The 57671-nt window shown below is 64.4% G+C and carries 50 protein-coding genes, 1 other RNA gene and 1 pseudogene (2 of these 52 cut by a window edge); 29 read left to right on the top strand and 23 right to left on the bottom strand.

Translation table 11 applies throughout. The annotated features are described in order from the left end of the window. A protein-coding gene (locus ABQU90_RS04290) for a homocysteine S-methyltransferase family protein (RefSeq protein WP_055844791.1) crosses the window boundary here: on the top strand, nt 1-103 show its final stretch. 1037 nt of this gene lie to the left of the window's left edge; 103 of the gene's 1140 nt are visible here — the last part of the coding sequence; the start codon falls outside the window, past its left edge; the stop codon is at nt 101-103. 16 nt (nt 104-119) lie between these two features. Here ABQU90_RS04290 and ABQU90_RS04285 read toward each other — a convergent pair whose 3' ends face one another. Then, nucleotides 120-473, bottom strand: coding sequence for a hypothetical protein (locus ABQU90_RS04285; RefSeq protein ID WP_323522189.1), 354 nt, complete (start codon nt 471-473; stop codon nt 120-122). Nucleotides 474-554: 81 nt separating this feature from the next. On the opposite strand from ABQU90_RS04285, the gene metH reads away from it, so the two are divergent. Beyond that, on the top strand, nt 555-3308 hold the full coding sequence (gene metH, locus ABQU90_RS04280; protein WP_407078739.1) for a methionine synthase: 2754 nt from the start codon (nt 555-557) through the stop codon (nt 3306-3308). A gap of 373 nt (nt 3309-3681) precedes the next feature. On the opposite strand, the gene ABQU90_RS04275 is transcribed toward metH, so the two are convergent. From ABQU90_RS04275 to ABQU90_RS04225, 11 genes and pseudogenes are all read right to left on the bottom strand, one after another. Next, entirely contained in the window at nt 3682-4887 is a 1206-nt protein-coding gene (locus ABQU90_RS04275; protein WP_115561764.1) for an AGE family epimerase/isomerase, read from the bottom strand. Next, entirely contained in the window at nt 4884-5870 is a 987-nt protein-coding gene (locus ABQU90_RS04270) for a carbohydrate kinase family protein (protein ID WP_323522081.1), read from the bottom strand. Before ABQU90_RS04270 ends, ABQU90_RS04275 begins: the two co-directional genes overlap by 4 nt. Beyond that, nucleotides 5867-7177 carry an L-fucose:H+ symporter permease gene (fucP, locus tag ABQU90_RS04265; RefSeq protein ID WP_323522080.1) on the bottom strand — a complete coding sequence of 437 codons (1311 nt, stop codon included), beginning with the start codon at nt 7175-7177 and terminating at the stop codon, nt 5867-5869. Before fucP ends, ABQU90_RS04270 begins: the two co-directional genes overlap by 4 nt. Before the next feature lie 13 nt (nt 7178-7190). Then, nucleotides 7191-8282: pseudogene (locus ABQU90_RS04260) on the bottom strand (LacI family DNA-binding transcriptional regulator); the annotation flags it as partial. A gap of 546 nt (nt 8283-8828) precedes the next feature. After that, nucleotides 8829-9617 (bottom strand): transporter, encoded by a 789-nt coding sequence (locus ABQU90_RS04255; protein ID WP_407078755.1) that lies wholly within the window; start codon nt 9615-9617, stop codon nt 8829-8831. A gap of 180 nt (nt 9618-9797) precedes the next feature. Beyond that, the gene (locus ABQU90_RS04250) at nt 9798-11888 is read right to left on the bottom strand and encodes an acyltransferase family protein (RefSeq protein ID WP_323522079.1); all 2091 of its coding nucleotides are present in this window, start codon (nt 11886-11888) and stop codon (nt 9798-9800) included. Nucleotides 11889-12128: 240 nt separating this feature from the next. Further along, complete coding sequence (locus ABQU90_RS04245) at nt 12129-12866, bottom strand: DUF2058 domain-containing protein (protein ID WP_323522078.1); 738 nt, start codon at nt 12864-12866, stop codon at nt 12129-12131. A gap of 18 nt (nt 12867-12884) precedes the next feature. Then, nucleotides 12885-13121, bottom strand: coding sequence for a SlyX family protein (locus ABQU90_RS04240; protein WP_323522077.1), 237 nt, complete (start codon nt 13119-13121; stop codon nt 12885-12887). Beyond that, entirely contained in the window at nt 13114-14460 is a 1347-nt protein-coding gene (locus ABQU90_RS04235; RefSeq protein WP_055844814.1) for a UDP-glucose dehydrogenase family protein, read from the bottom strand. The genes ABQU90_RS04240 and ABQU90_RS04235 overlap by 8 nt, the downstream gene beginning before the upstream one ends. A 24-nt stretch (nt 14461-14484) precedes the next feature. Next, on the bottom strand, nt 14485-15456 hold the full coding sequence (locus ABQU90_RS04230) for an FKBP-type peptidyl-prolyl cis-trans isomerase (protein WP_323514078.1): 972 nt from the start codon (nt 15454-15456) through the stop codon (nt 14485-14487). A gap of 90 nt (nt 15457-15546) precedes the next feature. Then, on the bottom strand, nt 15547-16104 hold the full coding sequence (locus ABQU90_RS04225; protein WP_323522076.1) for a glutathione peroxidase: 558 nt from the start codon (nt 16102-16104) through the stop codon (nt 15547-15549). A gap of 135 nt (nt 16105-16239) precedes the next feature. On the opposite strand from ABQU90_RS04225, the gene ABQU90_RS04220 reads away from it, so the two are divergent. The 7 genes from ABQU90_RS04220 (at nt 16240) to ABQU90_RS04190 (ending at nt 20737) form a co-directional block, all read left to right on the top strand. After that, nucleotides 16240-16488, top strand: coding sequence for a hypothetical protein (locus tag ABQU90_RS04220; RefSeq protein ID WP_055844822.1), 249 nt, complete (start codon nt 16240-16242; stop codon nt 16486-16488). 2 nt (nt 16489-16490) lie between these two features. Further along, nucleotides 16491-16853, top strand: a complete 363-nt coding sequence (locus ABQU90_RS04215; protein WP_005988451.1) for a GntR family transcriptional regulator — start codon at nt 16491-16493, stop codon at nt 16851-16853. Beyond that, nucleotides 16850-17725, top strand: a complete 876-nt coding sequence (locus ABQU90_RS04210; protein ID WP_115527501.1) for an ABC transporter ATP-binding protein — start codon at nt 16850-16852, stop codon at nt 17723-17725. The genes ABQU90_RS04215 and ABQU90_RS04210 overlap by 4 nt, the downstream gene beginning before the upstream one ends. Then, nucleotides 17722-18708: an ABC transporter permease gene (locus ABQU90_RS04205; protein WP_323522075.1), complete on the top strand. Its 987-nt coding sequence runs from the start codon at nt 17722-17724 to the stop codon at nt 18706-18708. The genes ABQU90_RS04210 and ABQU90_RS04205 overlap by 4 nt, the downstream gene beginning before the upstream one ends. Before the next feature lie 9 nt (nt 18709-18717). Next, on the top strand, nt 18718-19542 hold the full coding sequence (locus ABQU90_RS04200) for a DUF4097 family beta strand repeat-containing protein (protein ID WP_323522074.1): 825 nt from the start codon (nt 18718-18720) through the stop codon (nt 19540-19542). A gap of 32 nt (nt 19543-19574) precedes the next feature. Continuing rightward, the gene (locus tag ABQU90_RS04195) at nt 19575-20108 is read left to right on the top strand and encodes a DUF2884 family protein (protein ID WP_323522073.1); all 534 of its coding nucleotides are present in this window, start codon (nt 19575-19577) and stop codon (nt 20106-20108) included. A 206-nt stretch (nt 20109-20314) separates the two neighbouring features. Next, a complete protein-coding gene (locus tag ABQU90_RS04190; RefSeq protein WP_323522072.1) occupies nt 20315-20737 on the top strand; it encodes a hypothetical protein in 423 nt (140 codons plus the stop codon). Nucleotides 20738-20885: 148 nt separating this feature from the next. On the opposite strand, the gene ABQU90_RS04185 is transcribed toward ABQU90_RS04190, so the two are convergent. Beyond that, nucleotides 20886-22292, bottom strand: a complete 1407-nt coding sequence (locus tag ABQU90_RS04185) for a class II fumarate hydratase (RefSeq protein ID WP_055844840.1) — start codon at nt 22290-22292, stop codon at nt 20886-20888. 287 nt (nt 22293-22579) lie between these two features. On the opposite strand from ABQU90_RS04185, the gene ABQU90_RS04180 reads away from it, so the two are divergent. From ABQU90_RS04180 to ABQU90_RS04105, 16 genes are all read left to right on the top strand, one after another. Further along, the gene (locus tag ABQU90_RS04180) at nt 22580-23902 is read left to right on the top strand and encodes a hemolysin family protein (RefSeq protein WP_323522071.1); all 1323 of its coding nucleotides are present in this window, start codon (nt 22580-22582) and stop codon (nt 23900-23902) included. 35 nt (nt 23903-23937) lie between these two features. Beyond that, a complete protein-coding gene (gene purB, locus ABQU90_RS04175) occupies nt 23938-25305 on the top strand; it encodes an adenylosuccinate lyase (RefSeq protein ID WP_115553442.1) in 1368 nt (455 codons plus the stop codon). Between the two features lie 373 nt (nt 25306-25678). Beyond that, complete coding sequence (locus tag ABQU90_RS04170) at nt 25679-26179, top strand: DUF3060 domain-containing protein (RefSeq protein ID WP_323522070.1); 501 nt, start codon at nt 25679-25681, stop codon at nt 26177-26179. Nucleotides 26180-26885: 706 nt separating this feature from the next. Further along, nucleotides 26886-28346, top strand: a complete 1461-nt coding sequence (locus ABQU90_RS04165) for a ribosomal protein uL16 3-hydroxylase (protein WP_407078738.1) — start codon at nt 26886-26888, stop codon at nt 28344-28346. Further along, on the top strand, nt 28343-29275 hold the full coding sequence (locus ABQU90_RS04160) for a GNAT family N-acetyltransferase (protein ID WP_323522069.1): 933 nt from the start codon (nt 28343-28345) through the stop codon (nt 29273-29275). The genes ABQU90_RS04165 and ABQU90_RS04160 overlap by 4 nt, the downstream gene beginning before the upstream one ends. 180 nt (nt 29276-29455) lie before the next feature. Next, a complete protein-coding gene (locus ABQU90_RS04155) occupies nt 29456-32284 on the top strand; it encodes a 2-oxoglutarate dehydrogenase E1 component (RefSeq protein ID WP_430544355.1) in 2829 nt (942 codons plus the stop codon). 42 nt (nt 32285-32326) lie between these two features. Then, nucleotides 32327-33538, top strand: a complete 1212-nt coding sequence (gene sucB, locus ABQU90_RS04150; protein ID WP_323522067.1) for a dihydrolipoyllysine-residue succinyltransferase — start codon at nt 32327-32329, stop codon at nt 33536-33538. Between the two features lie 146 nt (nt 33539-33684). Then, nucleotides 33685-35121: a dihydrolipoyl dehydrogenase gene (gene lpdA, locus ABQU90_RS04145; RefSeq protein ID WP_323522066.1), complete on the top strand. Its 1437-nt coding sequence runs from the start codon at nt 33685-33687 to the stop codon at nt 35119-35121. 150 nt (nt 35122-35271) lie between these two features. Further along, a complete protein-coding gene (locus ABQU90_RS04140) occupies nt 35272-35865 on the top strand; it encodes an LOG family protein (protein WP_115559460.1) in 594 nt (197 codons plus the stop codon). 276 nt (nt 35866-36141) lie between these two features. Then, nucleotides 36142-36744 carry an IMPACT family protein gene (locus ABQU90_RS04135; RefSeq protein ID WP_055844872.1) on the top strand — a complete coding sequence of 201 codons (603 nt, stop codon included), beginning with the start codon at nt 36142-36144 and terminating at the stop codon, nt 36742-36744. Then, entirely contained in the window at nt 36741-38510 is a 1770-nt protein-coding gene (locus tag ABQU90_RS04130) for an ABC transporter transmembrane domain-containing protein (protein ID WP_323522065.1), read from the top strand. Before ABQU90_RS04135 ends, ABQU90_RS04130 begins: the two co-directional genes overlap by 4 nt. Before the next feature lie 90 nt (nt 38511-38600). Beyond that, nucleotides 38601-39500 (top strand): hydrogen peroxide-inducible genes activator, encoded by a 900-nt coding sequence (locus ABQU90_RS04125; protein WP_115584409.1) that lies wholly within the window; start codon nt 38601-38603, stop codon nt 39498-39500. An 88-nt stretch (nt 39501-39588) separates the two neighbouring features. Continuing rightward, nucleotides 39589-41277: an ABC transporter transmembrane domain-containing protein gene (locus tag ABQU90_RS04120; RefSeq protein ID WP_115512079.1), complete on the top strand. Its 1689-nt coding sequence runs from the start codon at nt 39589-39591 to the stop codon at nt 41275-41277. After that, the gene (locus ABQU90_RS04115) at nt 41261-42346 is read left to right on the top strand and encodes an HlyD family secretion protein (RefSeq protein WP_323522064.1); all 1086 of its coding nucleotides are present in this window, start codon (nt 41261-41263) and stop codon (nt 42344-42346) included. The genes ABQU90_RS04120 and ABQU90_RS04115 overlap by 17 nt, the downstream gene beginning before the upstream one ends. Beyond that, complete coding sequence (locus ABQU90_RS04110; RefSeq protein ID WP_323522063.1) at nt 42343-43746, top strand: TolC family protein; 1404 nt, start codon at nt 42343-42345, stop codon at nt 43744-43746. Before ABQU90_RS04115 ends, ABQU90_RS04110 begins: the two co-directional genes overlap by 4 nt. Before the next feature lie 459 nt (nt 43747-44205). After that, the gene (locus tag ABQU90_RS04105) at nt 44206-44400 is read left to right on the top strand and encodes a hypothetical protein (protein WP_055844888.1); all 195 of its coding nucleotides are present in this window, start codon (nt 44206-44208) and stop codon (nt 44398-44400) included. A 257-nt stretch (nt 44401-44657) separates the two neighbouring features. Here the strand turns inward: ABQU90_RS04105 and ABQU90_RS04100 are convergent, their stop codons facing one another. The 6 genes from ABQU90_RS04100 to hrcA form a co-directional block, all read right to left on the bottom strand. Continuing rightward, nucleotides 44658-45788 carry a prephenate dehydrogenase gene (locus tag ABQU90_RS04100; protein ID WP_323522062.1) on the bottom strand — a complete coding sequence of 377 codons (1131 nt, stop codon included), beginning with the start codon at nt 45786-45788 and terminating at the stop codon, nt 44658-44660. After that, nucleotides 45785-46693 carry a pyridoxal kinase gene (pdxY, locus tag ABQU90_RS04095; RefSeq protein WP_323522061.1) on the bottom strand — a complete coding sequence of 303 codons (909 nt, stop codon included), beginning with the start codon at nt 46691-46693 and terminating at the stop codon, nt 45785-45787. The genes ABQU90_RS04100 and pdxY overlap by 4 nt, the downstream gene beginning before the upstream one ends. A gap of 797 nt (nt 46694-47490) precedes the next feature. Then, entirely contained in the window at nt 47491-48624 is a 1134-nt protein-coding gene (dnaJ, locus tag ABQU90_RS04090; protein WP_055844906.1) for a molecular chaperone DnaJ, read from the bottom strand. 162 nt (nt 48625-48786) lie between these two features. Continuing rightward, on the bottom strand, nt 48787-50712 hold the full coding sequence (gene dnaK, locus ABQU90_RS04085; protein WP_055844909.1) for a molecular chaperone DnaK: 1926 nt from the start codon (nt 50710-50712) through the stop codon (nt 48787-48789). A gap of 142 nt (nt 50713-50854) precedes the next feature. After that, on the bottom strand, nt 50855-51373 hold the full coding sequence (gene grpE, locus ABQU90_RS04080) for a nucleotide exchange factor GrpE (RefSeq protein WP_055844911.1): 519 nt from the start codon (nt 51371-51373) through the stop codon (nt 50855-50857). 99 nt (nt 51374-51472) lie between these two features. After that, the gene (gene hrcA / locus ABQU90_RS04075; protein WP_161961808.1) at nt 51473-52504 is read right to left on the bottom strand and encodes a heat-inducible transcriptional repressor HrcA; all 1032 of its coding nucleotides are present in this window, start codon (nt 52502-52504) and stop codon (nt 51473-51475) included. 139 nt (nt 52505-52643) lie between these two features. On the opposite strand from hrcA, the gene recN reads away from it, so the two are divergent. Both recN and ABQU90_RS04065 read left to right on the top strand, forming a co-directional pair. After that, on the top strand, nt 52644-54308 hold the full coding sequence (recN, locus tag ABQU90_RS04070; RefSeq protein ID WP_323522060.1) for a DNA repair protein RecN: 1665 nt from the start codon (nt 52644-52646) through the stop codon (nt 54306-54308). A gap of 200 nt (nt 54309-54508) precedes the next feature. Further along, nucleotides 54509-54576: non-coding RNA, sX9 sRNA (locus ABQU90_RS04065), on the top strand. 197 nt (nt 54577-54773) lie between these two features. Here the strand turns inward: ABQU90_RS04065 and fur are convergent. Next, nucleotides 54774-55184, bottom strand: a complete 411-nt coding sequence (gene fur, locus ABQU90_RS04060) for a ferric iron uptake transcriptional regulator (RefSeq protein ID WP_055844918.1) — start codon at nt 55182-55184, stop codon at nt 54774-54776. Nucleotides 55185-55288: 104 nt separating this feature from the next. Here fur and ABQU90_RS04055 point away from each other — a divergent pair, with 104 nt between their 5' ends. Continuing rightward, complete coding sequence (locus ABQU90_RS04055) at nt 55289-55684, top strand: outer membrane protein assembly factor BamE (RefSeq protein ID WP_055844921.1); 396 nt, start codon at nt 55289-55291, stop codon at nt 55682-55684. Nucleotides 55685-56097: 413 nt separating this feature from the next. Here the strand turns inward: ABQU90_RS04055 and ABQU90_RS04050 are convergent, their stop codons facing one another. Together ABQU90_RS04050 and ABQU90_RS04045 are read right to left on the bottom strand one after the other, a co-directional pair. Next, the gene (locus tag ABQU90_RS04050; RefSeq protein ID WP_323522179.1) at nt 56098-56373 is read right to left on the bottom strand and encodes an RnfH family protein; all 276 of its coding nucleotides are present in this window, start codon (nt 56371-56373) and stop codon (nt 56098-56100) included. A gap of 2 nt (nt 56374-56375) precedes the next feature. Further along, nucleotides 56376-56807, bottom strand: coding sequence for a type II toxin-antitoxin system RatA family toxin (locus tag ABQU90_RS04045; protein WP_055844927.1), 432 nt, complete (start codon nt 56805-56807; stop codon nt 56376-56378). Nucleotides 56808-56867: 60 nt separating this feature from the next. Here ABQU90_RS04045 and smpB point away from each other — a divergent pair, with 60 nt between their 5' ends. Next, nucleotides 56868-57371 (top strand): SsrA-binding protein SmpB, encoded by a 504-nt coding sequence (gene smpB / locus ABQU90_RS04040; RefSeq protein ID WP_055844930.1) that lies wholly within the window; start codon nt 56868-56870, stop codon nt 57369-57371. Between the two features lie 139 nt (nt 57372-57510). On the opposite strand, the gene ABQU90_RS04035 is transcribed toward smpB, so the two are convergent. Continuing rightward, a protein-coding gene (locus ABQU90_RS04035; protein WP_323522059.1) for a S8 family peptidase crosses the window boundary here: on the bottom strand, nt 57511-57671 show its 3' end. Its footprint extends 2287 nt past the window's final position; 161 of the gene's 2448 nt are visible here — the last part of the coding sequence; its start codon lies beyond the right edge, outside the window — the gene reads right to left on this strand; its stop codon occupies nt 57511-57513.

The raw sequence follows: 57671 nt of genomic DNA, 5'->3' as shown, positions 1-57671 counted from the left end.
CGGTTGCTGCGGTACATCGCCGGACCACATCCGCGCAATTGCCGAAGCGGTAGCGGATCTGCCGCCGCGGCAGTTGCCGGGTGCGCAGGAGCTGGCAGCGTGATGCAGCACGTGGGCCCTCATCCGGCGCTGCGCGCCACCTTCTCACGCACGCGGGAGAAGGACAGCACATCGCTCCGCACGTGGACGAAAGCTCCCTTCTCCCGCACGCGGGAGAAGCACGGCACATTGCTCTGCACATGGACGAAAGCTCCCTTCTCCCGCACGCCGGAGAAGGACAGCACATCGCTCGGTACGTGGACGAAAGCTCCCTTCTCTCGCACGCCGGAGAAGCACGACACATTGCTCCGCACGTGGATGAAAGCTCCCTTCTCCCGCGCGCGGGAGAAGGACAGCACATTACTCCGCACATGGATGAAAGCTCCCTTCTCCCGCGCGCGGGAGAAGGTGCCCGAAGGGCGGATGAGGGCCATCTCGGTCCGCGCCCTGCCAACCGCCAACCATCATCGCCTCGCCTGGACATTCGCCCCGTCCGACGCCCGCCAGAGCATCGCATGAGCACTCCCCGCTACACCCGCCTGTCGGGCCTGGAACCGCTGGTCATCACGCCGGACCTGTTGTTCGTCAACGTCGGCGAGCGCACCAACGTCACCGGCAGCGCGCAATTCCGCAAGCTGATCAAGGAAGAGCGTTACGAAGAAGCCGTGGACGTGGCGCGCCAGCAGGTTGCCAATGGCGCGCAGATCCTCGACGTCAACATGGACGAGGGCCTGATCGATTCCGAAAAAGCGATGACGCGCTTTCTCAATCTGATCATGTCCGAGCCGGATATCGCGCGTATTCCGGTGATGGTGGATTCGTCCAAATGGACGGTGATCGAAGCCGGCTTGAAATGCCTGCAAGGCAAGAGCGTGGTCAACTCGATTTCGTTGAAAGAAGGCGAAGCGCTCTTTATCGAACAGGCGCGCAAGGTGCTGCGTTATGGCGCTGCCGCCGTGGTCATGGCCTTCGATGAAGTGGGCCAGGCCGACACCTGCGCACGCAAGGTGGAAATCTGCACGCGCGCCTACAAGGTGCTGACCGAGCAAGTGGGTTTTCCGCCGGAAGACATCATCTTCGACCCGAACATCTTTGCCGTGGCCACCGGCATCGAGGAGCACGATAACTACGCAGTGGACTTCATCGAGGCGACCCGCGAGATCAAACGCACGCTGCCGCATTGCCACATCTCCGGCGGCGTATCGAATGTGTCGTTCTCCTTCCGCGGCAACGAGATGGTGCGTCAGGCGATTCACTCGGTGTTTCTGTTCCATGCGATCAAGGCCGGCATGGACATGGGCATCGTCAATGCCGGTGGCATGCCGATCTACGATGAGCTGGACCCGGACCTGCGCGAGCGCGTGGAAGACGTCATCCTCAATCGCCGCAAGGACGGTACCGAGCGGCTGCTGGAAATCGCCGAACGCTACAAAGGCAGCAAGGGTGCGGCCAAGGTCGAAGACCTGGCGTGGCGCGAAAAACCGGTGCGTGCACGCCTGGCGCATGCGCTGGTGCACGGCATTGATGCCTATGTGGAAACCGACACCGAAGAAGCGCGCCAGCAATCGACACGCCCGCTGGATGTGATCGAAGGCCCGCTGATGGACGGCATGAATGTGGTCGGCGACCTGTTCGGTGCCGGCAAGATGTTCCTGCCGCAGGTGGTCAAATCCGCGCGCGTGATGAAAAAGGCCGTGGCCTATCTGCTGCCGTACATCGAAGCTGAAAAACTGCGCACCGGCGACGTTGGTAAATCCAACGGCAAGATCATCATGGCCACCGTGAAAGGCGATGTGCACGACATCGGCAAGAACATCGTTGGCGTGGTGTTGGCGTGCAACAACTTCGATGTGGTGGACCTGGGCGTGATGGTGTCTGCGCAGGTGATCCTGGACCGTGCGCGCGAAGAAAATGCAGATCTGATCGGGTTGTCCGGCTTGATTACGCCCTCGCTGGAAGAGATGTCGCATGTGGCGCGCGAAATGCAGCGACAGGGTTTTGAGATTCCGTTGTTGATCGGTGGCGCCACCACCTCGCGCGCGCACACCGCGCTGAAAATCGACCCGCATTACGCCGCACCCACGGTCTGGGTGAAGGATGCCTCGCGTGCGGTAGGCGTTGCGCAATCGTTGATTTCGCGCGACCTGCGTCAGGCCTTCGTAGCTGCCAACGAGGCGGACTACGCCGAGATCCGCGCACGCCACCGCAACCGTGGCGATGCAAAACGGCTGGTGTCGTTGGAAAAGGCACGCGCACAGCGTTTCGATGGCGATTGGGCTAACTACACACCGCCCACTCCGCGTCAGCCTGGCCTGCACGTATTCGACGATTACCCGCTGCAAGAGTTGATCGAGCTGATCGACTGGACGCCGTTCTTCCAGGCCTGGGAGCTGGCCGGCAAATTTCCGGCCATCCTCAGCGACGAGATCGTCGGCACCCAGGCCAGCGAGCTGTATCGCGACGCGCGACGTATGCTTAAGCAGATCGTCGACGAAAAATGGCTCACGGCCAAGGCGGTGTTTGGGCTGTGGCCGGCCAATGCAGTAGGCGATGATGTTGTTATGCTGACTGAGCCTGCGGAATCGGGAATCGGGAATCGGGAATCGCAAGGCGATGCATCGGCGCCCGACCATTCCCGATTCTCCATTCCCCATTCCCTGCATTTTTTGCGTCAGCAAGTCGACAAACCCGTCGACCGTCCCGACTTCTGCCTGGCTGATTTCATCGCGCCCAAGCACAGCGGCAAGCAGGACTGGATCGGTGGGTTTGCGGTCACTGCCGGCATCGGCATCGACCCGCATGTTGCACGTTTTGAAGCGGCGCACGACGACTACAACTCAATCCTGCTCAAGGCATTGGCCGATCGCCTGGCCGAGGCACTGGCCGAGCGCCTGCATCAGCGTGTGCGCACCGAGTTCTGGGGATACATCGACAACGAAGAGCTCGACAACGAGGCCTTGATTGCCGAACGCTATCGCGGCATTCGCCCGGCACCCGGTTACCCCGCATGCCCGGAACACAGCGAAAAACGCACGCTGTTCGATCTACTCAATGCCGAACGCAACACGGACATGTCGCTCACCGAGAGCTTTGCGATGCTGCCCACTGCAGCGGTGTCCGGGTATTACTTCAGCCATCCCAAGAGCCAGTATTTCGTGGTCGGGCGGCTGGGCAAGGAACAGGTCGCCGACTACGCCAAGCGCAAGGGCATCACCCTGGCATTGGCCGAGCGCTGGCTGGCATCGAATCTAGATTACGACCCGGAATGACACCGGGCCGGCATCACCGCAAGCAGCGACCAATCAACTTAGGAGCGCACCCGGGCGCGATGCGGCCTTACCGATAAAGCCCCATCGCGCCCAGGTGCGCTGCTACATCACGGCGCGGCCGCACATAGACGGCCGCGCCCTGTTACACCCGCATCAAGCTGCTGGACGCAACACATACAACACGTTGTAGGACGCACGCATGGTGCGGCACCCGAATGACGCCGGGCCAGCATCACCGCAAGCTGCGACCAACCCAACGTAGGAGCGCACCCGGGCGCGACAGGGCGTTACCGATAAAGCCCCATCGCGTCCGGATGCGCTCCTACATCACGGCGCGACCGCACATAGACGGCCGCGCCCTGTTACACCCGCATCAAACTGCTGGACGCAACACGTTCAACACTTCGTAGCACGCGCCCATGGTGTGGTAATCGGTCTTGCCGGCCGGGCTCTTCTCGTCGCTGTACTTGCGGTTATCCGCATCCAGAATGCGATACCACGCGCCGTAGCGGTGGTCGACCATGTGGGTCCAGGAGTACTCCCACAGCTTGTCGTACCACTGCCAGTAGCGCGCATCGCCACTGCGCTGCGCCAACAAGGCCGCTGCAGCCAACGACTCGGCCTGCACCCAGAAATACTTGTCGTCATCGCACACCTGCCCGTCAGGTGCGAAGCCGTAATACAGCCCGCCGCGCTGTGCATCCCAGGAGCGATCCACCGCAACATCGAACAGATGTTGCGCAGTCGGCAACAACCAGTCTGTCGGCGCGTAGCGATCCAGCAGCATCAGCAGCTTGGCCCACTCGGTCTGGTGACCCGGCTGGAACCCCCAGGGGCGGAACAAATGCTTGGGGTTATCGCGGTTGTAGTCCCAGTCGATGTTCCACTGCGGGTCGTAGTGCTCCCACACCAACCCATCGGCCTTGGCCGCCTGGCGCCGGGTCATGGTGTCGGCCAGCTGCAACGCACGATCGAGATAGCGCTGCTCGCCGCTGGCCTCGTAGGCGGCGATCATCGCCTCGCACATGTGCATGTTGGCGTTCTGGCCGCGATAGCGGGTGAAGTTGAACTGCGCATCGGCCTCATCGCGATACAGGCCGAATTCTGCTTCCCAGAAGTACTTTTCCAGCAGCTGCCAGGTTTCGTCCATCCATTCGCGCGCTTCGGCAATACCGGCTTTCAGGCCGCACGAATACGCCAGCAGCACGAACGCCACACCGTAGCAGTGGTTCATGTCGTCTTCGACCACGCCATCGCGCAGCGTCCACGCATACCCGCCAGTGGCAGCATTGCGGTGCACGTTGCGCAGATACTCCAGGCCATGACGCACCGCTTGCAGATACTCGGCATTGCCGAATTCGCGATAGGCCATCGCATAGTTGAAGACGAAGCGCGTGCTGCTCACCAGATGCCGGTGGCCGGCATCGTAGATGCTGCCGTCATCCTTGAAATACTGGAAGAAGCCACCGGCCGGGTCGATCGCGCGCGGGTGATAGAACGCCATGGTGTCGGCAATATGCTGGCGCAACACATCGGCCGAGCGGAAATCGGGAGCGGGAGATGCGGGCAACGGGCTCATGCTTGTTCCTGGATCAGAGAATGGACTTCATCGATGCTGGGCATCGCGGCGAACGCGCCCTTGCGCGTCACTGCCAGCGCACCGACAGCGGCCGCGAAACGAATCACCTGCGTCATCGCCGCAGCATCGCCGCACAGGTGTTCAAGCGTGCTCGCACGTGCGGCCAGCTGATACAGCAGACCACCGACGAACGCATCGCCAGCCGCGGTGCTGTCGCGCACCTGCACAGTGAACGCCGGCACCTGGCCGGAATCCACCCGTGTCTGCCAATGCACCGGGCCACCGCCGTCGGTGACCAGCAGCCAGCGCGCGTTGCCCTGCCACAACTTCTGCGTCACCGCGCTGGCGTCGCTATGCAAGGTGCCGGCCAGATACTCCAGTTCTTCGCGCGAGAGCTTGACCACATCGGCCAGCGCCAACGCTTCCCACAGCAACGCAGCCGGGTCCACATCCTGCGGCCACAGCATCGGGCGCAGATTGAGGTCCAGGCTGACGATGGCGCCGTCGGCACGCGCGCGGCGCATGCCGTCCAGCGTGCATTGCGCGACCGCATCCTCGGTCATGCTGTTGGAGCACACGTGCAGCACCGCTGCCTGCGCAAACCCATCGGCGGCAAAGTGCTCCGGACGGAACAGCAGGTCCGCTGCCGGTGGCCGGTAGAAGCTGAAACTGCGCTCGCCGGCGTCGTCCAGCGCCACAAACGCCAGCGCGGTCTTGGCTTCATCGGTGCGCACGATGCCATCGGTGGCAACGCCGGCCTGCTGCAGACTCTGCAACAGGAAATCGCCAAACATGTCACGCCCGAGCATGCCCACAAAATGCGCAGCGCCGCCGAGCTTTGCCACCGCAACCGCCACATTGGCCGGCGCACCGCCGGCATATTGCGCGAAGGTGCGCGCGTCATCGGCGCTGGCCTGCGGCAAGGCCAGCATGTCGATCAAGGCTTCACCGAAACAGACCACCTGGTTCTTGGCAGCACTCATGCGCGCGCCTCCGCCAGTGCGCCGCGCAAACGCGAGCCCCAGATGCCGTAAAACACGATGTACAGGTAGCACACCAGCGGCAGCACGAACGACTCATGCAGGCCGATGCGATCCGCCAGCAAGCCCTGCAGATACGGCACGATCGCGCCACCCACAATGGCCATGATCAACAGGCTGGATGCGCGCCCGGTCAGTGGACCGAGCCGCTCGATGCCCAGGGTAAAGATGGTCGGGAACATGATCGAGTTGAACAGTCCGATCGCCACCAGCGCATACACCGCCAGCATGCCGCCACTGGCCATGGTCAGGCCCAGCAGCAAGGCGTTGATCCCCGCAAATACCGACAGCAGCACGCGTGGCGACAGCTTGGCCAACAACGCCGAACCGATGAAGCGGCCGATCATCGCCAAGGTCCAGTACGCCGACACATAGGTGGTCGCCTCGCGCTCGGTGAACCCGCCGATCTCAGGCAACGAGAAGTAATTGACCATCAGGCTGCCGATCGCCACTTCTGCGCCGACATAGAAGAAGATCGCCAGCACACCGAAACGCACATGCGGGTGACGCAGCGCATCCAGTAGCGAATGCTTGCTCTCTTCCTTTTGCGCGCCGGCATCGGTCAACGCGGGCAGACGGAACAGAAACACGAAGATCGCCAGCAAAAACAGCACCACGCCCAGCCCGATGTAGGGGCCTTGCACGGCCTGCGCTTCCTGCACGCGATAGGCCAGCTGCTCGGCGTCCGGCAACGCCTTGAGCTGGTCGCCGCTCATCACCGTGTTGGAGAGGATCAACCAGCCGCCCAGCAGCGGCGCAATCGCGGTCCCCAGCGAATTGAGCGCCTGCGCCAAGGTCAGCCGGCTGGAGGCACTGCGCTCCGGACCCAGCAACGCGACATACGGATTTGCCGCCACCTGCAGGATGGTGATGCCGGTGGCAAGTACGAACAACGCTCCCAGAAATGCGCCATATACGCGCAGTTCCGCCGCAGGCCAGAAACCCAGCGCACCGACCGCTGCCACCGCCAGCCCAGCGACAATGCCCTGCTTGTAGCCCAGGCGATTCACCAGCCAACCGGCCGGCAACGACATCAGGAAGTACGCACCGAAGAAGGTGAACTGCACCAGCATCGCCTGCGCAAAGTTCAGCTCGAACACCGCCTTCAGATGCGGAATCAGGATGTCGTTGAGGCAGGTGAGAAAGCCCCACATGAAAAAGATCGTGGTGACCACCGACAACGCGACGCCGTTGTTGACGGGCGCCTTGTTGCCGCTTGGCACAGTGGATTGCGTGGAAAGGGAAACCATAGGAGTTGCCTGGTCAGCGGCCTGAGGCCTTGGTGGGGGAATGGGCGGGAGAATCGCTTAAGGGATGTTGCGAAGACACAGAGAGGTGTGAGGGCGCGCAGGCGCTACTCGCGCGGACCTTCAGCGCCACTGCAGCGGTCAGCCGCTGCGACGCCAGGTCCGGGCTGCCGATGCGCTGCAGCACCAGCTGCGCCGCTTGCCGGCCGCGCGCACGTGGATCGGCCGCCAGCGTGGTCAACGCCGGGGTAAACAACGCAGCTTCGGCAATATCGTCGAAGCCAGTCACCGCGAAGTCGCGGCCCGGAACGATCCCATGCATCGCCAGCGCGGCCATCAGGCCAAGCGCAACGCTGTCGTTGTAGCAAACCGCCGCGGTCGCGGCCTGGTCGGCGTTGTCGAGCATGCGCGTGCCACACAGTGCGGCGTCCTGACGATTGGGTGCCGACTCGACATACTGCAGAGCCAGACCCTCGCCGGACATCGCCCGCGTATAACCGGCGCGGCGCTGCCGGCACGAGCTGGATTCGGCATGCCCGCCGAAAAACACGATGTGCCGATGACCTTGTTCAATCAGATGCGTGCAGGCCAGAAACGCGCCCTGTTCGTTGTCCAGCGCCAACAGGTCCCAGCCAGCGCCTTCCACCTCGCGATTGAACAGCACCACATTGCGCTGGCGGCCCAGCACCTGCGCCAGCGCCTGCGCCTGGCTGCCCTCGGCCGGCGACAGGATGATCCCGGCCGGCGTGTGCTCCATCAACGAAGTCAACACCGCCTGCTGCCGCTGTGTGGACTCCCCGGTACTGCCCAGCAGCGTGACGTAGCCGGCCGCACCCAACGCTTCGTCGACGCCAGCTGCAAACTCCGCGAAAAACGGGTTGGACAGATCATTGATGACCAGCGCGATGCTGGACGAGGTGCGCTGGCGCAGATTGGCCGCGGCCCGGTTGTAGACGTAGTTTTGCCGATCCAGCTCGGCTTCCACCCGCGCGCGCGTGCTGGCATGCACCAGCGGGCTGCCGCGCAGCACCAGCGACACGGTTGCGCGCGAGACGCCGATTGCGCCTGCGATGTCGCGCAGCGTCACCGCGCCACGCCGCGCCAGACGTACTTCGCCAGCCGCCGGCGCAGCCGAGGCCTGCTTGGGACGCGTCAAGCGCTGAGACCCGCTGAGTGAAAAACGCGCATGTAATGGACTGGAATTGGATCGATCCAATTAAGCCTTTTCCCGCCATTCAATGCATGCGGCAGTGCAGCATGAGCGGAACAAAATCCAGCGGCGCAACTGTGGCGGTCATTGGCACAGAGCCGCATCGGTCGAGATAAACAGCTTACTGCAGCTTCTGGACGCCGCGGCGTGCCGTTACGATCTGTGGGCCGCGGCGTGCCGTTACGATCTGTGGGCCGCGGCGTGCCGTTACGATCTGTGGATGGCACGCGCGTTGCCGTGCGCCCGCCCCGCTCCACGCACGTCGATTGATCACCCACACGTCTGACAGACCGCCGTAACGTGCAGCCAAGCGATCTGCTGCGGTCACGCAAGCGTCTGAAATCCAAGCGACCGGCCATTGCCCCAGCAAGGCCCATGGAGGGCGCCACAACGCCAGAGCTCGCGCCTCGCTGTCGCACGCGTGTCCGGGCTGCTATTGACCTGTTACTGAAACGCGATCGACAAGCCGATTCCGCCCTGCCAATCCGGGCTTTCCGAGGTCAGCCCGCGCAGCACCGAAACATCCAGCTGCATTGCGTGCGGCAGTTGCCAGGCACCGCCGGCGCCCGCCACACGCGAATGCTCGCTGCCGGTATCCAGGCCAGCTTCCACATAACTGCTGAAATGCTCGCCCGAAAAAAACGTGTAGTTGGGCGAAAACGTCCAGGTGTGCCCGTCGTTATCGCGTGCGTAATTGACGTACAACGCCAGCGCGCGCTGCTGCGAAAGATCCCACGATGCAGTCACCCCGAGCTCGCGCGAATAGCCATCGCTGAAGGCAGGGCTGCCGGTCGGCACGTGATAGGTGCCCAGTGCCGCCCAATGGAAACTCTCCGATCGCGACGGCAAGGCGACCTTCAACCCGACATGGCTGTCGCCACCGCCGTGCGTGCGCGCATCACCACCGTGCTGCCAGTTGTAACTGTCGCTGCCCAGTTGCAGCTCCACATGCTCGGATACCCCAAGACGCAGCACCGTGTCGGCGGTGTACAGCGTCGTGCGCTGACCATCGGCACGATCGGTACTGGCATCCGGCAAGCCCTGCTCCCAGGCGAACGCGCCAGGCTGCAGCACTTCGGCAGCGAACGGGATACCAGGACGGTCGAACGCCGGGGCGTCTTCCGACTGCGCAAATGCCTGCGCACTGGTCAGGCATAGCGCCAACACCGCTCCGGCCAATGCCAGGTGTCGCCCTGCCTGCAGGCGCAAAACGTTGAACGCAGCAGCGGGCATCAACGACGCCTGCAAAATGGCGCGAGCTTGCGAGGAGTTTGGAGACATGGACATATGCGGCACCATCGGCAGGAAGTGAGCGACAACGCAGCTGACCTTATGCCCGACTGCGTCGACCGGCAACGGCGTACATGGTGCCGTGCCTTCCGTGACCGGCCTGTCTATCGCTGCCTGATCCGGTTAGTGCGTTGGCGCCTGCTCCGGTAAGCCACGCAGATGCGCAGCGAAGCTGGGCAGCAGCACACGATTGCCGTAGCCGCTCAGGTGGTCTGCATCGAAGAACAGCGGTCGGCCATGCCGGGTCGGCGCGCACGTCTGCGCATCGCACAGCAGTGGCAGCGGGTCCCAGACACTGGCGCCGCCCAGCGCTGCGGCAATGCGATGCACACCGTCCAGTGCCGGCGCGCGGTACCGCTCCATGACGGCTCGCTCAATCTGCATGCCGTTGGCGCATACCGCGTTGTGGCGATTGAACCAATCCGAGCATCGGTACGGCGGTGCCCTGAGCACAGGCTTGGGCGCCTCGAACACGATCCGCACGCCCCGCGCCTGCACCGGCGCCAGCAGAGCGATGGTTGCGGCAACACTCGCATCACGCTCGCGTTGCGCCTGTTCGCTCTGCAACGTAGCGACATTGGCATCCAGATCGAACAGGGCGTCCTGCTCGGCCAGACGCGGCACACGCAACCCTGGCAGAAACAGCACATCGCCAGGATGTACGTTGGCGATCACATCTTCCAGCGCGGCGTGCACGAACTCCTCGCACCCGGGCACTTTCACGCCAGGTTGCATCGAAGCGACCGAACAACCGGCGACCCCGTATATGCGGACGCTGCCACCTTCGACCACTGGAAAGCGTCGCAGCATTTCGTTGTAGGCCAGCGCATGCGAATCGCCTATCACAAAGACCTGCCGTCCCGTCTTAGCCGGTCGCGTGCACTGCCCGCGCGCGAAAATCCGCACCGGCTGCCCGTTGACCAATGCATTGCTCGCCAGCAGGCGGCAGTCCGGAAATTCCTTGCGCAGGCCACGGGCATAGGCATACCAATCCTGCGGATGCCTGCTGACCACACTCCACGAGGCGTACGGCGCGGACTTGATCAGCAGCGATTGCACGCCAGCGGCCAGCACCAGCGCGCCGATGCCGATCGCCACAACGCGCATGTTCGAGCGACCGCTCAGACGACGTGTGCGCCACGGCAACTCCACCCAACGATACGACGCCACCGCACATGCGAACGTCAAGGCTAGCGCCGCAAGTTTGGCGCTGGCCGATTCCAACCCGACGGTCCACCGCAACAGCACCAGAACCGGCCAGTGCCACAGATACAGCGAATACGAGATGCGGCCGATCGCCACCATTGGCCTGGCGGACAGGACGCGCCCCGCCCAGCCGTCGGCGTGTCGATGCAACAACGCCAGCAAGGCCAGCGTGCCCAGCACCGGCCAAAGCCCGTCGCTCCACGGCGAATGGCCGGGGCGCGCATTCCACAAGCCATTTCCGATGCTGGCCAACGCCAGCACCAACAGCAGCGTGCGCAGTGCAGCCGGCATCGCGATGCCGGTGGCAAACAGATGGCGTCCTTCGCGGCGCCCGAGAAGTGTCATGCCTTGATACAACAGCACGCCCGCACCCAGTTGCCAGAAACGCGCAGTCGTCAGATAAAACGATGTGACTTCATGCCCCGGCACATGCGTGCGCTGCCACGCGTACCCGAGCGAGGCCGCACTGGCGAGCGCGAACACGCCCAGCGACCAGAAGCGCCCTGCACCGCCGCGCATCCACGCCAGAAACATCCACGGAAACAGCAGATAGAACTGCTCTTCGACGCCGAGCGACCATGTTTGCGTGTACGGATTGAACTCTGCGCGCGGCGAAAAATAATCCTGCCCCACGCTGGCAAGCACCCAGTTGCTCAAACCGAACAGGGCCATGATCCCGGTCTTGGTGCTGGATTCGCTTAGCCACGACTCGGGGATGAACACCATCGAGAACAGCGCAGTGGTCACCAGACATGCCAGCAGCGCGGGCGCGATACGCCGCAAGCGACGCGCATAGAAGCGGACAAGTTCTGCCGCAACCGACACGCGAGGCAGCCGATCGACCGAGGCGCTGACCACAAACCCGGAGATAACGAAGAAGATGTCGACACCGGTGAAGCCACCGGGCAACCAGGTCGCGTCCAGGTGGTAGGCGATGACCGACAGCACGGCCAGCGCACGTAAGCCGTCGATATGTGCGAAATAACCGTTCCCTATCTGCGCGCGCATCATCCTGATTCCTGAAAAGCGGTGCCAGGCCATATTGCCGGGCAAATTTATGAGCGACCGCTCAGTGGGAACGCAGCCGCAGGCAGATCGGTGACCGCGCCATGCGTCGCGACGACGATGTCGTGTATGCGATCAGATATCAGCTGTGCTCATTTCGTCACACTGCAGCAACTTGGTCGCACTCAACACAGGGGCACCCGAAAGGTGTCCGATTTTTCAAACCACAAGTGGATTGCGGTGTTACCAGACCAGATCGTCGGGCACTTGATATTGGGGATCGGCGTACGGGTCGTCGCCTGCCGGCGCATTCGGGTCCACCTTCAGGGCGAGCGACGGTGCGAACACGGATTCGGCCTCGGCGAGCACCTCGGCCGTCACCAGCAGATAGCGCCCATTGAGTTGCAGCACGCCCAGCTCGCCGGCATTGAGTGCCTTGAGCTGATCGGCGGTGACGTAGATGCGTTTGATCTTGCCGCCATACGGGAAATGCCGCGCGATGTCGGCATCGGCATGGTTCAAGCCCTTGTCCTTGAGCAGCTCCTCGAGCTTGGCCTTGGCTTCGCGACGCAGGCGTGCTTCTTCCTGCTTTAGGCGCTCGGCTTCGATGCGCTCGTCTTTTTCGCGCTGCGCACGGATCGCATAGGCCTTGGCCAGGTCGATGTCCTCGCGCGTACGCGCCGGCCTGGGGCCACGTCGTTCGGCATTGGAATGTTGGGGGCGTGGCGACGCTGCCGGCTTGCCATCGTGGCGCCGGTCGGGCCTGCCATCGCTTTTGCGTTCGCTGGTTGCATCGGTCGCCGCAGCGGCGTGTGGCCGCTGCGGTCCCCTGCCCTGGCCACCCGGCCTGTTGCCGCCGGGTGCGGGCTTGCCACCGTTGCCATGGTGACGCGCGGCAGGCCGTGCGTCGGGTTTGCGTTCGGGCTTGGGGGCGGACTTGAAGCCCAGGCCAAGCAACTGGTCACGTAAGGTATCGCTCATGGCGGTGGCAATCTGCAATCAATAGTGCGGAGGCGGCGGTTCGTCCGCTGCATCGGCAAACAACGTGGAGCGCACCTTGCCCAGATCCTCGAGCAGGTGGCGGATCAGCTCAGCATTGCGGGCACCCGTCAAACGGGCGTCCGCAAGTGCTTCACTCAGTTCATTGAGCGCCAGCTCCTGGAAGGAGAGGCGCGTTTCCAGTTCCACCAACCGCGCGTCCAGTTCCTGGTCGCGCGGCGAGAGTTGCTCATGCATGCAACGAACGGCCTCGTCCGATGGCGTAGTAAGCAAGACCGGCGGCTTCGATTTCCTGCGGGTCATACAGGTTGCGTCCGTCGAACACGACGTCGTCCTTCAATGCCTGCTTGATCTTGCCGAAATCCGGGCTACGGAACTGCTTCCACTCGGTGACAACAACCAGTGCGTCGGCGCCTTCCAGTGCAGCAAAGGCTTCGTCGCAGAAGGTCAGGTCGTCGCGCTCGCCGAAGATGCGCTTGGCCTCGTGCGTGGCTTCCGGGTCGTAGGCACGCACGGTGGCACCGGCTTCCCACAACTGCGCCATCAGACGACGGCTGGAAGCCGCACGCATGTCGTCGGTATTGGGCTTGAACGCCAGGCCCCACACCGCGAAGGTCTTGCCGGCGATGCTGCCGCCTTCGCCACCGTAATGACGCTGCACCAGTTCGAACAGATGACCCTTCTGCGCGTTGTTGACGCTTTCCACCGCGTTGAGCAGGGTCGGCTGCATGCCGTACTGCTCTGCCGTCTTGGCAAGTGCCTGCACGTCCTTGGGGAAGCACGAGCCGCCGTAACCGGCACCGGGATAGATGAAGTGCCAGCCAATGCGCGGATCGGAGCCGATCCCGTTACGCACGTGCTCGACGTCCGCACCGACACGCTCGGCAATATTGGCGATCTCGTTCATGAAACTGATCTTGGTCGCCAGCATCGCGTTGGCCGCGTACTTGGTGAGCTCGGCCGAGCGCACGTCCATTTCCACGATGCGATCGCGGTTGCGATTGAACGGGGCATACAGACGACGCATGCGTGCGATCGCAGCCGGCTTCTTGGCGCCGATCACGATCCGGTCCGGACGCATGCAGTCGGCCACCGCATCGCCTTCCTTCAGGAACTCGGGGTTGGAAACCACATCGAATTCGTGGTCCACGCCACGTGCGTCCAGCTCTTCCTGGATCGCCGCGCGCACCTTGTCGGCGGTCCCGACCGGCACCGTGGATTTATTGACCACGACCGACGGGCCGTCGATATGGCGACCGACAGTGCGCGCAACCGCCAGCACGTACTGCAGGTCGGCACTGCCATCTTCGTCCGGCGGCGTGCCCACGGCGATAAAGGTGATTTCGCCGTGCGCAATCGCCTCGGCGGCGTCGCTGGTGAAGCGCAACCGGCCAGAGGCGTGGTTGGCTTTCACCATCGGCTCCAAGCCGGGTTCGTAGATGGGAATCACCCCACGATTGAGACCATCAACTTTCGCCTGGTCGATATCCACGCAGATAACGTGATGACCTACTTCCGCCAGACAGGTACCGGTGACAAGACCAACATAGCCGGTACCAAAGATCGCAACTCGCATGGGTGGGGGTACTCCTGTGGGGGATCAGGGAAGGATACCCATCAGTTCGACATCGAACGTCAACGTTGCGTCCGGTCCGATCGGCCCCCCTTGCGTGCCGTTCGGGCCATAGGCCAAGTTGGATGGAATCCAGAAACGATATTTCGAACCGACCGGCATCAATGCGACGCCCTCGGTCCAACCGGGAATGACTTGATCCAGACCAAACTCGGCCGGCTGGCCGCGCTGGTACGAACTGTCGAAGACCTGCCCGTCGAGCAGCTTGCCTTCGTAGTTCACACGCACCTTGTTGGTCCGCATCGGGCGCTCGCCGCTGCCCTGGCGCAGCACCATGTACTGCAGGCCGGACGCGGTGGTGATCACGCCTTTCTCGGTTTTATTCTTGGCGAGGAAGGCATTGCCGTCTTCGCGATTCTTGGCGCCGGCAGCGCCCTGCTTGGCAGAGGCGAAGGCCTGCATGGTGGCGGCCGCTTCCTGCTGGGTCAGACGCGTGGTGCCCTTGGAGAACACGGTACGCACCGCTTCCATCAGCGTCGACAGATCGATCTCGTCCTTGATGCCGGCGAGCGACGGACCAACCGCACGGTCGCCCAGCATCAAACCGACATTTTCCTTGGACGGGGTGGCCGGCGCGGAGCCTGGCGCCATGCCCGGCACCTGCTGACCATTGCGGGCAGCCAGCGCGGTGCGCAATGCGGTATCGGTCGCCTGAGTCTGCTCATCGGACAACAGCGGCTTGCCACCCTTGAATGCATTTTCGATAGCGCGTTGCATCGCGCTCAGATCGATGTCCTGGGCAATCGGCTCGAACGAGCGCGCTACATCCATACCGATGGCGTAGCTGACGTTGTCGCGCGTGCTTTTCTCAGACGATGCATTCAAAACTGGCTTCTCCTTGGTGGCCGCTGCGGCCGGTTGCTGCGACATCGCCGGCATCGAAGCCGTCATTGCCACCATCAGTAGCGACGCCGCCGCGCCGCGCTTTCCCATCTTCATTCGATGCACTTCCCGAAAGTGAAAAGACACGCCACCGACGGCGCTGAACACGCATTGTCGCATGCGCACGCGGCGTTGCGAGAGCCGCGCTCAGCGCGACGGCGCAGTGAGCTCGCGCTCGATCGCTGCGAGCACGCTCGGATCGTCCGGTTTGATCTTGCTGGGGAACTGCGCTACCACGCGCCCGTCGCGTGCAATCAAATACTTGTGGAAGTTCCAACCCGGCGCCACGCCCGTTGCCTGCGTCAAGCGCTGATACAGCGGCGTCGCTTCTTTGCCCAGCACGTGCACCTTCTCAAACATCGGGAACTTGACGCCATAGGTCAGCGTGCAGAATTCCTGGATCTGCCTCTCAGATCCGGGTTCCTGTCCCTGGAAATCGTTGGATGGAAAGCCCAGCACCGCAAACCCGCGGCTGGCGAAGCGCTGGTTGAGTGCTTCCAGACCTTCGTACTGCGGTGTGTAGCCGCATTTGCTGGCGGTATTGACCACCATCACTACCTTGCCGCCGTAACTCCGGTTCAGGTTGATTGGCGCTTTGCCGGCCAACGGGCGGTACTCCAGATCCAGCAGCGGCGCCCCAGCGGCCATTGCCGAGCTTGCAAAAAAGCCAGCGAATACAACGACCAATAGACGTTTCAGCAGCATTGGAAGTTCCTCGAAGGTGATTTGGCACCCCGGTCTGCGTGGGGTGCCATCAGTTGGGTATGACAGACAGTTGACTGCCTGCGTGTCGGTGTTATAGTTGAATACAACACCAGTCATCCAACGCAGGGGGAAAGCATGAACAGCACACGTGTCACGCGACCAGTTCCGCTGTTGCTGTTCGGCAGCACCCTGTTTGCCATTGGTTGGCTGGGAGCCGCTTCCAGTCAGGTCACGGAGTCCGGCGCCGATTATGGCGTGTCGGAGGCGGTTACGGAAAACGCGACAACTCCCCCCGAGGAGCGCACCCGGCCTGGCCGGCACCTGCGCGCTTCGCTGTCGATGCCCTATTTCTCCTTCGCGCAGGTTCTGCGCCCACGGAGCTGATCATGAACGACATCCAATGGAGCGACGGCGCTCCCATCTACCGCCAACTCAAGGAACGGGTCATTGCCATGATGCTCGATGGAATCCTCAAACCTGGCGACGCACTGCCTTCGGTGCGCCAGGTCGCGGCGGACTATCAACTCAATCCCATCACCGTCTCGCGCGCCTACCAGGAGTTGGCCGACGAGAACCTGGTGGAAAAACGCCGCGGCCTGGGCATGTTCATGACCCCGGAAGCTGCACAGAAGCTGCGCGGAAGCGAACGCGACCGCTTCTTGAATGAAGAATGGCCGGCGGTGCTGGAACGCATCCAGCGCCTGGGCCTGTCCATCGACGATCTGTTGCCACAGGGGAAAACACCATGACCGCCGTCTCCACCGACCATGTCGTCGACGCACGTGGGCTACGCAAGACCTACAAACATCGGCTGGCGCTGGACAACACCAGCTTCACCATCGCCGCCGGCCGCATCGTCGGATTGATCGGCCCCAACGGCGCCGGCAAGACCACCGCGCTCAAGGCCGTGCTAGGGCTGACCGACTTCGACGGCGACTTGAAGGTGCTGGGCATGGACCCGCGCACCGAGCGCAACGCGCTGATGAACGAAGTCTGCTTTATCGCCGACGTGGCGGTGTTGCCACGCTGGCTACGGGTGGGCGAAGCGATCGACTTCGTGGCGGGGGTGCATCCGCGCTTCGATCGCGCCAAGTGCGAGCGTTTTTTGGCCAACACCCAGCTCAATCGCAAATCGCGGGTCCGCGAATTGTCCAAGGGCATGATCGTGCAGCTGCATCTGGCGCTGGTGATGGCCATCGACGCGCGCATTCTGGTGCTGGACGAGCCCACGCTGGGCCTGGACATCCTGTATCGCAAGCAGTTCTACCAGCGTTTGCTGGAGGATTACTTCGACGAGCAGAAGACCATCATCGTCACTACCCACCAGGTCGAAGAGATCGAACACATCCTCACCGATGTGATGTTCATCCGCGACGGCCGCATCGTGCTCACCGCCGACATGGAAGACGTGGCGCAGCGCTACACCGAAGTGCTGGTCGGTGCCGAACACCTGGAGACTGCGCGCGCCCTGACCCCGATCGACGAACGCGCCCTGCCCTTCGGCAAGACCGTGATGCTGTTCGATGGCGTGCCCAAGGATCAGCTCGCCCGCTTCGGCGAAACCCGCAATCCCGGCCTGGCCGACCTGTTTGTTGCCGTCATGAAGGGGACCTACGCATGAATGCCATGACCAACCACGCATCGCCTGCCCGTACCTTCGGCTGGCTACTCAAACGCGAATACTGGGAACACCGTGGCGGCTTCGTCTGGGCGCAGGTGATCACCGGCGGCATCGCGGTGTTCTTTGCGCTGCTGGGCGCGGTGATCGGTGCGATCAGTGCGCGCCGCAACATGACCGGCGACAGCATCCGGATGGACGATCTGGCCGAATACACGCGCACCCTGGGTCAGGTCGGCGATGGACTGCTGCTCGGCGGCGTCGGCATCGCCTCGGTGGTCCTGGCGTTCGTGGTGTTCTTCTATGCGCTTGGCAGCCTCTACGACGATCGCCGCGACCGCAGCGTGCTGTTCTGGAAGTCGTTGCCGGTCTCCGACGTACAGACCGTATTGTCCAAGGCCGCCTGGGCCTTGCTGCTGGCGCCGCTGATTTCCATCGTGATCGGTACGGTGGTCGGCCTGGCGTTATGGTTGATCGCCATCGTTGGCGCCTCGATCGCAGGCGTGCCCAGCCCCTGGGCGTTGGCTACTCACTCGCACCCGTTCGCATTGTTGTGGCTGCTGTTGAAGACCGTGCCGATGAGCCTGTTGTGGTCGCTGCCGACCGTCGGCTGGCTGATGTTCTGCTCGGCGTGGGCCGGCAGCAAGCCGTTCCTGTGGGCGGCGCTGTTCCCACTGCTGGCCTGCGTGATGTTGAGCATCCTGTCGGCGATGCCGGGCGTGTCGCTGCCGATCGGCGGGATCTGGTACGTGGTCGGCTATCGCGGCCTGCTCAGCGCCTTGCCTGGTACGTGGTCGCCGCTTGCCGTCAGCGGCAACCTGGACAGCAGTGCGCTGCAAAACCCCAGCGACCTGGTGCAATGGGCCTTGCAGCACACCGACAGTTCGCGTGTTTATGGCGACCCGGACATCTGGATCGGTGCCGCCATCGGCATCGCGCTGATCGCCGCTTCCATCTATCTGCGCCGTCGGCGCTCCGAAGCCTGAGGACACCCCATGCGCCTGCCTTTGACCCTGGCCATCCTGTTCGCATTGCCCGGCACCGCAGTGGCCGAGGAGCAGTGCAAATTCTCCGAGCCACGCAGCCTGGAACTGCAGCTGGCGGGAGTGAAATCGGTGTTGTTCGAGGTCGGTTCCAGCGACCTGCATCTGGAAGCATTGCCCGGCAATGGCGGTCGTCTGCACGGCCGCGCCTGTGCAGCCAAGGCCGACGTACTCAAGGGCCTGACGGTCACCCAGAAGCGGGTGGGCGACCGGCTGGTGGTGACGCTGACGGACGACCGCCTGCTGCGTATGTCCGTCGGCGAAAACTATTCGTATCTGGACCTGCACGGCAGCGTGCCGAGTAACTTACTGGTGCAGTTGGATGTGGGCTCCGGCGATGCCGACATCACCGGCGCCGCTGCGGTGAGTGCCGATGTCGGTTCCGGCGATGTGGCGATTCGCAAGAGCAAGGGGCGTGTCACCGTCAAGGTGGGCTCGGGCGATGTCGAACTGGAAGACATCGGCACGCTCCGCGTGCTGGCTGTGGGCTCAGGCGATCTGAAGGCCAAGCAGATCCATGGCGCGGCGGAGATCGGCAAGGTGGGCTCGGGCGACGTCACGCTGCGCGACGTGGCCGGCAGCATCAAGGTCGGCACGATCGGGTCCGGCGATATGGAGCTCAACGACGTGCGGGGAAACATCACCGTCGAGGCGATCAATTCCGGCGCGCTCAACGTGCGCAAGGTGAGCGGCGATGTGAGCGTTGCGCGCAAGGGCAGCGGCGATATCAATGTCAAGGACGTCGCGGGCACCACGCGCGTGCCGGCCGAGCGCTGATCACTTCATCCACGATTCGAAGGGGACTGCTGATGAAATCATTTCTCTCTGCGGTGCTGGTCGGTGCGCTGCTGGTTGGCTGCGGCAAGCCAGAGGTCGCCGTCGACGGCTCCGCGCACATCCAGGGCAGCGGCGTGACGTTCGATGGCAAGAGCCTGACCCTCAAACGCGACACCTTGCCTGCTGCCACCATCGGCATGGATGGCACGCTCAGCATCGGGGGCAAGCCGGTGGCCCTAAACGATGCACAGCGCCAGGCAATGCGCGGTTATTACGCGCAGGTGCAGGCGGTGGCCAACAAGGGCATCGATATCGGCACCCAAGGCGCCGCATTCGGTGCCCATGCGGCCGGTGAAGCGCTCAAGGGTGTGCTCAGTGGCAACGTGGAGAAGATGGGTGACAAGATCCAGGCCGACGGCGAAGCCTTCAAGCAAAACGCCCTGCGCATCTGCGACCAGTTGGGCAAGCTACGCACCGCCCAGGACGCCGCCGTGCAGCTGGTGCCGGCGTTTGCGCCTTACTCCACCCTCACCCAGCACGACGTCGACGATTGCCGTAAAAAATGACGGGGGCCACAGCAGCTGCGTCGTCGCCGACAAGCGCAGCGGCTGTCAGCAACCCAAAGGCGCGCGGGACCATGCGGTTTTTGGGCGCACGCCATGGCGCGGAGGCGGGACCTGCGACATTTTGTCAGCCGGTCCAGCTGGCCGCCGCGCTGATCGACAGCGTGGGCGCGGATTACACTAGACGCTTCCCACGACAGATTGACCCCATGAACAAGTTCGTGATGCTCTGCATGGCGCTGCTGCTGTGCACCCTTGCCGCCTGTGGCGACCAGTCGTCCCGTCGTGCCGAACGTGGCAAGCCGCGCGTTGCCATCACCACCCAATCGGTGATGATCCGCCGCCCGCCGGCTGCCAATGCGGAAATCACGCCCGATGGCACGCTCAAAATCGATGACATCGCGCTACCGCAGAAGGAGCCGACCCGCGCCAAGTTGCAGTTGCTGTTCGGGCATCTGCAGATGCTGCGCCAGCAGGCCGTCAACGCCGCTGGCGCGGACACGGAGTACAAGTCGATCAAGCTGACCGCCACGCCGGAGATCCAAACGCTCAGCGGCGAATTGCTGGATGAAATCCCGTCGCTGCAGCCGTATCGCGAGAGCTTCGGCAACGTGCAGGCCGAGCGGCACTGAGTATTGGCGAAGCCGCGCGGAAACGCTGATTCGCGAGAACGGAATGCTAGAACCCAGGATAGGAGCGCGCCCGAGCGCGACGGGGCTTTATCGACAACGCCCCATCGCGCCCAGGTGCGCTCCTACGCACACACGCACATTGCGGTGATCAGCCACCGCCGCCACTGCTGCCGGCCTGGATGCCACCACGCGTCAGTGCAGCAGGATCCAGCAAACGGCGCAGGTCCGCTTCGCTGAGCCCACTGTCTTCCAGGGCTACCTCCAGCACCGGGCGCTGCTCCTTGTAGGCGCGCTTGGCGATCGCTGCGGCTTTCTCGTAACCGATGATCGGGTTGAGTGCAGTCACCAGAATCGGATTGCGGTCCAGCGCCTCGCGCACGCGGTCCTGACGCACCTTCAATCCGGCAATGGCGGTATCGGCCAACAGACGCGACACATTGCCCAGCAAGGTGATCGAATCCAGCAGATTGTAGGCGATCAACGGCAGCGTCACGTTCAATTGGAAGTTGCCGGTCTGCCCCGCCACGGTGATCGCAGTGTGGTGGCCGATGACCTGCGCGCAGGCCATCACGGTCGCCTCAGGAATCACCGGGTTGACCTTGCCCGGCATGATCGAGCTGCCCGGTTGCAGCGCCGGCAATTCGATCTCGCCCAGGCCCGCCAACGGGCCGGCATTCATCCAGCGCAGATCATTGGCGATCTTGATCAGCGCCACCGCCAGCGCGTTGAGCTGGCCGGACAATTCCACCGCATCATCCTGCGCGGCCAGACCTTCGAACTTGTTTTCCGCGCTCTCGAACTTGGCGCCACTCAGGCTCGACAGGGCCTTGGCCACCTTGCCGCCGAAGCGTGGGTCGGCGTTGATGCCGGTCCCGATCGCGGTGCCGCCCAGCGGCAGGCGGCGCAGCCGCTTGAGCGCATCGTCGAGCCGGTCTTGCGCCGAACTCAATTGCGCAGACCAGGCCCCAAATTCCTGCCCGAACGTCAGCGGCATCGCATCCATCAAATGCGTGCGACCGGTCTTGACGATCTTGTCCAGCGACCTGGCGCGCTTGTCGATGGTCTTGCGCAGATGCTTGAGCGCTGGCTGCAGGTGTTCCTGCACCGCAAGCAACGCCGACACACGGATCGCGGTGGGCACCACATCGTTGGAACTCTGCCCGAGATTGACGTGATCGTTGGGATGCACCGCGTCCTTGCCGGCGCGCGTGGCCAGCGTGGCAATCACCTCGTTGGCATTCATGTTGGACGAGGTGCCCGAGCCGGTCTGGTACACATCGATCGGAAACTGCGCGTCATGGGTGCCGTCGGCCACCTGCAATGCCGCGGCCTGCACGGTCTTGCTGATCGACTTTGGCAGCAGCCCGAGCTCGGCATTGACACCGGCGGCGGCGGCCTTGATCAAGCCCAGCGCGCGGATGAAACCGCGTGGCATCGGCTGGCCGGATATCGGAAAATTCTGCACGGCACGCTGGGTCTGCGCGCCCCACAATGCATCGGCGGGCACCTGCAATTCGCCCATGCTGTCGTGTTCGGTCCTGAAACGTTCGCTCATCTGCCTTCTCCGCACAGTGTTGGATTGTGGTGACGCAATGGCTGGCAGCGGGCGCACCCACGCTGACGAGGGTCATTACGATACTCGCTGGCAGCGTTGCAACGATGTCATCGCAGTGCGTGGACTAGACTCAGCATTGATCCATACGAGGTACCACGCCGCCATGGGCGACGACCCTGACTGTAGAAACGCACTGCCCGCGTTCTGCTTCGATGCACCCCGCACCACTACGCACACGCCTGCGTTGATGCATCCATCCGCCGCCCCTGCACCGCGCGGAGGCGAACATGCTCGGTAATGTGATGCTGTTGATCGTCGCGCTGTTTCTGGTGCTGTTGAACGGCTTTTTCGTTGCTGCCGAATTCGCCCTGGTCAAACTGCGGCACACCCAGGCGGTGGGGCTGGCCCAGACCCATGGCTGGCGCGGGCGTCTGCTGCTGGGGGTGCACGCGCATCTGGATGCGTATCTGTCGGCATGCCAGCTAGGCATCACCCTGGCATCGCTGGGATTGGGCTGGGTCGGCGAACCTGCATTCGCGCATCTGCTGCAGCCGTTGTTCGATGTGCTGGGCATGTCCGAAGACGCTGCGCAGTTCACCGCCTTGGCAATTGCCTTCAGCCTGATTTCGTTCCTGCACATCGTGCTGGGCGAACTGGCCCCGAAAACCATGGCGATCCGGCGCCCGGAGCGCATGTCGTTGTGGACCGCCGCGCCGTTGTACGTTTTTTACTGGGCCATGTACCCGGCAATCTGGGTGCTCAATACCAGCGCCAACCGGCTGCTGCGCCTGCTGGGCTGGGGCGATGTGGAGCACCAGTCGCACCGCTATTCGCGCGAAGAACTCAAGCTGATCGTCGGCCGCCAGGACCCCAACGCGCCTACCGCCGACCATGGGCTGGCGCTGATGAGCCATGCGCTGGAACTGCCGGATCTGGTGGCCGGCGACCTGATGCGCCCCCGCGAGCACATGCGCAGCCTGCGCGAGGGCATGAACCTGGAAGCGGTGCTGGCCGAGTTCAGCGAGTCGCGCTACAGCCGCTACCCCTGGTTCGACGTCGATGGCGAACAGGTGCTGGGCATCCTGCATACCAAGGATCTGCTGGTGGCGATGGCACGCGGCCAGGACCTGGACGACCTGCGTCCGTTGCTGCGCCCACCCACCCTGCTGTCTCTGGAAACCCCCATTCCCAGCGCGCTGGAGCAGTTCCGCAGCGGCACCACCCATCTGGCGCTGTGCGTGGAGGACGAAGGCCGCATCCTGGGCTTCTTCACCCTGGAGGACCTGCTGGAAGTGGTGGTCGGCGAGATCGAGGACGAGCACCGTCACGTGGTGCGCGACGCCCCGGTCCGCAGCCAGGACGGCTCGCTGCTGGTGGCCGGCAGCACCTCGATCTTCCGGCTGGAACGCTTGCTGGGCCAGGATCTGAGCGCCCCGGACCATGTCAATTCGGTCGGTGGGCTGATCGTGCATCAGCTGCAGCGGCTGCCCGAAGAAGGCGAAACCCTGGAACTGGACGGCCACGCGCTGACCGTTCGGCGCATGGCCGGCCACCGCATCCAGGCGGTGACGGTGCGGCCGGTGGGCGAAGCGGGCGTCGGGGCGGCGTAGAATACCGGCCCCGCCAGCTTCCCAGTGCCCTCCCCATGTCGGATTCCGCCCTGCTCGCCCTGTCCCCGCTCGACGGCCGCTACGCCTCCAAGGTGGATGCGCTGCGTCCGATCTTTTCCGAATACGGCCTGATCCGGGCACGGGTCAAGGTCGAGATCGAATGGCTGCTGGCCCTGGCCGCCGAGCCGGGCATCGCCGAGCTGGCGCCATTTTCGGCCGCCGCCAGCCAGCGTCTGCGTGCGCTGGCCGACGACTTCAGCGTGACCCATGCCGGGCGGGTGAAGGAGATCGAACGCACCACCAACCATGACGTCAAGGCGGTGGAGTACTTCATCAAGGAACAGCTCAAGGACGATGCCGAACTGGGCCCGGCACTGGAGTTCGTGCACTTCGCCTGCACCAGCGAAGACATCAACAACCTCAGCTACGGCTTGATGCTGGAGCAGGCGCGCCGCGACGTGCTGCTGCCCACGCTGGACGGCATCACCGCCTCGCTGCGCGCACTGGCGCATGCGCAGGCCGCACAACCGATGCTGTCGCGCACGCACGGCCAGACCGCCTCGCCCACCACGCTGGGCAAGGAAATCGCCAACGTGGTCGCGCGCCTGGAGCGCCAGCGCAAGCAGATCGCCGCGGTGGAACTCACCGGCAAGATCAACGGCGCGGTCGGCAACTACAACGCGCATCTGGTGTCGTACCCGCAACTGGACTGGGCTGCGTTTGCGCAGCGGTTTGTGGAGAGCCTGGGCCTGGTGTTCAACCCCTACACCACCCAGATCGAGCCGCATGACAACGTGGCCGAAATCGGCGACGCCACGCGTCGCGCCAACACCATCCTGATCGACCTGTCGCGCGATATCTGGGGTTACATCTCGCTGGGGTATTTCAAGCAAAAGTTGAAAGAAGGCGAAGTCGGCTCGTCCACGATGCCGCACAAGGTCAACCCGATCGACTTTGAAAATGCCGAAGGCAATTTCGGCGTGGCCAATGCGTTGTTCGAGCACTTTTCCGCCAAGCTGCCGATCAGCCGCTGGCAGCGCGACCTCACCGATTCCACCGTCCTGCGTGCACTGGGCACCGCGTTCGGTCACACCCAAGTGGCGCTGGATTCGCTGGCCAAGGGCCTGGGCAAGCTGACCGTCAATCCGCAGCGCCTGGATGCCGATCTGGACGCCGCCTGGGAAGTACTGGCTGAAGCCGTGCAGACGGTGATGCGTCGCCACGGCCTGCCCAACCCGTACGAACAATTGAAGGCACTGACGCGCGGCCACGGCATCACCGCCGCCTCGATGCAGGCCTTCGTGGAAAGCCTGGAGCTGCCCGAAGAAGACAAGCAGCGCCTGCGTACGCTCACCCCGGGCGGCTACACCGGCCTGGCCGAGCAGCTGGCGCGCGCGATCTAAGAAAGCGCTCAACAACGCCAGGCGTGACGAATGAACCCGGGATTTCGCCCACATGCGGCGGCCTCCCACGCTGAAGATCAAGCACGTGCGCGTAGTGAAGAGTGCTTCGGTTGCTGATCGACAGCACGTGGAAAAGGCGTTCAACGCTGGCCTAGGCGAGAACACCATCGGCCGCGCCGCGCCAGACGGGCGCGGCCATTGCCGGGGTGCGATAGGTCCTGGGCGGGTGCGGTAGATCCTGGCGTGTCGACCGACGTGACGGAACGGCTGCTTCGCCGGGTGTGTCGGCAACGCCCAAGCGTCGAGCCGGCGTCAACGGCGCTCCCCGATGCGGCTGCTATGGTGCCGGCCTCATCCAAGCGAGGGATCACCCATGCATGCAGCCCGGACTATCGCGTCGCTGTTCGCCCTGTCCAGCATCGCCGCACTGAGCGGATGCGGCGCCGACGGCCCTGCGGCCCAGGCGCTGTCGGCCGTCTCGTCCACCGTGACCGACCCGGCCAGCGGCGCCGATTGCGACGGCAAGGATGTACGCCTGACCCGCGACGACAGCGAGTGGATCCTGCATGGCAACTGCGGCACGGTGACCATCACCGCCTCACGCGGCGCGATGAATCTGGACAATGCACGTAGCATCCGCGTGGAAGGCAGCAACTTCACCGTGCTCAACAAACAGCTCGGCCAGCTCAGCGTCTCCGGCCACGACAACACGCTCAATCTGACCAATGTCGACAGCGTGGACATCCAGGGCAACAAGAATCTGGTGCTGGCGCGCGAGGTCAAGCAGGTCCGTTTTTCCGGCAACGACAACACGGTCAACCCATCCAGCAAGCCCACGCTGGAGGATCGCGGGAGCGGCAACAAGGTGATGTAACTCGGTGGCCGCGACGGCGCGCTGGCGCAGCCTTCGCCTCGCAAGGCAGCAAGATTGCAAATGACGTACGCATGCTGCGCCGTGCGTGCCGAGCACTCGGTTTTCTTGCCAGCCAGCTTGGGCCGCGAATGCTCCTACCCCGGATGCCATTCGCGGCCCGATGCCATTCGCGGCCCTGGATTGCAGCACTTACGGCCGCCACGCCGCCAACAGCACTACCTCGCGTGGCTTAGCGGCGCCAAGTACGATCGCAAAACGCAGCGCGTCGCCAGCGCAAACGTATTGCGGGCCGCACAGCGAGAGCGCAAGTCGATGGCGGTATCGCCAGCAACAGCAGCCTGCCGGGCCGCGCACAGCAAGCAGCTGTGAACGTGGCGAGACCCGCAACGTGTAGCTTTCACCACCAATGGCTCAGCGCGCCCTACTTTTGTAGGAGCGGCCCTGGCCGCGAAGCCGTCCACGCACCCCATCAGGCTTCACGGCAAGCACGCTGTACCGCCCGAACACCGCTGCAGCACGTCTTGACGTGATCGCCAGCCAGGCGCAGTCGCCGGCAGCGCGCAGACCGAACCACCACGTCCCTGAAGCATTGCCTGTTGCCAGCCCCGCGCGCAGGTGCAGATCCGGCGCAGGCATCGGACAATGGGACATCTGCGCCGGCCCTGCCCGCGCCCCAGTATTCCATCGACACCTGCAAGGACTCCCCATGGCTGCACGCAAGGCAAACCCTCCCGTCATCGAAGTCCAGGCCCGTCCAGGCCAGCCGTTGGGCATGCCGGTGGAGCGCTTTCTGCGCACCTACTGGCACAAGCACCCGCTGCTGATCCGCAATGCCTTCGCAGATTTCGCCTCGCCGCTGCAGCCGGAAGATCTGGCTGGCCTGGCCTGCGAAGACGGCGTGCTGGCACGCCTGATCAGCCACGACCGCGCCACCGACGGCTGGAGCGTGCGTACCGGCCCGTTCCAGGAAACCGACTTCCCCGGCCTGCCTGATCACGATTGGACGCTGCTGGTGCAGGACGTGGACAAGTGGGACGCCGACGTGCGCGCACTGCTGGAGCAGTTCCGCTTTCTGCCGCGCTGGCGCATCGACGACATCATGATCAGCTTCGCTGCCACCGGCGGCTCGGTCGGCGCGCATGTCGACCATTACGACGTGTTCCTGCTGCAGGGCCAGGGCCACCGCCGCTGGCAGATCGACGCACGCACCTCGCAAGGCCGCAAGCCCACGCCGCTGGCGTTCCGCGACGACGTCGACATCAAGCTGCTGCGCGAGTTCAAGCCGACCCACGACTGGGTGCTGGGTCCGGGCGACATGTTGTATCTGCCGCCGCTGGTGCCGCATCACGGCGTGGCCGAAGACGCCTGCCTGACCTTCTCGATCGGCACCCGCGCACCGTCCTCGGCCGAATTGATCGGCGATTACCTGGACACCCTGATCGCCGATGCCGACGAGTCGGTGCGCTATCACGACGAAGACCTCAAGGTGCCGGCCGACCCGTACGAGATCGACGTCACCGCGATGAACCGCGTGGTCGAAGCGCTCAATGCGCTGCGCATGAACGACCCGGATCGCCTGGGCGACTGGTTCGGCCGTTTCATGACCACCTATCGCGCCTCCGGCGACGTGGTGCCGGCGCCCGAGCCGATCCCGCGCGAAGCGGTCGAACAGGCGCTGGAAGAAGGCGTGGTGCTGTATCGCCACCCCTGGTCGCGGCTGGCCTGGCGGCGTGCCAAGCGCGGCGCCACGCTGTTCTGCAGCGGCCTGGAATTTGCGTTATCGGCCAAGGACGCGGCGCGTCTGGCAGCGGCCGAAGAAATCGATGGCGGGCTTTACGCGCAGCTGAGCGCACGCGGCCGCGAGGTGGTGTTGGAGCTGCTGGCGCAAGGCCATTACCAACGCGCCCATGACGACGCGCACGAAGACATCGACGACGATCAGGCGCACATGCTCACCGTGTCGGCCGACCACGACGACACTCAGGACGACGCCGACAGCGCCGACGCAGACGACGCCATCGATGCCGACGCCGATGTCGAAGCGGTGGCGGACGACGCAGATAGCCCGGCCGACATCGCCGACACCGCGCAGAGCGAAGATGGCAGCACAGACGCTTCGGACATCGGCGAAGACGGCAACAACGACGAGACCCCGGAGCGCGCATGAGCCCGCACGGCAGGCCGCAAACCGTGTCGCTCGACCCGGCATCCGATGCCGCGGCCCTGCGTGCGCTGCGGCAGGCCTGCACGACCGACATCGCGGGCAACGCCCACGATGCCGAGTGGGATGCGCTGGACCCGCTCAGCCTGCACTTGGCCGCGCGCACCGATGACGGCCAACTGGTCGGCTCGGTACGCGTGACGCCGGATCGCCGCATCGACCGGCTCGGCCTGCTGCCGGACTGGCGGCGTCGCGGGCTGTCGGACCAGCTGCTCGCCGCAGCGGTGGATGCCGCAACTCAACGTGGCTGGCCCAGCCTGCACGCCCGCGTCACCGCAAACGCCGAGGCCGTGTTCGCACGGCTCGGCTTTTTACCCGAACTCCCCCCGCATTCTCCTCACGAGCGCACCGCCGATGCCGGCGTTGTGCCCGGCACGCCCCTGCATCGCCGGCTCGACGGCCCGATGGCAGTGGACGACCTCGCCGCGGCCCTGGCTGCCACTACCGGCCTGCTGTGCAGCGCACGTCGGCAGGTGCTGATCTACACCCGCGCGCTGGATCCGCAATTGTTCGACAACGCTGCCGTGCTCGAGGCACTGCGCCGTTTCGCCACCGCCCGCCACGACAAACGCGTGCAGGTGCTGGTGCAGGACACTGCCAGCGCCGCCGCCAGCAGCAGTGCGATGTTGCGCTTGGCCCAGCGCCTGCCCAGTGTGTTCCGGTTCCGCGCGGTCAGCGATCCGGTAGATACCAGCTATGCGTCGGCCTATGTGATCGGCGACGACGCCTACTACTTTCGTCCAACGGGTCACCGCTTCGACGATGGCGAAACCTGGCTGTCCGGTGCGGCGCGCAGCCGCCAGCTAACGCGCGAATTCGCGCAGATATGGGAGCGCAGCGCGCTTTGGAACGAACCACGCGCGCTTGGCATCTGACACCGCAACGCCCCTCGCACGTAGGCGCCCGACCAATTGGTCTACCCCGCCGGTCAGCTCGCAGACGCCCCCTCACAAGCACAAGGGGGTATAATTTTTTGAGATTTGAGACCGACCGATAGGGCAACTCGCCCTGCCGCTTCCGCACAATCATCCCCACAGCAGACCCGACTTACCATCGTGGATAATCTCCTAAAGCAGTTCGCGCAGTCATCGCAGCTCGCCGGCGGCAACGCCGCCTATATCGAGGATCTGTACGAGCAGTACCTCGTCGCCCCGGACAGTGTCGATCCGAAGTGGAAGAGTTATTTCGACGGCTTCCAAGGTCGCGATGCCGGTGATGTACCGCATTCGGCGGCCATTGCCCACATTCTCAGCGCGTCCAAACAGGCCGCCAATGCCGGTACCGGCGCGGGCGCCAGCGACGAGCGCGAGCGCAATGTCGGCCGTCTGATCACCGCCTACCGTGCACGCGGCCACCTCGGTGCGCAGCTCGACCCGCTGGGGCTTACCCCGCCGGTCAACCCGCCCGATCTGGACCTGCCCTTCCACAGCCTGTCGCAGGCTGACATGGACAGCGAGTTCAGCACCGGCGGTGTCGGTGGCCAGCCGCGGATGAAGCTGAAAGATCTGCTGGCCCGCCTGAAGGCGACCTACGCCAGCAGCATCGGCGCAGAATTCATGCACATCCAGGAATTCGACCAGCGCCAGTGGATCTACAAGCGCCTGGAAGATGCCGGCGGCAAGATCGCAGGCGATGCGGCCAGCCGTAAGCGCACGCTGGAGCGGCTCACCGCCGCCGAAGGCCTGGAGCGCTACCTGCACACCAAGTACGTCGGCCAGAAGCGCTTCTCGCTGGAAGGCGGCGATGCGCTGATTCCGATGATGGACGCGATCATCCACCAGTCCGGCAAGGACCAGGTCAAGGACATCGTGATCGGCATGGCTCACCGCGGCCGCCTCAACGTGTTGGTCAATACGTTGGGCAAGAACCCGCGCAAGCTGTTCGACGAGTTCGAAGGCAAGTTCGAGCATGCCCACGACGACCGCGCGCACACCGGCGACGTCAAGTACCACATGGGCTTCTCGGCCGATATCGCGGTGGGCGACAGCAACCAGGTGCATCTGGCGCTGGCGTTCAACCCCTCGCACCTGGAAATCGTCGACCCGGTCGTGGTCGGCAGCGTGCGTTCGCGTCAGGAACGCTTCGGCGATGCCGAACGCAAGACCGTGCTGCCAATCCTGATCCACGGCGATGCCGCATTCGCCGGCCAGGGCGTGGTGATGGAGCTGTTCCAGATGTCGCAGGCGCGCGGTTTCGCGGTCGGCGGCACGGTGCATATCGTCATCAACAACCAGATCGGCTTCACCACCAGTACGCGTGACGATGCCCGCTCCACGCTGTACTGCACGGACGTGGCCAAGATGATCGGCGCGCCGGTGTTCCATGTGAATGGCGACGACCCGGACGCGGTGATGTTCGTGTCCAAGTTGGCCTACGAATTCCGTCAGCAGTTCAAGAAAGACGTGGTCATCGACCTGGTCTGCTACCGCCGTTGGGGCCATAACGAAGCCGACGAACCGGCAGCGACCCAGCCGGTGATGTACCAGACCATCCGCAAGCACAAGACCACCCGCGAGCTGTATGCGACCAAGCTGGAAAGCGACGGTGTGCTGAGCGCCGACGAGGCCAAGGCGCTGGTGGACGGCTACCGCAACAAGCTGGATTCGGGCGAATACACCACCGAACTGGCCACGCGCAAGCCGGACGAATTCGCCATCGATTGGTCCAAGTACCTGGTCGGCACTGCTGCCGATCCGGTGGATACGCGCGTCAAGCGCGACCAGCTGGATCGTCTGGCCAAGTTGATCACCACCATTCCCGAAGGCGTGGAGCTGCATGCCCGCGTCGCCAAGATCTATGACGACCGCGTCAAGATGGCCGCCGGCGATCAGCTAGGCGACTGGGGCTTTGCCGAAAACCTGGCGTACGCCACGCTGCTGGCCGAAGGCCACAAGCTGCGTCTGGTCGGCCAGGATGCCGGTCGCGGTACGTTCTTCCACCGTCACGCGATCCTGCATGACCAGAAGAACGACAACTACTACCTGCCGCTGCGTCAGCTGGTCGAGAACCCGGAAGACGCCACCATCATCGATTCGCTGCTCAGCGAAGAAGCGGTGATGGGCTTCGAATACGGCTACTCCACCACCGACCCGAACGCGCTGTGCGTGTGGGAAGCGCAGTTCGGCGACTTTGCCAACGGCGCGCAGGTGGTGATCGACCAGTTCATCGCTGCCGGTGAAGCCAAGTGGGGCCGCATCGCGGGCCTGTCGCTGTTCCTGCCGCATGGTTACGAAGGCCAGGGCCCGGAGCACAGCTCCGCGCGTCTGGAGCGTTTCCTGCAGCTGTGCGCGCTGGAGAACATGCTGGTCTGTGTACCGACCACACCGGCGCAGTGCTTCCACATGATCCGTCGTCAGATGCGCATGACTACCCGCAAGCCGCTGGTAGTGATGACGCCCAAGTCGCTGCTACGTCACAAGCTGGCGGTGTCGAGCCTGGAAGAATTGGCCGATGGCGAGTTCCAGCATCTGATTCCCGATGCCAAAGCCGATGCCGGCAAGGTCAAGCGCGTGGTGCTGTGCTCGGGCAAGGTCTATTACGACCTGCTCGAAGACCAGACCAAGCGCGGCCAGGACGATGTCGCGATCCTGCGCGTGGAGCAGCTGTATCCGTTCCCGCGTGCGCAGCTGGCCGCCGAACTCAAGGCCTATGCCAACGCCACCGACGTGGTGTGGTGTCAGGAAGAGCCGCAGAACCAGGGTGCGTGGTACCAGATCCGCCATCACCTCAATTTCTGCCTGGCCGGCGGTCAAAGCCTGCATTACGCCGGCCGTGTCCGTTCGCCCTCGCCTGCCGCCGGCCACATGGCCGACCACATCGTCGAACAGCAAACGCTGGTTGCCGATGCGCTCCTCAATCCGTTCAACGACCAAGTCGCTGAATAACTCCTCTTCCCCAAAGAACGAAAACCCTAGGACGCTCCCCGAATGGCCACCGAAGTCAAAGTTCCGGTACTGCCCGAATCCGTTTCCGACGCCACCATCGCCAGCTGGCACAAGAAGGCCGGTGAAGCGGTCAAGCGCGACGAGAATCTGGTCGACCTGGAAACCGACAAGGTCGTGTTGGAAGTTCCTTCGCCTGTCGACGGCGTGTTGAAGGAAATCAAGTTCGAAGCCGGCAGCACGGTCACCAGCAACCAGCTTCTAGCGATCATCGAAGAAGGCGCCGTTGCTGCCGCGGCTCCGGCCGAAGAGAAGAAGGCCGACGCACCGGCCGCCGCTGCAGCAGCTCCCGCTGCCGCCCCGGTACCGGCTGCTGCCGCTGCGCCGAGCGCGTCGAAGTCCGCTGCCGATTCGCTTCCCCCGGGTGCGCGTTTTTCCGCGATCACCCAGGGCGTGGATCCGTCGCAGGTCGACGGTACCGGCCGCCGCGGCGCGGTGACCAAGGAAGACATCGTCAACTTTGCCAAAGCCGGCGGCGTGGGCAAGGCCTCTGGCGCCCGTCCGGAAGAGCGCGTGGCGATGACCCGCGTGCGCAAGACCATCGCCAAGCGTCTGATGGAGTCCAAGAACTCCACCGCGATGCTGACCACCTTCAACGAGGTCAATCTCGCCAAGGTTTCGGCCGCGCGCAAGGAACTGCAGGACGAGTTCCAGAAGGCCCACGGCATCAAGCTTGGTTTCATGAGCTTCTTCGTCAAGGCCGCCGCCAACGCGCTGCAGCGCTTCCCGCTGGTCAACGCCTCGATCGACGGCGATGACATCATCTATCACGGCTACAGCGATATCTCGATCGCCGTGTCCACCGAGAAGGGCCTGGTCACGCCGGTGCTGCGTAACGTCGAGCGCCAGTCGTTCGCTGAAGTCGAACAGGGCATCGCCGATTACGCCGCCAAAGCACGCGCCGGCAAGCTGGGCCTGGACGATCTGCAAGGCGGTACGTTCACCATCACCAACGGCGGCACCTTCGGCTCGCTGCTGTCCACCCCAATCATCAATCCGCCGCAGAGTGCCATCCTGGGCATGCACGCGATCAAGGAACGTCCGATCGCCGAGAACGGCCAGGTCGTGATCGCGCCGATGATGTACCTGGCGCTGTCTTACGACCACCGCATCATCGACGGCAAGGATTCGGTGCAGTTCCTGGTCGACATCAAGAATCAGCTGGAAAACCCGGGCCGGATGCTGTTCGGCCTTTAAGAGCCGGGAATCGGGAATGGAGATTCGGGAATGGGACAAGCGCCCATCGACCGCTCCATTCCCGCCTGGACCTGGATGGGACGCAGCAGGCGCATGCGCTTTTGCCATTCCCCATTCCCTATTCCCCATTCCCGTGAGCAAATGAAATGAGCGAACAATTCGACGTCGTCGTCATCGGTGCCGGCCCGGCCGGCTATCACGCGGCGATTCGCGCGGCCCAGCTGGGCATGAAGGTCGCCTGCATCGACGCGGCACTCGGCAAGGACGGCAAGCCCGCCCTGGGCGGTACCTGCCTGCGCGTGGGCTGCATTCCGTCCAAGGCGCTGCTGGATTCCTCGCGCCAGTTCTGGAACATGGGTCACCTGTTCGGCGACCACGGCATCAGCTTCAACGATGCCAAGATGGACGTGCCCACCATGATCGGTCGCAAAGACAAGATCGTGAAGCAGTTCACCGGCGGCATCGCGATGCTGTTCAAGGCCAACAAGATCACCCCGTACTACGGCTTCGGCCAGTTGCTGCCGGGCAATATCGTCAAGGTCGCCCAGCACGAAGGCGGCGAGATCGAGCTCAAGGGCACCAACGTGATCCTGGCGGCCGGTTCGGAATCGATCGAACTGCCGTTCGCCAAGTTTGACGGCGACACCATCGTCGACAACGTCGGCGGCCTGGATTTCACCGCTGTGCCCGAGCGCATGGCAGTGATCGGTGCCGGCGTGATCGGCCTGGAACTGGGCAGCGTGTGGAAGCGCCTGGGCGCCGAAGTCACCATCCTCGAAGCGCTGCCGGACTTCCTGGCACTGGCCGATGCCGAAGTGGCCAAGACCGCGCTGAAGGAATTCAAGAAGCAGGGCCTGGACATCAAGCTGGGTGCCAAGGTCGGCAAGACCGAGATCACCGGCAGCGGCGATGCCAAGCAGGTGGTGCTCAGCTACACCGACGCCGCGGGCGAGCAGACCCTCACCGTGGACAAGTTGCTGGTGGCCGTGGGCCGCAAGGCCGCGACCAAGAACCTGCTGGCCGACGGCACCGGCGTCAAGATGACCGACCGCGGCCAGATCGAGGTCGATGGTCATTGCCACACCGGCGTCGACGGCGTGTGGGCCATCGGCGACTGCGTGCGCGGGCCGATGCTGGCGCACAAGGGCTTCGAAGAAGGCATCGCGGTGGCTGAACTGATCGCCGGCCTGCCGGGTCACGTCAACTTCGACACCATTCCGTGGGTCATCTACACCGAGCCGGAGATTGCCTGGGTCGGCAAGACCGAGCAGCAGCTCAAGGCCGAGGGCGTGGCCTACAAGGCTGGCAGCTTCCCGTTCGCGGCGATCGGCCGTGCGGTGGCCATGGGCGAGCCGGCCGGCTTCGTCAAAGTGATCGCCGATGCCGAAACCGACCGCGTGCTGGGCATGCACCTGGTGGGCGTGGGCGTCTCCGAGCTGGTGCACGAAGGTGTGCTGACGATGGAATTCAACGGCTCGGCCGATGACCTGGCGCGTATCTGCCACGCGCATCCGACCCTGTCCGAAGCGATCCACGACGCCGCGATGGCGGTGAGCAAGCGCGCGATCCATAAGGCCAATTAAGCCGGGAATCGGGAGTTGGGAATCGGGAATCGTAAAAGCGGTCCCATCACCTCACTCCTCATGCTGACGCCGGACCTAGGTCCGGCGTCATGCGTTCTGGCTTCTATATTTGCTTTGACCCATTCCCTATTCCCGATTCCCGAATCCCCGATGAAATCAATCTGCGTCTACTGCGGCTCCAATGCCGGCAACAAGCCTGTCTATGTCGAGCGCGCCATGGCGCTGGGCGATCGCATCGCCAAACAGGGCCTGCGTCTGGTCTATGGCGGCGGCAACGTCGGCTTGATGGGCACGGTGGCCAACGCGGTGCTGGCCGCCGGCGGCGAAGTCACCGGCGTGATTCCGCAGCAGCTGGCCGATTGGGAAGTGGCGCATCGCGGGCTGACCACACTGGAAGTGGTCGGCTCGATGCATGAGCGCAAGATGCGCATGTTCGAGCTGTCCGATGCCTTCGTCGCCCTGCCCGGCGGCTTCGGCACCATGGAAGAGATTTTCGAGATGCTCACCTGGCGCCAGCTCGGCATCGGCAACAAGCCGTGCGCGTTTCTGGATAGCGCGGGCTTCTATGCACCGCTGATCGGCATGATCGATCGCATGGTGGAAGAACGTTTCCTGCATCCGGATCAGCGCGCCGACCTGTGGTACGGCGACGACATGGAGCAGATGCTGGAGTGGATGCAGCACTACACCCCGGCGCAGGCGTCCAAGTGGATCGACGAGAAGCGCCGCTCCACGCTGGTGTAATCGAAGACACCCCTTGGCCCACGCGGCCGCAACGCGCGTCGCTTTCTACAGGCGCGCGCGGCAGTAACGCGCATCGACTCAGCGAACGCATGCTCACGCTAATACCGGGCAAACGCGTGCGCCCTGACATCCGCCAAGCGCGACGTCGGCCGCCAACGACCGACGCACAGCAACGGTGCATCGCTAAGACACCGCCTCGCTCCAATCGCCCCGGTCTGCCAGCTTGCAACGGCAGTCACGCTGACTGCAGCAACCGACATCGCCGCCTCGCATAGAATGGCGACGATGCTCGATACCCTCGCCGCTGACGCGCACCACAGCCTGGACATCAAGCACAGTCGCTTTCTGGCCCATGCTGCTGCACTCGATTCTTCCGCGCAGGCGCTGGAGATCGTGCAGCGCGTGTCTGTGCCGGATGCCACGCACAACTGCTGGGCCTACCGGTTCGGGCAGGAGTACCGTTCCAGCGACGATGGCGAGCCCAGCGGCACGGCGGGGCGGCCGATTCTGGCGGCCATCGATGGCCAAGGCTTCGATCGCGTGGTGGTGGTGGTGACGCGCTGGTATGGCGGGATCAAGCTCGGTGCCGGTGGGCTGGTACGTGCTTACGGCGGCACGGCCGCCGAATGCCTGCGCCTGGCCACGCGGCGGCCGCTGGTTGCGCTGACCCTGCTCGACCTGCAATGCCAGTTCGACGATCTGGGGCTGGTGCACGCGGCGCTTGTCGCGTTCCATGTCGACAAGCTGGATGAACACTTCGACGCCCAAGGCGCAGCGTTACGCGTGCAACTGCCTGCAGATCAGCTGGCTGGCTTGAAAACCCGCCTGTGCGACGCCACTCGCAATCGTGTCCATCTCTCAACACCGGAAGCCGCATGACTCAGCCAGCCGCCGCCAGGCCCAACCCATTGCGGAAGCTTGGCAGCCTGCGCACCTTGTGGCCGTTCGTGCAACGCCAGCGCGGCCTGTTCGCCGCCTGGCTGATCGCACTCGCGGTGTCCTCCGCGGCCACGTTGAGCCTGCCGGCAGCGGTCAAGCGCATGATCGACCACGGCTTCTCCGGCGGCACGCAGATCAACCAGGCCTTCGCATTGTTGTTTGTGGTGGCCGTGGTGCTGGCCCTGGCGACCGCAGCGCGTTTTTACTTCGTGGCGTTGCTGGGCGAGAAAGTCGTCGCAGATCTGCGCGGCCGTCTGTATGCGCACCTGATCAGCCTGGACGCCGGTTTTCATGATCGCAGCCGCAGCGGCGAGCTGGTGTCGCGGCTGTCGGCCGACAGCGAGCTGTTGCGCGGGCTGATCGCCAACACCATGTCGGTGGCGTTGCGCAGCTCGGTGACGGTGATCGGCAGCATGGTGATGTTGTTCGTCACCAGCCCGCGCCTGGCCGGATTCACGCTGATCGGCATTCCGTTGGCGGTGCTGCCGATCGTGCTGGGCGCGCGCCGGCTGCAAAAGATTTCGCGCGCCAGCCAGGATCGCGTGGCCGACGCCAATACGCTGGCGGCCGAAACGCTCGGCGCGGTCCGCACCGTGCAGGCGCATGCGCGCGAGCGCTACGAGAGTCAGCGTTTCAGCCAGGCGTTGTTTGCGGCGATCGATACTGCGCGGCTGCGCATCCGCACCCAGGCCGGCGTCACCGCCATTGCGATCATGCTGATCTTCGGTGCCATTGTCGGTGTGCTGTGGTTGGGCGCGCACGACGTGGTGTCCGGGCGCATGACCCCCGGCACGCTGGGCCAGTTCGTGCTGTATGCGTTGATCGGCGGCGGTTCGGTCGGCGCGCTGGCCGAGGTGTGGAACGAGTTGCAGCGCGCCGCCGGCGGCATGGGCCGGGTTGGCGAACTGCTCGACGAACAGTCGGCGATCGTGGTGCCGGCCACGCCCATGCGCTTGCCGCAGCCGCTGCGCGGGGCGATTCATTTCGACCAGGTGATGTTTCATTATCCGCAGCGCCCCGACGCACCGGCGCTGGATGGATTCGACTTGCATGTCAGCCCCGGCGAAACCGTTGCCCTGGTCGGCCCGTCCGGCGCCGGCAAGAGCACGGTGCTGGCGATGCTGCTGCGCTTCCACGACCCCGCCAGCGGCAGCGTGCGCATCGACGAGGTGGACCTGCGCCAGACCGACCCGGTGCGCCTGCGCGAGCACATCGCACTGGTCCCGCAACAACCGACCCTGTTCGCCGCCAGTGCCGCCGACAACATTCGCTACGGCCGCCTGGAGGCCAGCGATGCCGAGGTGGAAGCGGCAGCGGCCGCAGCAGAGGCCGATGTCTTCATCCGCGCCCTGCCCCAAGGCTATGCCAGCGAACTGGGCGAGCGTGGTACGCGTCTGTCCGGCGGCCAGCAGCAACGTGTGGCAATCGCACGTGCCTTGCTCAAGGACGCACCCATCCTGCTGCTGGACGAAGCCACCAGCGCACTGGATGCCCAGAGCGAGCGCGCCGTGCAGCAGGCACTGGACCGACTGATGCAGGGCCGCACCACCCTGGTCATCGCGCACCGCCTGGCAACCGTGCTCAAGGCCGACCGTATCGTGGTCATGGATGCCGGCCGTATCGTGGCGCAGGGCACGCATGCGCAGTTGATCGCCGAAGGTGGCCTGTACGCCGAGCTGGCGCGGCTGCAATTCATCGATCAATGACGCCAGGTTGATGCCCACTGCGGGCCACACGCTCGCTCACCGGCCTCGCCGGCAGTGCGACTCCGAGCGACCCGACGTACCGATGCGACCATGCCCCGCCCCAAGACCACTCTTCGCCAACTCAGTTACTTCGTCGCGCTGGCAGATACCGGCAGCTTCACCCGTGCTGCCGAGCAGATGGGCGTGTCGCAGCCCTCGCTGTCGCAACAGATCCGCGCACTGGAAACCATCATCGGTGCGCCGTTGTTCGAGCGCGGCGTCCCGGCCATCCTGACCCCGCTCGGGCGCGACCTGCTCGACCGCGCGCGCAGCATCCTGCTCGATGTGACCGATCTGGAAGAAGTACGCACGACCTCGACCGACACGCTGATCGGCACCATCCGGCTAGGTGTCTCGCCCACGCTGGGCGCCTACCTGATGCCCAGCCTGGTCGCACGACTGCACCGCGAGCACCCGGCGCTGCGCGTGCACGTGCGCGAGGGCCTGCCGACCGTGCTCGCCCGCGACCTGGCCAACGGCGTGCACGATCTGATCCTGGCGCAATTGCCGGTGGCCGGGAGCAGCCTGCACAGCGAGCGGCTGTTCCGCGAACCGCTGCACGTGACCATGGCCGCCGATCACCCGCTGCGCAGCAAACGCTACATCACCCCTGCCGATCTGCGCGGTGCCAACCTGCTGACCTTGATGCCGGAATACCGATTGGCCGAACAGGTGGCCGCCATCGCGATGGAAGTCGGCGCCCATGTGTTGCGCGATTACGAAGGAACGAGTCTGGATGCGATCCGACAGATGGCCGGCATGGGCATGGGTCTGGCCCTGCTGCCGGAGCTTTACGTGCGTCAGGAAATCCGCGAAGGCGACGATGTAGTGGTGCGCCCGATCAAGGGCGGCCGCTATTACCGCGAGATCGGGCTGCTGTGGCGGCAAGGTGCAGGACGTGCGCCAGCGTTCGGTTTGATCGCAGATCTGCTGCGCGCGGCAGCCGCATAGGAAAATCCTATACAACGGATAAGCGCTCCGGCCTTGTCCTATAGCGACAACTCGTCAATGCTTCACTGAACTCATCAATGGAAGTTCAATGGCGGCAAAGCGGATCGGATGGCGGGAAGCGGTGGGCTGGCTGGCGGAAATCGTCGGGCCGGACATGCCGTATGTGCGTTTGGCCCTGGTGTACGGCGTGGCGATCAGCCTGCTGTCGCTGGCCACGCCCATCTCGGTGCAGCTGCTGATCAACAGCGTCGCCAATACCGCGCTGCCTGCGCCGCTGTGGACGTTGTCGGGCCTGCTGCTGGGGCTACTGCTGCTGGTGGCGTGCCTGAGCGCAATGCGGGTGTGGGTGATGGCGCTGTTCGAGCGCCGCCTGTTCGCGCGCGTGGTGGCCGAGATCACGGTGCGCGCGGTGCATGCGCAGAATCCCTTCTTCGCCGACCAGAACCGTGGCGATGTGTTCAATCGCTACTTCGATCTAGTGGTGGTGCAAAAAGCGGTGCCCAGCCTGGCGATCGGCGCCTTCACCATCGTGCTGCAATCGGCGGTCGGCTTGATCCTCACCAGCTTCTACCACCCGTTTTTCCTGGCCTTCAACGCCTTGTTGCTGTTGATCATCTTTGCGATCTGGATGATCTGGTCGCGCGGCTCGATCCGCACCGCGGTCGAACTCAGCCACGCCAAGCACAATGCCGCGCACTGGCTGGAAAGCGTCGGCGGCTCCAACGGCTTCTACAAATCCAGCCGCCATCTCAACTTTGCGATGGATCGCTCCGAGGCCGTGACTGCCGCCTACGTCGACCGGCACCGGCGCCATTTCCGCTATAGCTTCACCCAGACCGTGGCCTTCCTGCTGGTGTACGCGGTCGCCAGCGCGGCGCTGTTGGCCCTGGGCGGCAGCCTGATCCTGCGCGGCGAGTTGTCGATTGGTCAACTGGTGGCCGCCGAGCTGATCCTGAGCGCGGTGTTCTATGGCATCGCACAGCTCGGCGCCTATCTGGACACCTTCTACGATCTGGTTGCCAGCGCGGAAGAATTGTCGCTGCTGTACGCCATTCCGCAGGAACGCGCTGTGGTGGCGGCCGGCAAGATCCCCGGCAACAGCGCGGTGCGGCTGGATGGAGTGATGATCGAAGGGGCGCGTTTCGATTTCGCCCTGGAAGCCGGCGAGCAGCTGGTGACGCTGGCCGATGGCGGCGCCGAGCGGCTGCTGGCGATGGTACTCAAGCGCCACGTGGTGCCGGATCGCGGCCTGGTAATGGTGGGTGGCGCAGACCTGGCCACCTTCGACATGTACCTGTTGCGCTCGGAAGTCACCGTGCTCGACCGACCGACGATTGTCGAAGTCACCATCCGCGAGTATCTGTCCATGGCCTCGGCCGACGTGAGCTCCGAAGCGATGCTGGAAGCCATCGACACGGTGGGGCTGCGCGCGCGCATCGCCGCGCTGCCGCAGGGCCTGGACACGCGACTTGCCGCGTCCGGCTACCCGCTGTGGATCGGCGACGTGATGGCCTTGAAGCTGGCTAACGCCTTGCTGGTGCGCCCCCGCGTGCTGATGTTGTCGCAGCTCTACGATCTGCTGCCCGCAGAACGCCTGACCCGCGTGCTGGGGCGCTTGAAGGAGGCCGGCACCACGGTGCTGCTGTGCACCGGCAGGCCCGAAGACATCGCCCTGGATGGTTGGTTCCGTCTGGAACCCGAGCGCCAGCAACGCTACGCCACCCGCGCCGAACTCATCGCATCCACCCAGGAGGCAACCAATGCAGCACGCCCCTGATCGGATCGCGCACTTCCCCACTTTGGCCTCGATGCGGCCACCGAGCATCGCCAAGGTACTGGCGTGGATGCTGTTGCTCAGCGTCGCCATCGCAGGCGCCATCCTGGCGTTTGCGCCGTGGGTGCAGACTGCCAGCGGCAAAGGCCAGGTGGTCTCGCTCGACCCAGGCGATCGCCAGCAGCAGGTCACCGCCTTCGTGCCCGGCCGCGTCGAGCGCTGGTATGTGCACGACGGCCAGCACGTGTCCAAGGGCGATCCGATCGCGCGCGTCGGTGACCTCGACCCGGATCTGCTGACCCGACTGGCCAGCGAGCGGGCGCAGGTCGCGGCGGAAATTACCGCCATCCAGCAATCGCGCGCGGTCGCCGGCATCGACGTCGAACGCAGCCGGCAATTGCTTGCCGAAGGGCTGGCCGGCCGCCGTGATTACGAGCTGACCCAGATCAAGGTGGCCGAAGCAGATGCCAAGTTGGCCGAATCGCGCGCCAAGTTGACCCGCATCGACATCCAGTTGAACCGTCAGTCCGCGCAGCTGGTGCGCGCGCCGCGCGATGGCCGTGTGCAGCAACTCAACGCCGCCAGCGGCAGCGCCATGGTCTCGCCGGGCACGGTGTTGGCAGTGATCGCGCCGGAACGCGTGGAGCGTGCCGTGGAGCTGTACATCGATGGCCGCGACGTGCCGTTGATTCGTCCCGGCCGCCCGGTGCGGCTGGAGTTCGAAGGCTGGCCGGCGATCCAGTTCAGCGGCTGGCCGTCGGTGGCGCACGGCATGTTCGATGGCCGCGTGCGCGCGATCGACCCCAACGCCGCGCCGGATGGGCTGTTCCGCATCCTGGTCGAACCTGCACCGGGCAAACCGGCGTGGCCGGCACAGGAATTCGCCCGCCAAGGCGGCAAGGTGCGCGGCTGGGTGCTGGGCGAGACGGTGCGGGTGGGCTACGAACTGTGGCGCCAGCTCAACAACTTCCCACTGGAATTCGGCCGGCGCCCCGCCGCGACCACGCAGGGCGATGGCAAGCCCAAGCCCGCCGGCGACAAGTCCGAAGACGACGCGACGGGCAAGAAATGATGCGCGGTCTGGTTGTCCTGCTGATCGCACTGTGTCCCGGTGCGGCCTTCGCCCAAGCCGCGCCACTGAGCCTGGACGAAGTGCTGCAGTCCTCGGCCCGCTCTGCGCCGCAGATCGTCGAAGCGCTGGCGAAAGTCCGCCAGGCCGAAGGCAAGGGAGTCTCGGCCGACGGCGCGTTCGACACCGTGTTCGACATCGAAGGCCGCTCGCGCGAGGCCGGCTACTACGACGGCAGCAGCATCGAAAGCGGCGTCAAGCGGCCGTTCGAGAACAACGGCGGCTATTACTACGGCGGCTACCGGTCCTCGCGAGGGTCGTTCCCGGTGTACGAAGACAAGTCGTATACCGACCGCGGCGGCGAAGTGAAGGTCGGCGCGCTGTACGCGCTGTTGCGCGATCGCGTGGTCGATGAGCGCCGTACCCGCCGCAACGTTGCCAGCGCCGACATCAACGTGGCGCAGTATGAAGCGGAGATGGTGGCGATCGGCGTGCAGCGGCGCGCCGTAGACGCCTATCAAAACTGGGTGGCGGCCGGTTTGAAGCTGCGTGCATACAACGACCTGCTGGCGTTGGCAGAGCAGCGCCGCAACGCGATTTCGCGGCAGGTGACGCTTGGTGCGCGCCCCACCATTCTGCTGACCGAAAACGACCAGAACCTGGTGCGCCGGCGCGCGCTGGTGGTGCGTTCCGAGCAAGACTTCGCCAACGCGGCCAATGCCTTGTCGCTGTATCTGCGCGACGACGCCGGCATGCCGCTGATCGTCTCCACCGAGCGCCTGCCGGCCGACACCTCGGCGCTGGAAGGACTGGCCGGTGCCAACAAGATCACCGCGCCGGTGGAGCGGCCCGATTACCGCGCCGTGCTGACCCGCATCGATCAGGCCACTGCGCGGCTGATGCTGGCGCAGAACGACCTGAAGCCGCGGCTGGATGTGAGTTTCGAAGTCAGCAAAGACCTGGGCGACCCCGGCGTGGGCGGGCCGAACCGCTCGCCGACCGATGCAATCATCGGCTTTCGTTTCAGCGTGCCGCTGGAGAACCGTTCCGCCAAAGGCCGCGTTGCCGAGGCGCGTGCCGAAATCGAAGCGCTGGATCAGCGCAGCCGCTTTCTGCGCGACCAGATCTCGGTGGAGGTGGAGTCCATCGTGATCTCGCTCAACGCTGCCGAGCGGCTGGCCAAGATGGCCGACGAAGAACGCGGCCTCGCCGATCGCCTGGCCGTCGCCGAACGGCGACGCTTCGAGCTGGGATCGGGCGACTTCTTCCTGGTCAACCAGCGCGAAGAAACCGCCAACGATGCACGCGTGCGTTTGATCGATGCGCAGGCGCGGATTGCGTCGGCGCGCGCAGAGTTGGCAGCGGCTACCGCTGACCGGGATGCGTTGCAGTTAAGTCGTTAAATCGTTGACGCGTTGCATCTGCACTAGTCCACACCTACACATGTCGATCCTGCGCCGCAGCGAGTGCATCGCGTGCAGGCCCAGGAGGTTTCAACCCGCATCCTTGGCGATGCGACAAGCTGGGCGGGGGCCGTTGCTGACTACTTGTTGCGGGTATTCAGACCGACATCGGCAGAAACGTGCACGACTTTCAGCGTGCTGCTGCGCTGCCGAGTGTGATGCTGCGTCGCTTGCGGGCATCGAGCGGCCGTGACCTTGCGAACGACTGCGCTGCATTGCGAGCGATCACTGAAATCGGAGGATCGACGCCGCATGGCGAACTCGACCTGAGGCTGTCTCCCTCATCGCACGATGACGCCTGAGTAACATCTGCGTGCGCATGCTCGGTATGTCAGCCAACTGCTGGCGGTGCGGGCATGATGACCCGCAAGGCAACCTTGGAATCCTTCGGAGGTGCATATGTCTTTTCGGCAATTTCCCGCGATCGGCGCAGATGGCGAGCCATACGTCGTCATCGAATTCCGCGACGAGCAGTCAACTGGCCCGGGCACGCATCCTGCGCCGCGTTATGAACTCCCGGATGGCCGTCACCTGCAACGGCAAGGCCAGCGCTTCGTCACCGAAGGCGGCGATCTGCGACTTTCCACGCCCTGAGCCGCACCTGGTCATTTTTTGACCACCCAGACACCAGCCCTTGCCTTGCAAGGGCTGCGCCCGGTTATCCACATGCTTGTGCAACTTTCATCCACACCCCGTGTGGATGAAATTCTGATCCCGTTCCGACGCCGGGCTTCGAGTGCGCCACGCGGGCGGCTCACATTACAAAGCGCGGCGGTACGCCACTGCTGCTCTGCAGAGCAACATGCAGACCACGCCGTTTTGCTGGCACAGCTTGCAGGTCAACCGGTGCGTCAGCCTGCGACGCGATCCGACCGCTCCAGCACCCGCCCGATCCCGCTGAGGTCGATCTCGCTTGCCGCACGCGCCAATGCTGCACGATCACTATCAGCTTCGAACCCGATCCGGAAATGCAGCTCGCCTACCGGGGTGCGCGAGGAATGGATCGACGACAGATTCACTCCGTGCCGTTCGAAGACATGTAACAGCGCGCGTAGCGAACCGGGCTGGTCTTCCGGCAGATACACGCTCAAGGTCAGCGGTTCGGTGAGATCGGCCAGCAAATAGCCAACGCGCTCGTAGGTGTAGTTGCCCGCGGCCAGTGCGGTGTGTTGCAGGGCCTGCACGTTAGCGCCCAGGAACTCACTGCGGAACTGCGCACGCGCCGCGTCGTCGCCTTGCGCCACCAGCGCGCGTAACTGCTGCAGCTGCGACAGCAGGCGGTCGAGCATTTCGCCGACGTAGGGGTTACCGAACTGGATGTCTTCATAGATCGATGGATTGAGCGAGAGGATGCGCGCGATCACTGCCGTGTCGAGTTCGAACGACGCGGAGCGATACGGCATCAATGCCTGCAATTCGCCCAGCAGCGGCGCGTAGTCGCGCAAGGTGCCGGCCTGCGCCAAATGAGTGGCATGCACCATCGCCTGCACCAAGGCCATCACCCGGTCGTGGTGCTCGGGCGTGGCGTAAACGCACTCTGCCTGGAGTGCCACGTACAAGGTCTGCACCCACGCCGACCAATGCTGCAGGCGCGCTTCGCAGACCACCATCACCCGCCCCTTCAAGGTTGGCGATTTTGGCGGCGCGGTCATCGGATGCAGGCCGACCACGTCTGCCTGCGACGCCAGCATCGCAGCGACCGGCGCCTGCTTGATCGAGGTGACGTCCATCCACAGCTGCGATGCAGCGCGTGCACCGGCCAGTTCCACATAGCGTTGGATCAACGCGGCGGTGTGGCGAATCGGCGCAGAAAAAATCAGCACATCCGCACGCTGCGCCAGGGTGGCTTCATCGATGTCGCCGCTGACTGCAGGATCGAAGCCGATCACCTCCAGCTGCATGCGGGTGCGCAAAAACTGCGCCAGCCAGCGCCCGTAGGCGCCGGCAATGCCGACGATGCCGACCACCGGCTGCGCACTCATGCCAAGCGCTCAGCGGCAAAGCGCGGCAGTGCCGCAAGCGCAGCCGGAGCGGCGGCGAGCACATCGAACTCTTCGTAACCTGCCGCCAGCGTAGCCTCCAGCGCGCTGTGCACACCGGTGAGCGCGTGTCCCACCGCCTGCTCAAACGGCACATCGCGCAGCAGAAAGCCGATCAACAGCGCCATCAACACATCGCCGGTGCCGGCCACGTCGACCGGCAGATGCGGGCTGGCCCAGCGATACACCGCATCAGTGCTGACCGCCAAGGTCACCAATTCGCCTGCTGCGCCGGCAACGCTGTGCGCAAGCACCCATTGCGGGCCGCGTGCGAGCAGGACGCGTGCCGCAGCGATGGCGTCGTCCTGCTCCAGGCTGGGCATACCGGTCAAGCGTCCCAGCTCGAACGCATTCGGCGTGACCAGCCAGGCATGCGGTAGCAGCCGTTCGGCGAACACGCGCTCCAGGCCCGGCTCGACGTAGGGGCCGGTGTGCGTGTCGCCGATCACCGGATCCAGGCAATAGCGCAGCTGCGGCGCCTGCGGCAGCGTCTGCTCCAGCCAATCGGCGAATGCTTCGCCGTTGGCCAGGCTGCCGAAATAGCCGGAGACCAGCATGCGCGCCCGCTGCGGCAGGCCGCGTTCGGTGGCGCCGAGCAACAGATCGGCCAGCCAGTCGGCCGGCAAGATACGGCCGCGCAAGGTCGCGTAGAACGGCGCGTTACTGAGCAAGGTGGTCGGCACTTCGGCCACACGTAATCCGAGCGCGCGCAGCGGCGGCACAGCAGCGCTATTGCCGGCATGGCCGTAGACCAGCTGCGACTGCACCGAAATCACATCGATCGGCGAAGGACCATCCGGGCGCTGGCGGCGACCGTGGACGAGATGACTGTCGGTTGCATCGCTCATGGGAGGCGCCGTCGTGAGAGGAGAGCCCCATTATCTGCCGCAATGCGTGAGCGCGTGGCGTGTTTGGAGCCGAGCGATGTGCAGTGCGACGTGCGTTGACTGGATGCGAGCTGGATGGCGCTGACATTCATGCCGTTTGGTGACGCAGACATCGGAGCCGAACGCTTCAGCGCTGCGCATGCTCTGCATGTTTTGCAGACGTTGCGATCTGACGAGGCGCGACAGCGCTGAGTGAGCGGGTATCGGCTCAGCGTCGGGATGGTGTCAGTGGCTCAGATGCAGTTTGCGGCATCGCGCAGTGATTCGATCAAGAGTGCTGGGCACTGCGCGCGTGAGGTGAGTGAAGCGCAGGCCTGCATGGAGGTCAGCCCGAAGCGTTGTCACTTGGATATCTCTATTGATGCCCGGCTGCACCGGAGCAAGGCCAAGTTGCCGATCGCTTAGGCCTTGGCGATCGTTACGCCGCACCCTCATCCGCCTTTCGGGCACCTTCTCCCGAGGGGAGAAGGATGTTGTTCTTCTGGCACTTTCTTGCGAGGGAGGGTTTGGTACTTTCCTGCGAGGAAGCTTCTGGCAGTTTGTTTCGAACGCTCTTGTGGCAGTTCTTCCGAGCGAGAAGGATGTCTTTTGTGTAGCGCTTCTCGCCACAGGAAAAGGATATCGCTGCAGGAGCGCTTTCGATCGGGCGAAGGAAAGCTGTCTTTTCCTCATTCGCCTCGCTCAACGTCCACGCCTGCTCACTGCAGGCGTAGGCGTACTTTTGTTCCGCAGCTTCCCCGCACTGCCCATGACGTCGCTTACGACGTCATGCGATCCCAGAAGCCCTTGACGCCATCGATGAAGGTGGCCGACTTGGGCGAATGCTTGCGCGCATCCTCACCGGTGAAGGTTGCCTCGAACTGCTGCAGCAACTCACGCTGATCGGCGGTGAGGTTGACCGGCGTTTCGACCACGACGCGGCAATACAGATCGCCTTCGCTGCGGCTACGCACCGAGCGCACGCCCTTGCCGCGCAAACGGAACAACTTGCCCGTCTGCGTCTCGGCCGGAATGCGGATTTCCGCTTCACCGCCCAGGGTTGCAACGCGTACGGTGTCGCCCAGCGCCGCCTGCGAAATGCGGATCGGTACTTCGCAATGCAGGTCGTCGCCGTCGCGCTGGAAAATCGCATGCTCGCGCACGCGCACTTCCACATACAGATCGCCCGGCGGTGTGCCAGCCGGGCCGGCCTCGCCTTCGCCTGCCAGCCGGATGCGGTCGCCGGTATCCACGCCGGCCGGCACCTTGATCGACAGCACTTTGTCTTCTTCCACGCGACCGGCGCCGTGGCAGGTCTTGCACGGGTTCTGGATCAGCGTGCCGCGGCCATCGCAGTGCGGGCAACTCTGCTGCATGGCAAAGATGCCGCGCTGGATGCGCACCTGGCCGCGCCCATGACAGGTGGCGCAGGTCTCGACCTTGCCGTCTTCCGAGCCGCTGCCGTGGCAGGGTTCGCATTCGATCAGGGTCGGAATCTCGATGCGTCGCTCGATGCCGGCGACGGCTTCTTCCAGATCCAGTTCCAGTACGTAACCGACGTCGGCGCCACGTCGCGCAGCGCGCGGACCGGCGGCGCCACCGCCAAAAATATTGCCGAAGATATCGCCAAAGATATCTCCCATGTCCGGGCCGCCCGGCCCACCACCGCCACCACCGCCCATGCCGTGCTCGAATGCCGCGTGGCCATGCGCATCGTAGGCGCGGCGCTTGTTGCCGTCCGACAACACTTCATAGGCTTCCTTGCACTCCTTGAACAGCGCCTCGGACGCGGCGTCGCCCGGATTACGATCCGGGTGGTGCTTCATGGCGCAACGGCGATAGGCCTTCTTCAGCTCTTCGTCGCTGGCACCGCGGGCAACGCCCAGCACTTCGTAGTAATCGCGTTTGCTCATAAGCGGGGATTCGTGGTTCGTGATTCGTGATTCGTTTGAAACGCGAAGGCGGACAGCATGCTGCTGGTCCGCCTTGGCGACGCGACGCGTAGAGGATATCGGGCGGGAGGGGCGTGCGCTTTAGCGCCTGCCCCTCCCCACGCTCGACTCCCAAATCACGGCTTACTTCTTGTCGTCCTTGACCTCGGTGAACTCGGCGTCCACCACGTCATCGGCGGCCTTGGAGGCCTGCGCATTGCCGCTGGCCGCATCGGCGTTGCCGCCCTGCTCTGCCGCGGCGGCCGCTGCGTACAGCGACTGGCCGGCTTCTTCCAGCGTCTTGCTGCGCGCGTCGATCTGCGCCTTGTCGTCGCCCTTCATGGCGGTCTCAAGATCCGACAGCGCCGCTTCCACCTTGCCGATCACATCGCCACCGACCTTGCTGCCATGCTCGGTGATCGCGGTGCGGGTAGCGTGGATCAGGCCATCGGCCTGGTTGCGGGTCTGCACCAGTTCCTGGAACTTCTTGTCTTCTTCGCGGTTGGCTTCCGCGTCGGCGACCATGCGCTGGATCTCTTCGTCCGACAAGCCCGAACCGGCCTTGATCTCGACCTTCTGTTCCTTGTTGGTCTTCTTGTCCTTGGCCGACACATGCAGGATGCCGTTGGCGTCGATGTCGAAAGACACCTCCACCTGCGGCATGCCGCGCGGCGACGGCTCGATGCCGGACAGGTCGAACTTGGCCAGCGACTTGTTGAAGCGGGCCTGCTCGCGCTCACCCTGCAACACGTGCACGGTCACGGCCGACTGGTTGTCTTCGGCGGTGGAGAAGGTCTGCGAGGCCTTGGTCGGGATGGTGGTGTTCTTTTCGATGATCTTGGTGAACACGCCGCCCATGGTTTCGATACCCAGCGACAGCGGGGTCACGTCCAGCAGCAGCACATCCTTGACGTCACCGGCCAGCACGCCGCCCTGGATCGCAGCGCCCACGGCCACGGCTTCGTCCGGGTTAACGTCCTTGCGCGGTTCCTTGCCGAAGAAATCGGCAACCGCCTGCTGCACCTTCGGCATGCGGGTCTGACCGCCGACCAGGATCACTTCATTGATGTCGCTGGCGCGCAGGCCGGCGTCGTTCAACGCGGTGCGGCACGGCTCGATCGACTTCTTGACCAGGTCTTCCACCAGCGCTTCGAGCTTGGCACGGGTCAACTTGATGTTGAGGTGCTTCGGGCCCGATGCATCGGCGGTGACGTACGGCAGATTCACTTCGGTCTGCTGGCTGGTCGACAGCTCGATCTTGGCGCGCTCTGCGGCATCTTTCAGGCGCTGCAGCGCCAACGGGTCCTTGCGCAGATCGATGCCCTGATCCTTGTTGAACTCGTCCACCAGGTATTCGATAACGCGGTTGTCGAAGTCTTCGCCGCCCAGGAAGGTGTCGCCGTTGGTGGCCAGCACTTCGAACTGCTTTTCGCCATCGACTTCGGCGATTTCGATGATCGACACGTCGAAGGTACCGCCGCCCAGGTCGTACACCGCAATCTTGCGATCGCCGCCGTTCTTGTCCAGGCCATAGGCCAGGGCTGCGGCGGTCGGCTCGTTGATGATGCGCTTGACGTCCAGACCGGCGATGCGGCCGGCGTCCTTGGTGGCCTGACGCTGGCTGTCGTTGAAGTACGCCGGCACGGTGATTACCGCTTCGGTGACTTTCTCGCCGAGGAAGTCTTCGGCGGTCTTCTTCATCTTTTCCAGCACGCGCGCGGAGATTTCCTGCGGCGCCATGCGCTTGGAATCGCTGGTCTGCACCCAGGCATCGCCGTTGTCGTGCGCCAGGATGCCGTACGGCACGTGCGAGATGTCCTTCTGCACTTCGGCGTCGGTGAACTTGCGGCCGATCAGGCGCTTCACCGCGTAGAAGGTGTTCTTCGGGTTGGTCACCGCCTGGCGCTTGGCCGAGGCACCGACCAGCACTTCGCCGTCCTTGGTGTAGGCGACGATCGAGGGCGTGGTGCGATCGCCCTCGGAATTTTCGATGACGCGGGCCTTGCCGCCGTCCATGATCGCCACGCACGAGTTCGTGGTGCCGAGGTCAATACCAATGATCTTGCCCATGGATACGCTCCTGATGATTCTGTAGCTGTGTCCGGCGACGCCGGGTCTGGCTGAGATGTGGGGGTGGCGCGCAGGTGTTCAAGCCATCTGTGCGCATCTGTGTTCTAACGGCGCGCCCGGCAGTTCAGCCGGGCGCTGGCAATCAGTCGTGCTTGGCCACGACCACCAGGGCCGGGCGCAGCAGGCGATCGTTGAGCAGGTAGCCCTTCTGGAACACCTGCACGATGTGGCCCGGCGCAATGCCTTCGGCCTCGCCCTGGCTGATCGCCTGGTGCTGGTCGGGATTGAACGGCTGGCCAACCGGGTCCAGCAGGGTCAGGCCGTTATCGGCAGCGACCTTGAGCAACTGCTTGTAGGTCATGTCCAGGCCATCGCGCAGCGGGCTGGGCTGGGTCCCGGCGGCGGTAAGCCCGGCATCCAGGCTGTCGAACACCGGCAGCAACTCGCCCAGCAACTTCTCGTTGGCGAACTTGCGCGCGTTCTCGACGTCGCGCGCGATGCGCTTGCGCTGGTTTTCCAGGTCGGCGCGCTCGCGCAGGGCGTCGGCCTTGACCAGCGCGATCTCGCTGCGCAGCGACTCGATCTCGGCCTTGAGCGGATCGGTCTCGGGTGGATTCTGGGACAGGTCTTCGGAGTCGAATTCGGGGTGGTCTTGGTTCATATGCAGTTCCCGGGCAAGCGGAACGCCCGCCCCAACGTCACCCCGTATGTGGGCGCTCGGCCGCGTTTCAAGCAAAACGATGACTTCGATTGCCGCTGGTTATCGCGTGCCGGGCGGCTCCATGGCCGCGCCCAGCACCTGGGCGGCGGTCTGCACCAGCGGAATCAGGCGGTCGTAGGCCATGCGTTTGGGCCCGATTACCCCCAGCACGCCCAGCACCTGGCCATTGGCGGCATACGGTGCGGTGACCAGCGAGACGTCTTCCAGCGACACCATGCCGGTCTCCTCGCCGATGAAGATCCGCACGCCCGGTGCCTGGATGGTGCGTTCGAGCAGCTGCAGGATCTCGCGCTTGCTGGCGAAGGCTTCGAACAGCTCGCGCAGCCGGTCCAGGTCCGACAGGTCCTGCACGCCCATCAGCCGGGTCTGCCCGGCCATCACCATATCGTCCGCCTCAGCCGGCACCAGCGCCTCGCTGGCCAGGTCCACGCTGTGCGCCAGCAACTGCTCCATTTCGTTCTTGGCCACGCGCAGTTCGCGCAGCAGCGAGGCGCGGATATCCGACAGCGCGCGCCCGGCGAACTGTGCATTGAGGTAATTGGCCACCCGCTCCAGCTCGGCCGGCTCGTAGGCGCGGCGCGGCTCGATCACCCGGTTCTGCACTTCGTTGTCGGCAAACACCAGGATCGCCAGCACCCGCCGCGCATCCAGGGGCACGAAATCGATATGCCGGAACGCGAACTGCTCCCGGCGCGGGGCGCTGACCACCCCCACGAAGTGACTCATCGCCGACAGCATCTGCGAGGCGCTGCCCAGCAGCGACTGGGTGCCATTGCCGCTGGCCAGCTCCGCGCGCAGGCGCCGCACCTCTTCTTCGCCGGGCGGCTGCATCTGCACCAGGCTGTCGACGAACACCCGGTAACCGTGCGCGGTGGGAATGCGCCCGGCCGAGGTGTGCGGAGAGCTGAGCAGCCCCACGTCCTCCAGATCGGCCAGAATATTGCGGATGGTCGCCGGGCTCACATCCAGCCCGGCATGCTGGGCAAGGGTTTTCGAGCCCACCGGCTCGCCATCGCGGATGTAGCGTGCGATCAAGGTGCGCAGCAACTGGCGGGCGCGGGGGTCGAGCATTGGGGACTGGGACGCGCGCATGGGATCATCCGGTGAGACTGGGCATAGATAATGTCTGGCCCCGGGGATGGCAAGCGTCCGACTCCCCGACCGCACCTTCCTGCCCTAAGCTTCCCCAACGCATTCACACTCGGCCCTCATGCTCAGACACCTCTCGATCAAGGATTTCGCCGTTGTCCGCGCCACCGAACTGGAGTTCGGGCCGGGCATGACCGTGGTGTCGGGCGAAACCGGCGCCGGCAAGTCGCTGATGGTGGACGCGCTGGGCTTCCTGTCCGGCTTGCGCGCCGACAGCGGCGTCGTGCGCCATGGCGCCGACCGCGCCGAACTGTCGGCGGAATTCCAGCTGCCGGCCGCGCACCCGGGCCTGACCTGGCTGGCTGACAACGAGCTGGACGACGAAGCCCAATGCCAGCTGCGTCGCATCATTCGCGCCGACGGCGGCTCGCGCGCCTGGATCAACGGCCGCCCGGTGACCTCTTCGCAATTGTCCGAACTGGCGTCACGGCTGGTCGAAATCCACGGCCAGCATGAGCACCAGGCCCTGATGGCCCGCCACAGCCAGCTCGCCCTGCTCGACGCCTACGCCCGCAACAGCCCCCAGCGCGAACAGGTACGCCAGGCCAGCCAGCGCTGGCAGGCGCTGCTGGACGAGCGCGACGCGCTGTCTGCGCAGGGCGATGTCTCCGACCGCATCGGTTTTCTCGAACATCAACTCGGCGAACTGGAACGCGAGGACCTGGACCCGGCCGCGATCGCGGCCCTGGACGTCAATCACCGCCGTCAGGCGCATGCCACCGCGCTGATCGGCGCCTGCGACAGCGTGGCCCAGCAGCTCAACGGCGATGACGGCGCGTCGGCACTGGGCTTGTTGCAGGACAGCCGCCACGACCTGGCCCGCGTCGCCGAGCACGAGCCGCGCCTGGGCGAGGTGGACGCGCTGCTGGACAGTGCCGTGATCCAGATCGAAGAAGCACTGGCCCTGCTCGACCGCGTGCGCGACGACCTGGACGCCGACCCGGCCCAGTTCGAAGCGATGGAACGCAGTCTCGGCCGCCTGCACGACCTGGCGCGCAAACACCGTGTCGCCCCGGACGAGCTGGCCGCCCACCGCGAGCGCATGAGCCTGGAAGTGGAAAGCCTGCGTGGTGCCGACGAGCGCCTGCAGCAGCTGGATAAGCACATCGAGTCCGCCACCGGCGTCTGGCGCAGCGCGGCCGGCGTGCTCAGCGACAGTCGCAAGACCGCCGCCGAGGCCTTGTCCGCGGCCACCACCACGCTGATCGGCGAATTGGGTATGGGCGGCGGGCAATTCCTGATTCAGCTGCAGCCGCAGGAGACACAGCGCCCGGATCCCAATGGCGCCGAGCGGGTGGAATTCCTGGTCGCCGCCAATGCCGGCCAACCGCCGCGCGCGCTGCGCAAGGTGGCCTCGGGCGGTGAGCTGTCGCGGATTTCGTTGGCGATCGAAGTGGCCGCACTCGGCCTGGACAGCGTGCCGACCATGGTCTTCGACGAAGTCGATTCCGGCATTGGCGGCGCGGTGGCCGATATCGTCGGCCAGAAGCTGCGTGCCTTGGGCGAAGAGCGCCAGGTGCTGTGCGTCACCCACTTGCCGCAGGTCGCAGCCAAGGGCCACGCGCATTACCGGGTCAGCAAGGCGCCGGTGGACGGCATGACCCAGAGCGCGGTCGAGCTGCTCGGCCCGCAGGCGCGCCAGGAAGAGCTGGCCCGCATGCTTGGGGGTGTGGAAGTGAGCAAGGAAGCACGCGCGGCAGCCCGCAAGCTGTTGCAGAGCGCCTGATCGAGGTCTATTGCGGAGGCTGCTGTGTCAACGCGGTCTCGCAGCTTCCGCTGGCGGTTCCGGGCATTGCAGCAATCAACCGACGCAGCGTCCGCCCATCCTCGGGCTTGGAGCGGCTGGCAACCTTGACTGCGCTCACCGCCAGGCAGGCGCTGCCGGTGCTTGGTGCTTGGTGCTAGACGCTCGGTGTGGCATTACCCATGCCCACTCTGGTTCTGAGCGCGCCGCCCACACCCGCCTGATCACTGCTCGCTACCTTTTGGCAGCAGCTCCCAGGCGCGAACTTTTGCTCTGCAGAACTGACAGCGAGTCCGCCCAGGCAAGCGTTCCGCCAGCGCGCTTCCCCGCATGTGCCCGAAGGGCGGATGGGAGCACCCAGACGCCAGCGAATCATCACGAACTGCACCTCAAAACGCACAAGGCGGCCGAAGCCGCCTTGTCGTTGCCGTACGCAATGACGCGCGCTCAGCGCGGCCGCTTTTTACGCACGTACAGCACCAGCGAATGCTCTTCCAGCTCATAGCCGTGCTTGGCGGCAATCTGACGCTGCAGTGCCTCGATCTCTTCGCTTTCGAATTCGATGACGTGGCCGGTGTCCACATCGACCATATGGTCGTGGTGGCCGCCGCGATCCAGCTCGTACACGGCCTGGCCGCCTTCGAAATTGTGCTTGAGCACCAGGCCGGCGGCCTCGAACTGGGTCAGCACGCGATACACCGTTGCCAGCCCGATCTCGTCGCCGTGATCGAGCAGCTGCCGATAAATGTCTTCTGCGCTGAGGTGATGGTGACTGCTCTTCTGCTCGAGCAATTCCAGGATCCGCATGCGCGGATGGGTCACCTTGAGCCCAACTTTGCGCAGGTCGTGGGTTTCCATATGTTCTCCGTTCATTGGCGATTTAGCGCCAGCTGCCATCAAACGGGTCGCGGCGACCGGCGGGAGTGTATCATCGGCGTGATTTCCTCAGCACTTATTCCCCGATGCGCAATCTCCTGCTGGTCGCCGCCGTTGCTCTTTCCACCGCTGGCTGCGGCATCATTTACAAGCAGCCGATCTACCAGGGCAATCTGATCAAACAGAATGCCGTGGAGCAACTGCAGGTCGGCCAGAGCAAGCAGCAGGTCAGCGCGTTGCTGGGTACTCCGTCGATTCCCGATCCGTTCCATGCGCAGCGTTGGGACTACACGTCCACCCAGCGCGTCGATCGCCTGGCGCGTACCGACGTCAAGAATTTCACCGTGTTCTTCGAGAACGATCAGGTGGCGCGCTGGGAAGGCGACTACTTCCCCTCGCAGGACGAGCAGCTGGCCAAGTCGGCACCCAAGCAGTTCGGCCGCAATCTGGCGCGCGACAAGAAGAAGCAGCGCGGCCGTTGATGCGTTCGGTCAGCGATCACGCGATCGTCTGACCACCCGCAACGCCTGAAAGCCAGCCATCGATGCCGGCTTTTTGCTTTTCACCTTATCCGCTCGGATTGTCCGCTCGGACCATCGCACTCGGCCTGCCGACTGCCGCGCACTTGCTTGCGCCGGCAACGCGCATGACTGAAGCAGTGCGCAGATGGCAGCGCTCGATACTGTATGGCCTCAGGCGGGCGCCGCATCCGTCTGGCGACGCGCAGAGCGAAATTCGCTCGAGGCCCGTTTCTGTGCGCTCACTTCTGTATCGAAGCCGATTGCAGCCAGCACAACACGACGTCGAACACCGCAACGCAGCAACTGCGATGGCGCCCTTACCGGAAGAGTTCGCTCAATAGCAGCTGCCCGGCTGATGCGGCCAGATCCGGTCATTAGCTAGCGGGATTGGCCTTCGCAGCAGACGCAGCCCGGCGGCGACGCGCTTCTTTCGGGTCCAGCAGCAGCGGCCTGAGCAGCTCGACCCGGTCGCCCGCGCGCAACACCTGATCCGGGCGCGCCACGACACCATGGATGGCGATCGCTGCGGATGCGTTCTGTTGCATGAGGCCAGATGCCGTCGCTGCCTCGGCGACCGTTGCGCCCTCCGGCAGATCCAGCAACACCGCGCTGTAGCGATCCGGCCAGGCCAGGACGACTTCAACCTGCACGGTCACACGTCGCCGCGATCGGCGACCCGCACGAAATCGTTGACCATACGATCGGCCAGACCCTGAAATCCCAGCGCCAGTGCCGGCCCCAGCAAGCGCGAGCTGGTTTCCACTTCCAGGGTCAGACTCACCTTGCACGCGTTGTCGCCCAGCGATTGAAACTCCCACAGGCCTTCCAGGCGCTTGAACGGCCCATCGCGCAGATGCATCACGATGCGTTCGGGCCGCTCGAGCATGTTCTCGGTGGTGAACCAGGTGCGGAACGATCCCAGACCCAGATCCAGGCGCGCCACGATATGCGCATCGTCCTGCTCCAGCACATGGGCAGCGTCGCACCAGCCGAAGCGGCGCGGATAGGCGGCGACATCATTGACCAGATCGAACATGCGGGAGGTGCTGTGTTCGACCAGTGCGCTGCGACGGATGGTAGGCATTCGCTAACTTGTGAAAGACGGAAGATCGTTTGACGACGCCGAATCGGCGACAATGGCGTCATGAGCAAGCAACCATCCAAGGATAAAGCAAACGGCGCGAAGGCCACGAAAACCATCGCGCTGAACAAGCGTGCGCGCCACGAATACCACCTGGAAGAGCGCTACGAAGCCGGTCTGGCGCTGCAGGGCTGGGAGATCAAGGCGATCCGCGCCGGCCGCGCCAACATCGTCGACGGTTACGCGTATGTGCGCTCCGGCGAGATTTACCTGATCGGCGCGCAAATCACTCCGCTGATCCAGGCCTCCACCCACACCGTGCCGGTGGAACGTCGCGACCGCAAGTTGCTGCTGCACCGGAGCGAAATCGACAAGGTGCTCACCCGCGTGGAGCGAGAGGGCTACACCCTGGTGCCGACCGCGCTGTACTGGAGCAGCAACAAGGTCAAGCTGGAAATCGCGCTCGCCAAGGGCAAGCAGAATCACGACAAGCGCGACGCCGCCAAGGACCGCGACTGGCAGCGCGACAAGCAGCGCGTGATGCGGCGGCACAACCGAGATGCGTGAATCGGGAATCGGGAGTGGGGAATCGCAATAGCGGGTCTGCTGCCTGCTTCGGGCTTAATTTAGCTTCTGCCAGAGCACAAACTGACTCAATGCGCGGCATCTCAGCTTTGACGATTCCCGATTCCCCACTCCCGATTCCTCAGGTCGCGCCAAGCATCCGCATCAAATTCGGTACTCCCCTGCCCTGCACGTAGCGATCGCGTTCCAGATCGGTGCAGGTGTCGAGCATCAATTGCTTGACCCGGTCCGGGAAGCCGATGAACTCGCGGCGTGCCGATAGAAAGCCGGCCAGTACGCCGG

It is taken from the genome of Xanthomonas sp. WHRI 10207 (assembly GCF_040202975.1).
Taxonomy (GTDB): domain Bacteria; phylum Pseudomonadota; class Gammaproteobacteria; order Xanthomonadales; family Xanthomonadaceae; genus Xanthomonas.
The sequence above is the reverse complement of the archived record's forward strand: the minus strand, read 5'-3'. Positions and strand labels throughout refer to the sequence as shown.

What these genes read in the sequence shown, in the direction of transcription:
- ABQU90_RS04100 (WP_323522062.1), bottom strand. Translation starts at nt 45,788, where the DNA reads ATGAGTGCGCAGCCGGTGGTCGGCATCGTCGGCATTGCCGGCGCCTAC.
- metH (WP_407078739.1), top strand. Translation starts at nt 555, where the DNA reads ATGAGCACTCCCCGCTACACCCGCCTGTCGGGCCTGGAACCGCTGGTC.
- ABQU90_RS04255 (WP_407078755.1), bottom strand. Translation starts at nt 9,617, where the DNA reads ATGCCCGCTGCTGCGTTCAACGTTTTGCGCCTGCAGGCAGGGCGACAC.
- recN (WP_323522060.1), top strand. Translation starts at nt 52,644, where the DNA reads ATGCTCAGACACCTCTCGATCAAGGATTTCGCCGTTGTCCGCGCCACC.
- dnaJ (WP_055844906.1), bottom strand. Translation starts at nt 48,624, where the DNA reads ATGAGCAAACGCGATTACTACGAAGTGCTGGGCGTTGCCCGCGGTGCC.
- ABQU90_RS04105 (WP_055844888.1), top strand. Translation starts at nt 44,206, where the DNA reads ATGTCTTTTCGGCAATTTCCCGCGATCGGCGCAGATGGCGAGCCATAC.
- ABQU90_RS04185 (WP_055844840.1), bottom strand. Translation starts at nt 22,292, where the DNA reads ATGAGCGAACGTTTCAGGACCGAACACGACAGCATGGGCGAATTGCAG.
- ABQU90_RS04165 (WP_407078738.1), top strand. Translation starts at nt 26,886, where the DNA reads ATGGCTGCACGCAAGGCAAACCCTCCCGTCATCGAAGTCCAGGCCCGT.
- ABQU90_RS04125 (WP_115584409.1), top strand. Translation starts at nt 38,601, where the DNA reads ATGCCCCGCCCCAAGACCACTCTTCGCCAACTCAGTTACTTCGTCGCG.
- ABQU90_RS04285 (WP_323522189.1), bottom strand. Translation starts at nt 473, where the DNA reads ATGGCCCTCATCCGCCCTTCGGGCACCTTCTCCCGCGCGCGGGAGAAG.
- ABQU90_RS04270 (WP_323522081.1), bottom strand. Translation starts at nt 5,870, where the DNA reads ATGAGTGCTGCCAAGAACCAGGTGGTCTGTTTCGGTGAAGCCTTGATC.
- ABQU90_RS04235 (WP_055844814.1), bottom strand. Translation starts at nt 14,460, where the DNA reads ATGCGAGTTGCGATCTTTGGTACCGGCTATGTTGGTCTTGTCACCGGT.
- fucP (WP_323522080.1), bottom strand. Translation starts at nt 7,177, where the DNA reads ATGGTTTCCCTTTCCACGCAATCCACTGTGCCAAGCGGCAACAAGGCG.
- ABQU90_RS04190 (WP_323522072.1), top strand. Translation starts at nt 20,315, where the DNA reads ATGAACAAGTTCGTGATGCTCTGCATGGCGCTGCTGCTGTGCACCCTT.
- ABQU90_RS04115 (WP_323522064.1), top strand. Translation starts at nt 41,261, where the DNA reads ATGCAGCACGCCCCTGATCGGATCGCGCACTTCCCCACTTTGGCCTCG.
- ABQU90_RS04275 (WP_115561764.1), bottom strand. Translation starts at nt 4,887, where the DNA reads ATGAGCCCGTTGCCCGCATCTCCCGCTCCCGATTTCCGCTCGGCCGAT.
- ABQU90_RS04210 (WP_115527501.1), top strand. Translation starts at nt 16,850, where the DNA reads ATGACCGCCGTCTCCACCGACCATGTCGTCGACGCACGTGGGCTACGC.
- sucB (WP_323522067.1), top strand. Translation starts at nt 32,327, where the DNA reads ATGGCCACCGAAGTCAAAGTTCCGGTACTGCCCGAATCCGTTTCCGAC.
- ABQU90_RS04130 (WP_323522065.1), top strand. Translation starts at nt 36,741, where the DNA reads ATGACTCAGCCAGCCGCCGCCAGGCCCAACCCATTGCGGAAGCTTGGC.
- smpB (WP_055844930.1), top strand. Translation starts at nt 56,868, where the DNA reads ATGAGCAAGCAACCATCCAAGGATAAAGCAAACGGCGCGAAGGCCACG.
- ABQU90_RS04230 (WP_323514078.1), bottom strand. Translation starts at nt 15,456, where the DNA reads ATGAAGATGGGAAAGCGCGGCGCGGCGGCGTCGCTACTGATGGTGGCA.
- fur (WP_055844918.1), bottom strand. Translation starts at nt 55,184, where the DNA reads ATGGAAACCCACGACCTGCGCAAAGTTGGGCTCAAGGTGACCCATCCG.
- ABQU90_RS04195 (WP_323522073.1), top strand. Translation starts at nt 19,575, where the DNA reads ATGAAATCATTTCTCTCTGCGGTGCTGGTCGGTGCGCTGCTGGTTGGC.
- ABQU90_RS04180 (WP_323522071.1), top strand. Translation starts at nt 22,580, where the DNA reads ATGCTCGGTAATGTGATGCTGTTGATCGTCGCGCTGTTTCTGGTGCTG.
- ABQU90_RS04215 (WP_005988451.1), top strand. Translation starts at nt 16,491, where the DNA reads ATGAACGACATCCAATGGAGCGACGGCGCTCCCATCTACCGCCAACTC.
- pdxY (WP_323522061.1), bottom strand. Translation starts at nt 46,693, where the DNA reads ATGAGCGATGCAACCGACAGTCATCTCGTCCACGGTCGCCGCCAGCGC.
- ABQU90_RS04240 (WP_323522077.1), bottom strand. Translation starts at nt 13,121, where the DNA reads ATGCATGAGCAACTCTCGCCGCGCGACCAGGAACTGGACGCGCGGTTG.
- ABQU90_RS04250 (WP_323522079.1), bottom strand. Translation starts at nt 11,888, where the DNA reads ATGCGCGCGCAGATAGGGAACGGTTATTTCGCACATATCGACGGCTTA.
- ABQU90_RS04135 (WP_055844872.1), top strand. Translation starts at nt 36,142, where the DNA reads ATGGCGACGATGCTCGATACCCTCGCCGCTGACGCGCACCACAGCCTG.
- ABQU90_RS04170 (WP_323522070.1), top strand. Translation starts at nt 25,679, where the DNA reads ATGCATGCAGCCCGGACTATCGCGTCGCTGTTCGCCCTGTCCAGCATC.
- ABQU90_RS04225 (WP_323522076.1), bottom strand. Translation starts at nt 16,104, where the DNA reads ATGCTGCTGAAACGTCTATTGGTCGTTGTATTCGCTGGCTTTTTTGCA.
- hrcA (WP_161961808.1), bottom strand. Translation starts at nt 52,504, where the DNA reads ATGCTCGACCCCCGCGCCCGCCAGTTGCTGCGCACCTTGATCGCACGC.
- ABQU90_RS04200 (WP_323522074.1), top strand. Translation starts at nt 18,718, where the DNA reads ATGCGCCTGCCTTTGACCCTGGCCATCCTGTTCGCATTGCCCGGCACC.
- ABQU90_RS04160 (WP_323522069.1), top strand. Translation starts at nt 28,343, where the DNA reads ATGAGCCCGCACGGCAGGCCGCAAACCGTGTCGCTCGACCCGGCATCC.
- purB (WP_115553442.1), top strand. Translation starts at nt 23,938, where the DNA reads ATGTCGGATTCCGCCCTGCTCGCCCTGTCCCCGCTCGACGGCCGCTAC.
- grpE (WP_055844911.1), bottom strand. Translation starts at nt 51,373, where the DNA reads ATGAACCAAGACCACCCCGAATTCGACTCCGAAGACCTGTCCCAGAAT.
- ABQU90_RS04140 (WP_115559460.1), top strand. Translation starts at nt 35,272, where the DNA reads ATGAAATCAATCTGCGTCTACTGCGGCTCCAATGCCGGCAACAAGCCT.
- ABQU90_RS04245 (WP_323522078.1), bottom strand. Translation starts at nt 12,866, where the DNA reads ATGAGCGATACCTTACGTGACCAGTTGCTTGGCCTGGGCTTCAAGTCC.
- ABQU90_RS04045 (WP_055844927.1), bottom strand. Translation starts at nt 56,807, where the DNA reads ATGCCTACCATCCGTCGCAGCGCACTGGTCGAACACAGCACCTCCCGC.
- ABQU90_RS04205 (WP_323522075.1), top strand. Translation starts at nt 17,722, where the DNA reads ATGAATGCCATGACCAACCACGCATCGCCTGCCCGTACCTTCGGCTGG.
- ABQU90_RS04110 (WP_323522063.1), top strand. Translation starts at nt 42,343, where the DNA reads ATGATGCGCGGTCTGGTTGTCCTGCTGATCGCACTGTGTCCCGGTGCG.
- ABQU90_RS04220 (WP_055844822.1), top strand. Translation starts at nt 16,240, where the DNA reads ATGAACAGCACACGTGTCACGCGACCAGTTCCGCTGTTGCTGTTCGGC.
- dnaK (WP_055844909.1), bottom strand. Translation starts at nt 50,712, where the DNA reads ATGGGCAAGATCATTGGTATTGACCTCGGCACCACGAACTCGTGCGTG.
- ABQU90_RS04120 (WP_115512079.1), top strand. Translation starts at nt 39,589, where the DNA reads ATGGCGGCAAAGCGGATCGGATGGCGGGAAGCGGTGGGCTGGCTGGCG.
- ABQU90_RS04055 (WP_055844921.1), top strand. Translation starts at nt 55,289, where the DNA reads ATGCGCAATCTCCTGCTGGTCGCCGCCGTTGCTCTTTCCACCGCTGGC.
- lpdA (WP_323522066.1), top strand. Translation starts at nt 33,685, where the DNA reads ATGAGCGAACAATTCGACGTCGTCGTCATCGGTGCCGGCCCGGCCGGC.